The 45,311-nt window shown below is 63.5% G+C and carries 51 protein-coding genes and 1 pseudogene; 36 read left to right on the top strand and 16 right to left on the bottom strand.

The window, feature by feature from the left end:
• Window positions 1–57 precede the first annotated feature (57 nt).
• The 3 genes from WIT60_RS08160 (at window position 58) to WIT60_RS08150 (ending at window position 2,233) form a co-directional block, all read left to right on the top strand.
• Window positions 58–821, top strand: a protein-coding gene (locus WIT60_RS08160) for an IS5 family transposase (RefSeq protein WP_339583436.1) whose coding sequence is annotated in 2 segments (ribosomal slippage) — window positions 58–373 and window positions 373–821 — 765 coding nt in all. Because the reading frame shifts where the segments join, the coding sequence is not laid out codon by codon here.
• A 144-nt stretch (window positions 822–965) separates the two neighbouring features.
• Window positions 966–1,637 (top strand): hypothetical protein, encoded by a 672-nt coding sequence (locus tag WIT60_RS08155; protein WP_339583435.1) that lies wholly within the window; start codon window positions 966–968, stop codon window positions 1,635–1,637.
• Window positions 1,638–1,708: 71 nt separating this feature from the next.
• Entirely contained in the window at window positions 1,709–2,233 is a 525-nt protein-coding gene (locus tag WIT60_RS08150; RefSeq protein ID WP_339583434.1) for a hypothetical protein, read from the top strand.
• Window positions 2,234–2,302: 69 nt separating this feature from the next.
• Here WIT60_RS08150 and WIT60_RS08145 read toward each other — a convergent pair whose 3' ends face one another.
• Together WIT60_RS08145 and WIT60_RS08140 are read right to left on the bottom strand one after the other, a co-directional pair.
• Window positions 2,303–2,617 carry a hypothetical protein gene (locus WIT60_RS08145; protein WP_339583433.1) on the bottom strand — a complete coding sequence of 105 codons (315 nt, stop codon included), beginning with the start codon at window positions 2,615–2,617 and terminating at the stop codon, window positions 2,303–2,305.
• A complete protein-coding gene (locus WIT60_RS08140) occupies window positions 2,614–2,991 on the bottom strand; it encodes a hypothetical protein (RefSeq protein WP_339583432.1) in 378 nt (125 codons plus the stop codon). The genes WIT60_RS08145 and WIT60_RS08140 overlap by 4 nt, the downstream gene beginning before the upstream one ends.
• 152 nt (window positions 2,992–3,143) lie before the next feature.
• Between WIT60_RS08140 and WIT60_RS08135 the strand changes: the two genes are divergently transcribed.
• Window positions 3,144–3,386 (top strand): helix-turn-helix domain-containing protein, encoded by a 243-nt coding sequence (locus tag WIT60_RS08135; RefSeq protein ID WP_339583431.1) that lies wholly within the window; start codon window positions 3,144–3,146, stop codon window positions 3,384–3,386.
• 93 nt (window positions 3,387–3,479) lie between these two features.
• Window positions 3,480–4,412: a restriction endonuclease gene (locus WIT60_RS08130; RefSeq protein WP_339583430.1), complete on the top strand. Its 933-nt coding sequence runs from the start codon at window positions 3,480–3,482 to the stop codon at window positions 4,410–4,412.
• A 21-nt stretch (window positions 4,413–4,433) separates the two neighbouring features.
• Here the strand turns inward: WIT60_RS08130 and WIT60_RS08125 are convergent, their stop codons facing one another.
• From WIT60_RS08125 to WIT60_RS16880, 5 genes are all read right to left on the bottom strand, one after another.
• Complete coding sequence (locus tag WIT60_RS08125) at window positions 4,434–4,832, bottom strand: plasmid mobilization protein (RefSeq protein ID WP_339583429.1); 399 nt, start codon at window positions 4,830–4,832, stop codon at window positions 4,434–4,436.
• Window positions 4,833–5,036: 204 nt separating this feature from the next.
• Window positions 5,037–5,351, bottom strand: coding sequence for a hypothetical protein (locus tag WIT60_RS08120; RefSeq protein WP_339583428.1), 315 nt, complete (start codon window positions 5,349–5,351; stop codon window positions 5,037–5,039).
• A complete protein-coding gene (locus WIT60_RS08115; protein ID WP_339583427.1) occupies window positions 5,348–5,818 on the bottom strand; it encodes a hypothetical protein in 471 nt (156 codons plus the stop codon). The genes WIT60_RS08120 and WIT60_RS08115 overlap by 4 nt, the downstream gene beginning before the upstream one ends.
• Before the next feature lie 200 nt (window positions 5,819–6,018).
• Window positions 6,019–6,633 carry a helix-turn-helix domain-containing protein gene (locus WIT60_RS08110; RefSeq protein WP_339583426.1) on the bottom strand — a complete coding sequence of 205 codons (615 nt, stop codon included), beginning with the start codon at window positions 6,631–6,633 and terminating at the stop codon, window positions 6,019–6,021.
• On the bottom strand, window positions 6,630–6,899 hold the full coding sequence (locus WIT60_RS16880) for a helix-turn-helix transcriptional regulator (protein WP_445207672.1): 270 nt from the start codon (window positions 6,897–6,899) through the stop codon (window positions 6,630–6,632). Before WIT60_RS16880 ends, WIT60_RS08110 begins: the two co-directional genes overlap by 4 nt.
• Here WIT60_RS16880 and WIT60_RS08105 point away from each other — a divergent pair.
• The 5 genes from WIT60_RS08105 to WIT60_RS08085 all read left to right on the top strand — a co-directional run bounded on the left by WIT60_RS08105 (window position 6,846) and on the right by WIT60_RS08085 (window position 10,555).
• Complete coding sequence (locus WIT60_RS08105; protein ID WP_339583425.1) at window positions 6,846–8,048, top strand: hypothetical protein; 1,203 nt, start codon at window positions 6,846–6,848, stop codon at window positions 8,046–8,048. The genes WIT60_RS16880 and WIT60_RS08105 overlap by 54 nt on opposite strands.
• Window positions 8,049–8,135: 87 nt before the next feature.
• Window positions 8,136–8,744 carry a PAAR domain-containing protein gene (locus WIT60_RS08100; protein ID WP_339583424.1) on the top strand — a complete coding sequence of 203 codons (609 nt, stop codon included), beginning with the start codon at window positions 8,136–8,138 and terminating at the stop codon, window positions 8,742–8,744.
• On the top strand, window positions 8,683–9,276 hold the full coding sequence (locus WIT60_RS08095; RefSeq protein ID WP_339583423.1) for a hypothetical protein: 594 nt from the start codon (window positions 8,683–8,685) through the stop codon (window positions 9,274–9,276). The genes WIT60_RS08100 and WIT60_RS08095 overlap by 62 nt, the downstream gene beginning before the upstream one ends.
• Window positions 9,236–9,793 carry a hypothetical protein gene (locus WIT60_RS08090; protein WP_339583445.1) on the top strand — a complete coding sequence of 186 codons (558 nt, stop codon included), beginning with the start codon at window positions 9,236–9,238 and terminating at the stop codon, window positions 9,791–9,793. The genes WIT60_RS08095 and WIT60_RS08090 overlap by 41 nt, the downstream gene beginning before the upstream one ends.
• Window positions 9,794–9,841: 48 nt before the next feature.
• Window positions 9,842–10,555, top strand: a complete 714-nt coding sequence (locus WIT60_RS08085; protein ID WP_339583422.1) for a DUF6710 family protein — start codon at window positions 9,842–9,844, stop codon at window positions 10,553–10,555.
• Between the two features lie 355 nt (window positions 10,556–10,910).
• Here the strand turns inward: WIT60_RS08085 and WIT60_RS08080 are convergent, their stop codons facing one another.
• Window positions 10,911–11,231 carry a hypothetical protein gene (locus WIT60_RS08080; RefSeq protein WP_339583421.1) on the bottom strand — a complete coding sequence of 107 codons (321 nt, stop codon included), beginning with the start codon at window positions 11,229–11,231 and terminating at the stop codon, window positions 10,911–10,913.
• A gap of 44 nt (window positions 11,232–11,275) precedes the next feature.
• Window positions 11,276–11,626, bottom strand: coding sequence for a hypothetical protein (locus tag WIT60_RS08075; RefSeq protein ID WP_339583420.1), 351 nt, complete (start codon window positions 11,624–11,626; stop codon window positions 11,276–11,278).
• A gap of 189 nt (window positions 11,627–11,815) precedes the next feature.
• Between WIT60_RS08075 and WIT60_RS08070 the strand changes: the two genes are divergently transcribed.
• The 6 genes and pseudogenes from WIT60_RS08070 to WIT60_RS08050 all read left to right on the top strand — a co-directional run bounded on the left by WIT60_RS08070 (window position 11,816) and on the right by WIT60_RS08050 (window position 18,035).
• Window positions 11,816–12,904 (top strand): IS5 family transposase, encoded by a 1,089-nt coding sequence (locus WIT60_RS08070; protein WP_339583419.1) that lies wholly within the window; start codon window positions 11,816–11,818, stop codon window positions 12,902–12,904.
• 354 nt (window positions 12,905–13,258) lie between these two features.
• Window positions 13,259–13,423 (top strand): annotated as a pseudogene (locus WIT60_RS16875) (double zinc ribbon domain-containing protein); the annotation flags it as partial.
• Between the two features lie 159 nt (window positions 13,424–13,582).
• On the top strand, window positions 13,583–14,212 hold the full coding sequence (locus tag WIT60_RS08065; RefSeq protein WP_339583418.1) for a hypothetical protein: 630 nt from the start codon (window positions 13,583–13,585) through the stop codon (window positions 14,210–14,212).
• Window positions 14,213–14,226: 14 nt separating this feature from the next.
• Complete coding sequence (locus WIT60_RS08060; RefSeq protein WP_339583417.1) at window positions 14,227–14,910, top strand: YMGG-like glycine zipper-containing protein; 684 nt, start codon at window positions 14,227–14,229, stop codon at window positions 14,908–14,910.
• Window positions 14,911–15,114: 204 nt separating this feature from the next.
• On the top strand, window positions 15,115–16,965 hold the full coding sequence (locus WIT60_RS08055; protein WP_339583416.1) for a hypothetical protein: 1,851 nt from the start codon (window positions 15,115–15,117) through the stop codon (window positions 16,963–16,965).
• A gap of 17 nt (window positions 16,966–16,982) precedes the next feature.
• On the top strand, window positions 16,983–18,035 hold the full coding sequence (locus WIT60_RS08050; RefSeq protein WP_339583415.1) for an AI-2E family transporter: 1,053 nt from the start codon (window positions 16,983–16,985) through the stop codon (window positions 18,033–18,035).
• On the opposite strand, the gene WIT60_RS08045 is transcribed toward WIT60_RS08050, so the two are convergent.
• On the bottom strand, window positions 17,984–18,811 hold the full coding sequence (locus tag WIT60_RS08045; RefSeq protein ID WP_339583414.1) for a phosphoribosyltransferase family protein: 828 nt from the start codon (window positions 18,809–18,811) through the stop codon (window positions 17,984–17,986). The two genes, WIT60_RS08050 and WIT60_RS08045, sit on opposite strands and share 52 nt — an antisense overlap.
• 72 nt (window positions 18,812–18,883) lie before the next feature.
• Between WIT60_RS08045 and WIT60_RS08040 the strand changes: the two genes are divergently transcribed.
• The 7 genes from WIT60_RS08040 to WIT60_RS08010 all read left to right on the top strand — a co-directional run bounded on the left by WIT60_RS08040 (window position 18,884) and on the right by WIT60_RS08010 (window position 24,920).
• Entirely contained in the window at window positions 18,884–19,843 is a 960-nt protein-coding gene (locus WIT60_RS08040; protein ID WP_339583413.1) for a methyltransferase domain-containing protein, read from the top strand.
• A 319-nt stretch (window positions 19,844–20,162) separates the two neighbouring features.
• Window positions 20,163–21,269, top strand: coding sequence for a cytochrome c oxidase subunit II (coxB, locus tag WIT60_RS08035; protein WP_339583444.1), 1,107 nt, complete (start codon window positions 20,163–20,165; stop codon window positions 21,267–21,269).
• 40 nt (window positions 21,270–21,309) lie between these two features.
• Window positions 21,310–22,932: a cytochrome c oxidase subunit I gene (gene ctaD / locus WIT60_RS08030; RefSeq protein WP_339583412.1), complete on the top strand. Its 1,623-nt coding sequence runs from the start codon at window positions 21,310–21,312 to the stop codon at window positions 22,930–22,932.
• Between the two features lie 41 nt (window positions 22,933–22,973).
• Entirely contained in the window at window positions 22,974–23,102 is a 129-nt protein-coding gene (locus tag WIT60_RS08025) for a cytochrome oxidase small assembly protein (protein ID WP_320364890.1), read from the top strand.
• Window positions 23,103–23,217: 115 nt separating this feature from the next.
• Window positions 23,218–23,787 carry a cytochrome c oxidase assembly protein gene (locus WIT60_RS08020; protein ID WP_339583443.1) on the top strand — a complete coding sequence of 190 codons (570 nt, stop codon included), beginning with the start codon at window positions 23,218–23,220 and terminating at the stop codon, window positions 23,785–23,787.
• Window positions 23,784–24,014 (top strand): DUF2970 domain-containing protein, encoded by a 231-nt coding sequence (locus tag WIT60_RS08015; protein ID WP_339583411.1) that lies wholly within the window; start codon window positions 23,784–23,786, stop codon window positions 24,012–24,014. Before WIT60_RS08020 ends, WIT60_RS08015 begins: the two co-directional genes overlap by 4 nt.
• Before the next feature lie 21 nt (window positions 24,015–24,035).
• Window positions 24,036–24,920 (top strand): cytochrome c oxidase subunit 3, encoded by an 885-nt coding sequence (locus tag WIT60_RS08010; RefSeq protein WP_339583410.1) that lies wholly within the window; start codon window positions 24,036–24,038, stop codon window positions 24,918–24,920.
• Window positions 24,921–24,980: 60 nt separating this feature from the next.
• Here WIT60_RS08010 and WIT60_RS08005 read toward each other — a convergent pair whose 3' ends face one another.
• Entirely contained in the window at window positions 24,981–25,202 is a 222-nt protein-coding gene (locus WIT60_RS08005; protein ID WP_339583409.1) for a DUF2909 domain-containing protein, read from the bottom strand.
• Between the two features lie 42 nt (window positions 25,203–25,244).
• Here WIT60_RS08005 and WIT60_RS08000 point away from each other — a divergent pair, with 42 nt between their 5' ends.
• The 5 genes from WIT60_RS08000 to WIT60_RS07980 are packed head-to-tail and all read left to right on the top strand — an operon-like array spanning window position 25,245 to window position 29,646.
• Window positions 25,245–26,090, top strand: a complete 846-nt coding sequence (locus WIT60_RS08000) for an SURF1 family protein (protein WP_339583408.1) — start codon at window positions 25,245–25,247, stop codon at window positions 26,088–26,090.
• A complete protein-coding gene (locus tag WIT60_RS07995) occupies window positions 26,077–26,760 on the top strand; it encodes an SCO family protein (RefSeq protein ID WP_339583407.1) in 684 nt (227 codons plus the stop codon). The genes WIT60_RS08000 and WIT60_RS07995 overlap by 14 nt, the downstream gene beginning before the upstream one ends.
• A 10-nt stretch (window positions 26,761–26,770) precedes the next feature.
• Complete coding sequence (locus WIT60_RS07990; RefSeq protein ID WP_339583406.1) at window positions 26,771–28,006, top strand: COX15/CtaA family protein; 1,236 nt, start codon at window positions 26,771–26,773, stop codon at window positions 28,004–28,006.
• Window positions 28,007–28,030: 24 nt separating this feature from the next.
• Window positions 28,031–28,957 (top strand): heme o synthase, encoded by a 927-nt coding sequence (gene cyoE, locus WIT60_RS07985; protein ID WP_339583405.1) that lies wholly within the window; start codon window positions 28,031–28,033, stop codon window positions 28,955–28,957.
• Window positions 28,958–28,965: 8 nt separating this feature from the next.
• On the top strand, window positions 28,966–29,646 hold the full coding sequence (locus WIT60_RS07980; protein ID WP_339583404.1) for an SCO family protein: 681 nt from the start codon (window positions 28,966–28,968) through the stop codon (window positions 29,644–29,646).
• Window positions 29,647–29,700: 54 nt separating this feature from the next.
• Here WIT60_RS07980 and WIT60_RS07975 read toward each other — a convergent pair whose 3' ends face one another.
• Genes WIT60_RS07975 through folE form a run of 4 tightly spaced genes read right to left on the bottom strand, consistent with a single transcriptional unit; the run spans window position 29,701 to window position 32,669 of the window.
• Window positions 29,701–30,561: a D-hexose-6-phosphate mutarotase gene (locus tag WIT60_RS07975; protein WP_339583403.1), complete on the bottom strand. Its 861-nt coding sequence runs from the start codon at window positions 30,559–30,561 to the stop codon at window positions 29,701–29,703.
• The gene (locus WIT60_RS07970) at window positions 30,558–31,493 is read right to left on the bottom strand and encodes a DUF429 domain-containing protein (protein ID WP_339583402.1); all 936 of its coding nucleotides are present in this window, start codon (window positions 31,491–31,493) and stop codon (window positions 30,558–30,560) included. The genes WIT60_RS07975 and WIT60_RS07970 overlap by 4 nt, the downstream gene beginning before the upstream one ends.
• Window positions 31,490–31,918 carry a BLUF domain-containing protein gene (locus WIT60_RS07965; RefSeq protein WP_339583401.1) on the bottom strand — a complete coding sequence of 143 codons (429 nt, stop codon included), beginning with the start codon at window positions 31,916–31,918 and terminating at the stop codon, window positions 31,490–31,492. Before WIT60_RS07965 ends, WIT60_RS07970 begins: the two co-directional genes overlap by 4 nt.
• 4 nt (window positions 31,919–31,922) lie before the next feature.
• The gene (folE, locus tag WIT60_RS07960; RefSeq protein ID WP_339583400.1) at window positions 31,923–32,669 is read right to left on the bottom strand and encodes a GTP cyclohydrolase I; all 747 of its coding nucleotides are present in this window, start codon (window positions 32,667–32,669) and stop codon (window positions 31,923–31,925) included.
• 1,095 nt (window positions 32,670–33,764) lie between these two features.
• Here folE and WIT60_RS07955 point away from each other — a divergent pair.
• From WIT60_RS07955 to WIT60_RS07930, 6 genes are all read left to right on the top strand, one after another.
• Complete coding sequence (locus WIT60_RS07955) at window positions 33,765–34,634, top strand: M15 family metallopeptidase (protein ID WP_339583399.1); 870 nt, start codon at window positions 33,765–33,767, stop codon at window positions 34,632–34,634.
• 134 nt (window positions 34,635–34,768) lie between these two features.
• Window positions 34,769–35,038, top strand: a complete 270-nt coding sequence (locus tag WIT60_RS07950) for a PAAR domain-containing protein (protein ID WP_339583398.1) — start codon at window positions 34,769–34,771, stop codon at window positions 35,036–35,038.
• Window positions 35,039–35,111: 73 nt separating this feature from the next.
• A complete protein-coding gene (locus tag WIT60_RS07945) occupies window positions 35,112–36,686 on the top strand; it encodes a hypothetical protein (protein ID WP_339583397.1) in 1,575 nt (524 codons plus the stop codon).
• A 17-nt stretch (window positions 36,687–36,703) separates the two neighbouring features.
• Entirely contained in the window at window positions 36,704–40,591 is a 3,888-nt protein-coding gene (tssM, locus tag WIT60_RS07940; RefSeq protein ID WP_339583396.1) for a type VI secretion system membrane subunit TssM, read from the top strand.
• Entirely contained in the window at window positions 40,588–41,574 is a 987-nt protein-coding gene (gene tagF, locus WIT60_RS07935; RefSeq protein WP_339583395.1) for a type VI secretion system-associated protein TagF, read from the top strand. Before tssM ends, tagF begins: the two co-directional genes overlap by 4 nt.
• Before the next feature lie 4 nt (window positions 41,575–41,578).
• A complete protein-coding gene (locus WIT60_RS07930) occupies window positions 41,579–42,382 on the top strand; it encodes an OmpA family protein (protein WP_339583394.1) in 804 nt (267 codons plus the stop codon).
• 70 nt (window positions 42,383–42,452) lie between these two features.
• Here the strand turns inward: WIT60_RS07930 and tssA are convergent, their stop codons facing one another.
• Window positions 42,453–43,532 carry a type VI secretion system protein TssA gene (tssA, locus tag WIT60_RS07925; RefSeq protein ID WP_339583393.1) on the bottom strand — a complete coding sequence of 360 codons (1,080 nt, stop codon included), beginning with the start codon at window positions 43,530–43,532 and terminating at the stop codon, window positions 42,453–42,455.
• Window positions 43,533–43,719: 187 nt separating this feature from the next.
• Here tssA and WIT60_RS07920 point away from each other — a divergent pair, with 187 nt between their 5' ends.
• Entirely contained in the window at window positions 43,720–44,502 is a 783-nt protein-coding gene (locus WIT60_RS07920; RefSeq protein ID WP_339583392.1) for an energy transducer TonB, read from the top strand.
• A gap of 2 nt (window positions 44,503–44,504) precedes the next feature.
• Window positions 44,505–45,305: a MotA/TolQ/ExbB proton channel family protein gene (locus WIT60_RS07915; RefSeq protein WP_339583391.1), complete on the top strand. Its 801-nt coding sequence runs from the start codon at window positions 44,505–44,507 to the stop codon at window positions 45,303–45,305.
• Window positions 45,306–45,311: the final 6 nt, after the last annotated feature.

Genomic DNA, 45,311 nt, shown 5'->3' with positions numbered 1-45,311 from the left:
GCTAGGGCGTGTTAACACTAATGGCGACGGCGACGATTGCGCCAGAAAATCTCCGACATGGAGATCACGCCCGAACAATTCGCTACCATCGAACACTGCCTGCCCAGGCAGCGTGGCAACGTCAGCCTGAGCAATCTGCAGGTGGTCAATGCGATCCTTTATGTGGCCGAACATGGTTGCAAGTGGCGCGGACTGCCCAAACGCTTCGGCAACTGGCACACGATTTACACGCGCATGAATCGCTGGACCAAAGCTGGCGTCCTGGATCGCATGTTCGAGGAGTTGCAGCGTGCGCAAGTCGTGCGTATCAGGATCGAAGCCGTCTCGCTGGACTCCACAAGCATCAAGGTCCATCCCGACGGCACGGGGGCACTAAAAAAAACGGCCCACAAGCCATCGGAAAGTCCCGAGGCGGATGGAACACCAAGATTCATATGGTTGCCGCGGATGCTCGAACGGCCGTAACGTTTTGCCTCTCGCCTGGGCAGGCACACGACGCACCCGAAGGCCGGCGCCTGCTCAGCAGTCTTGGGCCCGCCAGCAGGCCGGTGCATTTGTTGATGGACCGCGCCTACGAAGGCAACGAGACACGGCAGCTGGCACTGGATCTGGGTTTCATTCCGGTGGTGCCACCAATGAAGACGCGGAACGAACCGTGGGACTACGACCGCGAGATGTACAAGCGCCGCAATGAGGTGGAGCGGTTGTTCCGTCGACTCAAAGGCTATCGCCGTATCTTCTCGCGGTTCGAGAAACTCGACCTCATGTTCCTGGGCTTCATCAGCTTCGTGCTCGTCGCTGATGGACTTCGGATGTGTTAACAGGCCCTAGACCTCTGCAGGGGCGCTGAGAGGTCTCCGATCAAGACGAGTACGGTACGCAAGGTCGTTGAGGACTGGAAGCAACGAGATGGGCAGCATGCTCTGCTTGTTAATCGGGCTGATAGCGATCGAACTGATGTTGCCTTGGTTAGCTATGAAGACGGCAGCCGTCGAATGGCTGGAAAACGAGTCAATGACGGCATCGAGTACTCCTGCCACATCTTGATCTCACCTCCGTCGGGGCAACGCTTGATGCCATTGGTGCTGGTGACGGGTGGGGCGGGTATGTCGCGTGATCAGGTCACAAACCTGTTGAACACGCTGTTGAGGCGTGCTGCTGATGATCCCCGCAACGCTCTTTTTTTCGAGCGCCCCCATCCAAACGGGGAGAATGGCCGCAAAGCGAAGTTGCGGTGCTCGTTCGAGCTATTACCTCATCAAAGCATGATGCTGACAGAGGTCTTGTCACGCGGACTGCTAAACGAGGTTCAGCTTGTCGCCCATGAGTTTCAGGGGATAGACCAGCACTTCGTGCAGAAGGCTCATAGCGTGACGATTGGCGTCGCTCAAGAGGGTACGCCCTTGGCATGGGCAGCGTTTCGCAACGCGATGAAAGCCACAAGGGTGAATGCCGATCAGTTAGTTTTGAAGTTCAAGGATCCAGAATCGGGGAAGCCTACGTCCAAGACCATCGCTTATGGAGATTTGGAGAGGGCGATGACGAGGAGGGACGTCATCACGTTTGATACAGATTTGATGCCACGCTACACGAAGGTCAGTAGTGAGATCGTTCTCAAGCTGAAGGGCCTTCTTTAGACTTAGTAGCCATGCTGAGATACCTGTTCCGTCCATTTGCCTACCTTGGGATTCAACACCCGAGTGGCACTATGCGTTGGTTGAACTGGTGGATCCCCTTGATCTTGGCTGCGGGAAGCATAGCGTTCTTGTATAAGCTTGCGCCCTCCGTCAACTTGTACGCTGCAGATGGGCTGATGCTTAAGCTGCTTGGCTTTGTGCAGAGCCTTCCTGGCTTCTACGTGGCGGCACTTGCCGCCTTGGCGACATTCAATCAGCCTGGACTTGATGTCCTTATGCCTGGTAAGCCGCCAGTTGCTAGGATCATCTACAACGGATCACCGGTGTCGACGGAGTTGACCCGTAGGCGCTTTCTTTGTTTGATGTTCAGCTACCTTACAGCCATCAGCTTTTTGTTGACATTGGCCCTGGTGGCGACGACTAGCCTTGCTAAGCCACTACTGGAATGCCTGGCTCGGATGGACGTGCCTTACGTGGTGGGTACGTTGCGTTGGGGCGCTTGCCTGATTTTGCTGGCCGCGTTGTTTCAGATGCTGTCGGTTACCTTTTATGGGCTCTTTTATATCGGCGAGCGAATGCATACACCAGACACGTAGTTGGGGCGACAGGAACTGACACGCCGTAGATGCCCTGCGACCTGCGCAGAGTTCTGGTGTGGCACGCAATCAGCGGTTCAGCTTGCCGCCGCAGTAAGCGTACGGCATGCCCGTACGGCTGTCTGTCACAACGATGCAAGCTCCCCCGGATACCGGGTCAACGCCTGGCGTGACAACCGTTCCCGGCGTGCCTGAGTACTCGGTGAACGTGGTGAACCCGTCGCTGAGCCAATAGGCCAGCCAGTACGGCACCCACCAGATGCACCCGCCCAGCAGCATGTCGAAGAAGCCCTCTAGGCTGCCGCCAGATAGCAGGGCAGCCGCGGGCAGCGGAAGCCAGGCCAGCCAGCGCCGTTGTCCGAAAAACCGTCGGATGATCTTCATGGTTTTCCCGCGCGCATGGTCTTGGGGTCGACATACATCTCGTCCAGCTCGTCGCTCATCAGGTTTTGCACCGCTCGGCGGGCGCAAACAGCGGCGAACTCCCTTTGCTCGCCTGGCGTCAGGCTTTGCGATTCGCTCCGCTGCGTGTGGCTGCTGTAGCTTTTGACCGGGAAGCGGCCTTGGCCCTTGGGGGTGACACCCGCGATGGCGTAGCAGTGCGGCTGGCCTTTGGTCGTGTACGTGACCGACGAGTAAAGGAAGATGGACCAGCGGTCGTGAGGGAAGTACTGGGTGAAGGCCTCGGTCCAAGTCGACGATGTCGTCCGCGCGAGCGGGGCCGAACTCCGCCGTGGAGAAGCGGCCGGCTTGCGCATGACTTGCGACCAGCAGGGCAGCGGCGACCGCCGCGTGGCGGAGCGAAATCAGGTTTTGAAGCGTCCTCATGATTTTGTTGGGCTGTCGTTTTATCTAAATTGTGACTTAAAAGCGGCTGACGTAAAAGCATCAATTCGGAAGACTGCGCGGCATGTCTTCCCGCTCGCCAGCACCTCCAAACGCTGCGCCAAACGCGCGGGCGGTGTTGGCCGCCAACCTCATTCGGTTGCGGGCAGAGAAGGGCTGGTCACAAGAGGCTTTGGCCTTCGAGTGCGGCTTACATCGCACCTTCGTGGCCCACGTGGAGCGGCAGGCCCGCAACATTTCGCTCGACAACCTGGAGCGCTTGGCCTTGGCACTGGGCGTGCAGACCTACAGCCTGTTGATGCCCTGAGCGGCGAGGCCAATCCGTCGTTTGGCTGAATGCCTTGGCGGATTGCTCCTGGCGCATGCGCCTATGATTCGCGATGAATCGAGGGAGTGGCGGATGGCCAAGAAAAACAGGAAGTCGGCCCGCGTGGCCAAACGCAAAGAAGGCGCGGCAATTCAGTTGATGGGCTTGGGGGCCGCGTTGCTGGTCATACCCTCATTCATCAGCAGCGCCGTGATTGCGCCAACCCTGGCGCAGCTCAGGCCGCTGGGCGGTTTGATGCTGGTGGCGGGGGGCGTGTTGTTCTGGCTGATGCACAAGAAGTCTGCAGCGCCGGTGACGGAACCGTCAGGCACACCCCTTGAGCCCCAGCATGCCAAGTCGGCGCGCACTGACCCTGTAGATGGCCCAGTGGACAGAACGGCCACAGAGTTGGAGCGCCTGAAATCCACGCCGACGCAGGCGTCTGCCAAGCCAGCGCGCACGCCAGAATCTTGGTCGGCCGAGGTGTTCGACCTGATCGAGTGGCGGCGCTTCGAAGCCGTGGTCGAGCTGCTGTTCCAACAAGCCGGCTTCGAGACCAAATCCCAATCGCACGGGGCAGACGGCGGCGTGGATGTTTGGCTTTATTCCCGCCACGAGCCGGGCAAGCCAGCGAGCCTGGTGCAGTGCAAACACTGGCAGGGCAAGAAGGTGGGCGTGGACAAGGTTCGCGAGCTGCGGGGCGTGATGGCGGCGCAGGGCGTGTCACGCGGGCAGTTCGCCACCACTTCGACCTTCACGCCAGAGGCGGTGGCTTTCGCACGCGAAAACGGCATCAACCTGCTGGACGTGTCGGGCCTGATGAAGCTGATTTCTCTGCGCACGCCGGAGCAACAGGCCGCTTTGCTGGCCGTCGGCCTGGAGGGCGAGTACTGGCGGCCTACCTGTGTGAACTGCGGGACCAAACTGGTGGAGCGCACGCCACGCAATGGTGGCGCGAACTTCTGGGGTTGCCCCACTTACCCCAAGTGCAAGACGACGATGCCCATGCGCTCTGGCGCGGTTTGACTGACTCGCAGGGCAGGGCGGTCAAGCAGGGTTTTGGGGTGGGGCGCGGTGTAGTCTCGCCAGCTTGGCCTTGGCAATTTCTTGCGCGTCGTACAGGGCCTGGATGTCTTGGGCTTCGACGATTTTCGTGAGCATGGCGTGCGTTTCCAGCAAGGCGCGCTGAAGCAATATCGGCATGCTGTGCGCGGCCTGGGTGCGGCTTACCTTGGCGGCAATTTCGTCGCCTGCCTGATTCAGCCGGGCCTCGATGCTGCTCACGGTTTCTGTTGTGACTCCTTGCGTCAGGAGCTGCCGCAGGTACTCAGAAAGACTGACGCCGTGCTCGTTTGCGCGTGTCTTATAGAACGCCAAGGTGTCCGGGTCTAGCCGGACATTGGCGCGAGCGGTCTCACCCTTGCCAAAACCACGTGGACGCGGCATTTCTCTTTCTCCGTCAATGACTTACGTCGATTGAGGCGGTCTAGTGTATGCGCCTCAATGCTTCGGTGTCGCCACGCCAAAACCGGCGCCACAGCGCGGGTTTGGCGCTGCAACGGCAGTTGCGTGGTGTGTGACCAGAATCCAGGGGGAATGGGGCATCCCCGTTCGCCTGGAGGTGTTCGCTGCTTGCTGGCGTTTGTGCGATCAGTGGACGCCGTCGCCGTGCGTGGCAAACCAGTCGGTGTTGCCGCGTGAGCGCAGGTAGGCGTTCAGCGAAGAAACCAGGTAATCGCGCTCTTTGTCGCTGAGCGAGCCCATCATGAAATGGCGCCCCAGCTCGGCCAGCACATTGCGCACCTCTTGTGAGCAATGTGGAATCGACCACAGACTGGTGACCATGTCCGGATGGAGGATGGCTGCCACGAAGTCGCACACCGTCTCCGCGACGTCAGGCTGCTTGGAGTGCAAAAGCTGGCTGGCTTGCCAGACCGGTGGCATGAGGCCGGCTTGGTAGTTCATTGCTTGGCCCTTTCGCGATACCAGCTCACTGCTTGTTCGGTGGTCCAGAGCCCATCAGCAACCCTGGCTTGAACGACGAGGTCGTCAATTGACATGACGTGTCCCTCAAGCCGGAGCGATGCATTGGCATGCTCAAACTGACTGGCGCGCCTATGGGCCGCCAAGTTGCCATTACCGTCTGCGAAGAGATGCCGTGCCAGTGGTGCAAGCCAATTGATCGTTGCCTCGATTGACGCTGGCTGGTGGGCGTCCAATGCCTCGCGGATATCCTTCAATTCACGGATCAGTCCCTGCGCCTCATCGATGCGATCTTGGCGCGGTGCGTCCTGTTCGCGCTCTTGACCGATCAGCTCGGCGTGGTGAGAAATGATGGCGCCGATCACGTCCTGCGCCACTTCCAGGCGCACCCCCGAGCGGCTGAATAGGCGTGCCGTTTGGGAGATTGATTCGAGGGGTGTTGGGGGCATGGTGCGTCTTCCTCCTGATGGCATTCTTGACCTCCTCCGGGTCGTCGTCAAAGCCGTTGCTGCAAAACCGTGCAGGCACGCTTGCAGGCTTGTCCACTCTTTCTGAATGATCTTGATCTTTATAAGTGCGTCACCCATGACACATGTTTGTTCCGACCTGTGCCGTGGGTGACACATGTTCTGGCGCGACATGACACAGGTCACCGATTGGGAGTTGGTCCGGGGCTGTGGGTAACCATGTAGGTCTCCTCAAATTCTGTGACTCTGAGGTGGCGGTGGTAGGCGATCCGAACGGGCAGCTCACCCGTTTGGCAGAATTCCTTGAGTGCGCTCTCCGTCGTTCTCTGAAGTCTGGGAACGTTGGTCCACACCACTTCACCGACCACTTCGCCAGTGTCAGCTGCACGAGCGAGAAGGCGCTCGATGACAACATATCGTTTTGTCCTGCCATGGCGACTGGCTGGCGTGTCTGCGTCTGCATCGCGGATCCACTGATGCTTCATCAGCGCCTGAACGGCGCGGATCACGGTGGAACGGCTGAGGCCAGTCAGTTTGCCGATGGTCTCGTGACTGACGCAAGCGATGCCTGTGTCGATCTGGCTGAAACTCTTGATGACAGCGTACACAGCGAAGCCCACGGGACTGATGGATTTGATCTCCCCTCGCTGGATGCGTTCATCCAGGATTCGAAACCAAGTGGTTCGGACGCTAAGTGGCAACGCGGGCGGCGTGCTCTCTTTGGCCGCGTGAAATTGCAGGGATGTCCGGGGCTCCAGTCCGGTCAGCAATTGATCCAGCGCCTTGAAGTTGCTCATGCCAGACCCCGCGATGCTTGACGTGGTCGGCCGCGTCGGGGTTCTGCTGTGGCCAGGACTCGGCCTGCGTTGTCGGGGGCTTGTGCTGATCCCACCAGGGCATTGATCCACTCTTGGTAGGCAGCCACGGGGAACAAGCGCCGGCCGCCCACTCGTATTGAAGGGGGTAATGTCGGGTCTCCACGGGAGAGACGATTTCGCACGGCACTGACTTGAACTCGCAGCAAGTCCGCTATTTCTTGGACGGTGTAGAAGTCTTTGTTCATCCATGTATCCCTTTGTATTCTTCGGGATGGCTCAGTACATGGATCGACATGGTTCCGTTTGACACCGAATCTGGCCAGCAGACAATGGCATCTGAAACGAGCAACTTTTGTTTGACAGGCATGGCAGGGAAGAGCCGCTACCGCGAATACCAAGAGCTGAACCCTTGCGTTGCAGCGGTCACCAAGATTCGAATGCGCGCTCTGTGCAACGATTTAAAGGGCGGCATATTGGGCGATGGCGCCGACCCCTTCATGCCTCAGTCCAACCTTGTTGCCGGGCTTGACGGCATACCAACTGCTGACGAGCGAACCTGGTTGGCTTGGTGGCGTGGCCAGCCGATGCAATCGAGCAAGCTGCGGTTGCTTCCCAGGAGCCAGCAGTGCTGGATGGAAGACGGCGAAATGGGTTCGCCAGTTCAACGCCATTTCGCAGCCCTGCACGTTTGGGCAGACGGCTTGTTGCCGCTCGATGATGACTGGGGGCGCCAGCAACGCGACATTGACCGTGTGGTGAGGGCTTGCGGCCAGGTGTGGAACAAGCTGACCTCAACGGCGCCGATGTCTGCTTCGGCCAGCGTGTCACTGAACTTGGCCACGCAGCTCGGCGCGGGGCATTGCATGCCTGAGCCTTCGTTGCGGTTTGCGACGCCGAAGGATGCGATGCATGTCGCTTGTGGCAGCCTCAATCCCCATGCCTTCGAGGCCCCCCTGTCCGTTAGGCGGTTGCATGCGCAGACAGATCGGTTCAGTTTGATCGGGTTTCTGGTGGGAATGGCAGCCGGTCAACCGGTCTACGGCGCATGGTGGGAGCACCCCTGGGCCTTTGATCTTGCGAGTCTGGTTGCGATGGCCTGCGCAGATGTGAATTCTGCGTTCGGCCGTGTCCCAAGTGAGCACCTGGGCGGTTGGTGGGAGGTCACACTGCCGCTGAAATACGCGCTTTGGGGGCCAGGGCACATGACACATCGGGCGATGCACCGTCCAGTGCCCGAGATCCTCGCTACCGTGGTGAGTCAACGCGAGTGGACAGAACTGTTACGCGACTTCCGTCTCAGCTATTACGCCGGATTGGAGGGGCTGGGCATCACCGATGAGTTGATCCAGGCTGCAGTTGGTGACGGCAGCATTGAGTCCATCGGTAACGGGTAACGCTACGTTACTGTTATCGCCCGATGGGGGGCTCTGGCCACCTTGCTTCCGCTGCTAGAGTTTCGGCCAAACAAATCAGGGGAAGAGATGAGGCCGTTCATCGTCATCGGCGACAGGACCGATCACGGCGGCGTGGTCATCGGTTCGACCATGACCACCGACACGCATGGCAAACGCTTGGCTCGCGTGGGCGACCAGGTTACCTGTCCGAAGAAGGGGCACGGTACCACGGTGATCGTCACGGGTGATCCAACGATGATCGTTGACGGTGCTCCCGTGGCCAGGCACGGGGACAAGTGCGCGTGTGGCGCGACATTGATTTCCAGCCAGGTGGTGTCTCGCGTGGGAGATGGTGGTGGCGGATCCAGTGCCAGCACCAGTGCGGCTTCCAGTTCATCTGCTCCGGTTGGCGCCAAGGCGGCGGGCCTCATCAGCTCGCTGCTACCAGAGAACCATGACTACGACATTCACTTCGTTGTTCGTGACGAGCTCACTGGTCAGCCGTTACCCAGGGTGTCATACAAGATCACCCTGGAGGATGGCCGCTCCATCACAGGCATCACAGACGAAAAAGGGCTGACAGAAAAGATCAGCTCCAACACCAAACAAAAAGCGACATTGGAGGTCCATCACTATGGCGACGACGGTGACTGCGGAGCTGACGCCCAAGGCCGATACGACGCCTGCTGTTGCTAAGGTACCCGCGAAGGAGAAGAGTGGAGCCCAATGGGTTTCTCGCTTCCCCGGCAGTGCCAGCCTGAATGACCTTGAATCCACGTTCAAGGAAAAGGCGGAGAAGTTCATCTCCGCCATCAAGGCCGCTGGCGGGTCGGTCAGCATTGCAGCGACCTACCGCCCCAGGGAGCGCGCCTACCTGATGCACTACGCTTCGAAAATCGCTCGCGGCGAGATCACGGCGGACAAGGTGCCCGCTATGGATGGCGTGAACATCGATTGGGTTCATGACACGGATGATGCGTCGAAGGCTGCCGCCTCGGCCATGGCGAAGGGGTACACGATCGTGTACCCACCCGCGTTGATTTCACGTCACACAGAACGCGCGGCCGTTGACATGACGATCACGGGTATCGTCGGTAAGAAAATCAAGAATGCGTCGGGCGAGGATGTCGAGATCAAGAAGCTCAGCGACCTCAATGCCGTCGGCGCAACCTATGGAGTGAACAAGCTTGTTTCAGATCCGCCTCACTGGTCCGACAACGGGCGTTAAGTTGCTCGCGCTGTGGCTGTGTGCCATGGCCACGGACATGGCCTTCGCATCGGAGGCCCGATACGCCATCGTCCAGATGGATGGCGCTGGGCATGGCCGTTTGATTGCTGCTGAGCCGCTCGCCCGAGGTGATTCAGTACACATTCAGTATCCCGCTGCAGCAGGGGACAGTGCATGCTGCAAGCGCCTCATGGCGAGTGACTTCACAGAAGCCTCTTCCGACGAGCTGCTGGCGACGAACGAGGTCAGCGGAGAGCGGGTGTTCGTCTACCGTGTTCGGGTTCCCCGACTTTGGTACGTGGCGCCATTCATTGGGGTCGCCGCAGTCGGCAAGAACATGAACACGCGCAATGCGGGTGCTGAACTGGTGTCGGTGGATCGCGGCCAGGGCATCCGCCGAGCCGGGTTGTGTACGAGCGAAGAGGGCGTTCACCTCATCGAGAGAGCGGGTGCATCCGAACGCACACACCTGTACCTGTCTGTTGGGTACACCATCGAGTCACCTACATGCCGTTGATACGCGCTTAGGTCTGGCATGAGAGTCCAAGTTGACCGGGGCTAAGTGATGGCGCTACGTTTGGCCAGTTTCGTGCCGGTGAGCCTGAGCAAGTTCGTCTTTGGCTTCATGTCAGGCACCGATGATGAGGAAGAGGGCGAAGTAGAAGTCTTTGAGCAACTGGTCGACATGGCAAAGAGCATCGCCATGATCGATCCAAGAGGGCTTCATGCCTTTGTGGTGGCGATCCTGCGCCCACTCCAGTCACAACACATCATCGCGGCCGCAGAGCGCGCCCCACATGCCGCGCCGCCATCTTTCGATGACTGGTCTTTCTTCATGGGTTCCCAAGTCAAGGGCGTCTTTGACTTCGGATGCCTGCAGTCCTTAGATTCGGACGATTTTGAGGTCGACTTGGCGAGAGATCTCGCGCTGCCGACCATGTGGAATCGCCAATCGGTGGCGTCGGCATTTGGTGCGATTGGGGCGGGCTTGAAGTGCGGGAGTTGGCGGCAAGACCCGAACCACAGTGTGGCCCTGTGGCTTCCTTGGCGGATTGCGTTCGTCAACAACGGGAATCACTCCATTGCTGCCGGCGTGATCAGGGCAGAAGGCAGGCTGAAACCATCGTCAGTCTTCAACTTGGAGCCACAACTGCGCGAGATTCGATGTGACGGCCGCAACTTTATTCGAGTTGCAGACGGCACGGTGGTTGCGCCTGTCAATGACGCCCGTCTTGCTGCAGTCTGGGAGATCGGGCGGCTGATGTGCGGGTTGGGCTGATCGTTGCGAGGCTTTGGCGTCTAGTGTTCGCTGGGACAATTTTGGGACACTGACACTTGGATATCGAAGGACAAACAAGTACACTGATGTACGCTAAGTGATTGTCGTTCTTGGAGTTTTTCTCTAAGTCGTTGATCTGAAAGACCGATTTTTTGCTTTCACACGGCAGGGGTCGCAGGTTCGAACCCTGCACCGCCCACCAAGAAAATCAAGCACTTAGCCTAGCGGCTAGGTGCTTTTTTCTTGCCCGTACGGACAATGTACGGATAGTGCCTTTTGAGAATGGCTGTATCGGGGCGGTTTTTCCGTGTCGCATCAGGGCATCAGGGCATCAGGCTGGCGCTGATTGCCACCCTCACGCGGGATGCGTGAAAGCGCGCACCGGTACGGCCAAGTTCAACACCTTGCCGACCTCCGTGGCAACACCTCTGGCAGTGACTTCATCCAGTCCGGAAGCGAGCACATACGCCTTTCCCCCTGCTTCGACTTCAACACGATACGCGACTTCGGCGAGCGCTCGCCGTCCCGCCAGTCCCAACGTGACGCCGGTGTCCATACCTCGATTTACGTCGTAAACGACCTCGACACCCCCAGCGAACTTGTTCCTGATGCACAGATTATGAATGTCGCCCCTGCGCAAGAGGGTTCCGTCGGTCTCAATGCCTTCCGGATTCACGCGAAAACGGCGAGTCACCGTGGGATTGCCGCCTCGGTGGTCCTTCAGTAAGACCAGCTGACCTGCCCCCTCCAGCCATACCAATCAGTTGGAGAGAGGTCCAAGTAATGCTGGCGCCCCACTTGCCAGGCGCGGTGCTCGGTTTGCAGGTTCAGCCAGCGCGCGCGCAGGTGGTGCCAGGCGGTGCTCAGGCTGCGCACGCGCGAGGCGATGTCCGATCTCAGCAGGCGGTCAAACAAATGATCCAGTCGCTCGCATGTCCACAGGCCGTCCCTATAGCTTTCGCCCAGTCCCAGGTTGCCGTGGGCTAGAACGCGTTCGGGAACGCCGTGAGCCAGCAGGTGGATGTCCCAGGGCCGCGACCCGTCAAGGCGCACATCTGCTAGGGCGAGCAAGGAGGCCAGATGCCGGTGTGCCGCATCACTGTCCGTGTGTTGGCGTGGTGCTGACCGAGTGACGTCGTGGTGCGCCATGTGTTTCACACTGTCTAGCAGGCCGCGGAAATACCCAACAGCCAAGTCCACGCCCCAGTGGCGTGATGCGTTATCAGCGTAGCACCTCAACGACCTGAAGCGACACCCACCATGCGCGGCGCCGACACCTTCACCGAAGGCCTGTTCACCCTCAAGAAGCTTGACGACTTCGTGCCAGCCAACCACCCGCTGCGGGTCATCCGCACGATGGTCAACAAGGCCCAGGCCGAGATGGGCGAGTTGTTCGCCGGGATGTACGAGGAAGACGCCAAAGGCGGTCGCCCCAGCATCGCGCCAGAGAAGCTGCTGCGCGCCATGCTGCTGCAGGTGCTGTACTCGATTCGCTCGGAGCGCCAGTTGATGGAGCAGACGCAATACAACCTGCTGTTTCGCTGGTTCATCGGCCTGTCGATGGACGACTCGGTGTGGGTGCCAACAGTGTTCACCAAGAACCGCGAGCGGCTGATTGAGCACGATGCTGTGGTGGCCTTCTTCAACGCCGTGCTCAAGCAGGCAGACAAGAAGCGGTGGTTGTCCAAGGAGCACTTCAGCGTGGACGGCACCTTGATTCAAGCCTGGGCGGGCCACAAGAGCTTCGTGCGCAAAGACGGCAAGGACGACGACGATGGCGGTGACTTCCGAGGCAAGTCGCGCAGCAACGAGACGCATGAATCCGGCACTGACCCAGACAGCAGGCTGTTTCGCAAAGGCAAGACGGCCAGCGAGTTGCGCTTCATGGGCCACACGCTGATGGAGAACCGCAATGGCCTGATCGTCAACGCCATGGTCACGCAGGCTGATGGCCATGCTGAGCGCGAAGCGGCCAAGGCCATGGTGGCCGATGTGCGCCAGGCCAACCCCGAAGGGAACATCACCTTGGGCGCCGACAAGGGCTACGACGCGGCCGAGTTCATCAAGGCGCTGCAAGACATGAAGGTCACGCCGCATGTGGCGCAGAACAAGTCAAACCGCAAGTCAGCGGTGCCTGATGAGATCGCCAGCACCGAGGGTTACGGCATCTCGATGCAAAAGCGCAAGCTCATCGAGCAGGGCTTTGGCTGGGCCAAGTTCATTGGCCCGATCCGTCAGGTGATGGTGCGCGGCATCAAGAAGGTCGACCAAGTCTTCATGATGGCCATGGCCGCCTATAACCTCGTGCGCATGCGCACCTTGGGACAAGTCCGTCTGGAGGTCGCGTGATGAGGGCAAAACACCCCGAAATGGCCTCAGATCAGGCCAAAATGGGCTTGAAATGGGGGGGGTGGCGTCGGAGTCGACCCGCATCATCGAAAAACGAGCCCTTGCGTCAGCAGCGAAGCTGCGCCCGTTGGGTATTTCCGCAGCCTGCTAAGCGGGACACGGCGCCATTGCAACAACGATGTGCACCCCCGTCAAGGGGAGGTGCGTGGGGCCTTGATCGGGATACTGTTGTAGTTTGGTCGGCCTCAGATGCCGTTGTGTCAGGCTGTTGTCATAATCGTTACAAATTCAGTGGTTATCTTGGCGCGTCCATCGAAGGGCGTTTGTGCCTTGCTGTTTGAGAGTTGAGATTTGATGCATTGCCGTAAGTGTGGGAATGGGCTGGCCGCAGGTGCCCGGTTTTGTGGAAAGTGCGGAGAGCCTGTGACGGTGCCTGCGCCCGAGGTGATGCCCATGGAGCCCGTGGCGCAGCCCTGCCCGAGTTGTGGTGCAGCGTGCAAGCCAGGGGCGAAGTTCTGTGGCAAGTGCGGTCATGCTTTCACAGCACCAGCACCAGCACCAGCACCAGCACCAGCACCAGCACCAGCACCAGCACCAGCCGTGGATGAAGCCGCGCCGGTTGTCACTGCGCCTGCTGATGTGGCAGCACCCGTTGAATTGCCTGCGGAGTCGCCTGAGGTGCCTATCGCCGACGTGGCGGTGGCTCCTGTGGTGGCCGCAAGCACGGCAACGACCACCACGCCGGAGCCTGAGGCATCGCCAGCGCCTTCAGCGCCTCAGCCAGCCCCTCCAGCGGCCTCGTCCTCTCCCAAGGTTGAGCGCCCCGTGCCTGCTTCGCCTCAGCCCGCCTCGCAGCCCACCCGTTCGGGCAACAAGGTCCTCGTGGCTGCGGCTGCAGCGGCGGTCGTGGTCCTGGGGGCATTCGCCTGGTGGCTGACTTCGCGCAGTTCAGCTCCGGCAGCCGACGGGGTGGCCTTGCCCGAGCCCTCGGCCGAGGCATCGGCGGCATCCATGCCTGAAGTGACGCCACCGCCTGACTCTCCCGTCGCGGAGGTGCCGGCTCCGGTGGCCATGCCTCCCGTGCCTGAGCCTGCCACGCAGGAGATCATCGAACGCGAGTCGATCGTGGTGCCGCCCAGTCCCAGCGTGGACGAAGCAGCTCAGGCCCAGGCCCGTCGCCTGAAGGTGGAAGAGGAGGCGCGTCAAGAGCAAGCACGCCGCGAGGCCCAGGCCCAGGCGCGCCAGCGTGAACTGGACAAAGCCAAACTGAATCAGGCCAACAAGACTTTGGACGATTTGCTGAAATGAAAGCAGGAGCACGCATGCACAAGATTGGATTGACCGCCATCGCCTTGACCCTTGGTCTGTCGGGTTGCGCCAACACGGCCGGGCCAGGTGCCACGGACAACAAGACCACTGGCGCCGTCGTGGGCGGGGCTCTGGGCTGCGCGGGGGGCGCCCTGTTGGCCAAGCTGGCTGGAGGGGACATGGCCGCAGGGTGCGCCCTGGGGGCGGTGGTCGGCGGACTGGTCGGCTTCGAGCGTGCGCGTCAGCAAGAAATTGCCGAAGCCGAGCGCATCCGTCAGGAAGCGATTCAGGCGACGGCGTCCCTGCCGCCTCAGCAGCGTGCGCGTGGGGGAGAGGTGAAGACGGTCGAGGTGGTGGCCAAGGACAAGGCCACGGGGAACACGCAAAAGATCAAAACCTTCGACTCCGTCAGCCTCGACCTGCCCATCTCGGCCAAGGGCACACCCGAGTACACCGCGGCCATGGGTAAGCTCAAAACCTTGGCCGAGCGGGTGGCCGACGAGCGTGGATCGGCAGAGATCGTTGTGGCTGTGACGCCGGCCGATGCCAAAGCCAACAAGGTGAACATGGCGGGGGGCAAAGTGGCCTCTCCCAAGGGCAATCCCATCACGGTCATCAAGGTGACGGACGCCAGTGTGACCAAGGGCATGGAGCGCATCACCGTCAAGGCCGGGCGCCTCAAAACCACGGAAGTCTGATCCTTTGCAACCGCCTCGCGAGGCGGTTTTTTACTCTTTCTCTCATCACTACTGCTGGGCGCGGTGATCTTGGGCTTGTACTACGTGCTCAATCGCCAACTGACCTTCGGCTTCACCGACGCTGCCGGTGAGGTGGCTGCGGTCACAAGCTGAAGTAAAACTGTTTGCCTCGCGGCGGCCCGCTCCCCGATTTCTGTTTCGCCTATGTCTTACGAATACAGCTCCGAACAAGCGCAGCTTGATTTCCCCAATCCCTACCGGGTCGAGAACATCCTGTGGGCGGTGCGTGCCACCATTTTGCTGGTGTGTGCGCTGGCCCTGATCTTCCTCGCGCGCAAGCATCTGGCCCAGCAGGCGCTGGGCAGCTTCGTCGTGCCCGTGGCCTTGGGTGTGGGCATGATGGTGTTGGCCGCCTGGAACTTTGTGCGCATTGGCCAGCAGTTGCGCGTGTTCTTCGGTCGTGGGCAACCAGCCGGGCTCGCACCTGAATTGGACGCCGACAAGCTGGGCCTGCCCGATGGCGCCAAGACGCTGATGCAGACCGTGCGTCAGGGGGCGTTGGAGTTTGCCATTCCCAGTGGCGCCCTCAACGGCGTGCTGTATTCGCTGGTCAAGGACCTGATCACGGCGCCGGCCTACATCCAGAACGTCTTGCAGAACCGCTTTGCCAACCTGGCGTCGTACGCCTTCCTGCTCTTGATCATGCTGGTCGCGATGATCTTCGTCTGGGGCTCGCCCATCCAGTCCTGGGTGGGGGCCTTCTTCCTGGCACTCGTGGTCTTCATGGCTGTCAAGCCCGTGTCGGGCAGCGATGTGCAAGCCAAGGTCAGCTTCAACCTCAAGCAGATCGTGGGGTTGACGCTCGCCGCCATCCTGGGGCCGGTGGCCCTGGGCTTCCTCAGCCATGTCCTGCCTGATCTGGAATGGGCCAGCTTCGGCACCCAGGCCCTGATCATCCTGGTGGCTCTGGCCGCCATCGAAGGCGTGTTCTTCGTCGCCGTGCAGCGCCACATCGATCCGCCGCCCCCGGTCAGCAAGGTCGATACGCAAGACAACTTCAGCTTCAACGCCGACCCCAACCTGCTGATGCAGGAACTGGATCGCGAGATGCAGCGCAACTGGACGCACCGCATCCCCAACCGCCGCTACGCCCGCGTCCTGCCCAACATCAACCTGGGCAGCCGTGCCGGCAACTTCAAGGGCCAGATGCTGGAAGAAACCCAGCCGATGGCGCCGTCGGCGTTCAAGCGCATGGACTTCTCGGTGGCCAAGGCCTACCCGCGCTTCTTCTGGCTGATGGTCATTGACCTGATGGGTGTGGCGCTGACCCTGGCGGGGGCGCTGGCGCTGGTGGTCTTCGCGGTGCGCTTCGAGCCCACGTCCGACTGGCGTCCGGTGCTGGGCTTTGCGTCGCTGGGCCTGTCGCTGGTGGCCGTCGGTGGCTATGCCTTCCGCAGTGCGCACACGCTGTGGGGCCGTTTCGACTTCGAGTCCACGCTGACTTGGGTCGAGATGGAGGGTAGCTTCATTCGCTCCAAGGTCGACATCGGCAACCGTCTGCAAGATCGTGTATTCACCGAGCGTGAGGTGGTCAACGTCGAGAACATGACCTTCCGCGTCTGGGTGATGCAGTTGCGCAGCGTGGTGTTCGGCCACCAGAGCCATGGCAGTGTCACGCCCCGCATCATCACCGGCATGCTCAGCCAGCCCAAAGAGGCCGAATACCTCAAAAACCTGGTGCGCCAGTTTGCCGGCGAGCAGAGCATTGTCATTGCGCCCACGGCCAATGAAGATGCCCGCCGCATGGCGGCCATGGGGGCATTGAACCAATTGGGCGCTGCTGCAGCGCCGGCTGCGGGGGCTTTGGCTTCGGGGATCGTCGCAGAGACCTTGCTGCAGGCGGCAGCGCCTGCCGGGGTGACACCAGTGCCAGCCGCGGTCGAGGTGACGACTCCGCAGCCTGCCTCGGAGGTGGTGTGTGGGGCCTGCGAGACGGTCAATGACAGCGGCAATGCTTTCTGCGAAAGTTGCGGCAAACCGATTCTCGCCACCTGACCTTCTGACGCTGACACATGGATCCACTTCGCGCTGACCGGCTTCTGGCCATTGTGGCCCTGACCCTGCTGGGGGTTGGTTGCGTCTACGTGCTGTGGCCCTTCATGAGCTCGCTGGCCTGGGCGGCGATCCTGGCATCAACCTGCTGGCCGGCGCTGCTCTGGCTCGATCGCATGTTGAAGGGGCGGCGCGTGTGGTCGGCAAGCCTGGTCACGGCGCTGATCACCTTGGTCGTCTTGGGGCCGGTGACGGCCCTGGCCTTCGGCCTGGCGGACAGCATGGCGCAACTGGGGCGCGGGGTCTCCGAGCTGATGAACAGTGGCTTGCCTGATGCGCCTGCCTGGCTGCGCGATGTGCCGTTGATCGGGCAGTCGCTGTTCGAGTACTGGCAGCGCCTGGCTCACGATGGCAAACGCCTGATGACCGAGTTGAGCAAGTTGGCCGACCCTGCGCAGAAGCTGGCCTTGGACACCGGCAGGATGGTGGGCAAGGGCGTGGTGGATCTGGGACTCTCGGTCTTTCTGGCTTTTTTCCTGTTTTTGCACGGTGAAGCGTTGGCCGTGCGTTTGCGAGTGGCTCTGTCGCGCTTGGCGGGTGCGCGCTCGGGCTACCTCATCGACATCACGCAGGGGACCGTCAACGGTGTCATCTATGGCATCCTGGGCACGGCCCTCGCTCAAGGGGTGCTGGCGTCCATCGGCTTCCTGATTGCCGGTGTGCCCGGTGCCATGCTGCTGGGCGTGGTCACCTTCTTCTTCTCGGTCGTCCCGGTGGGGCCGCCCCTGGTGTGGGGGGGCTCGGCCATCTGGCTGTTCCAGCAAGGCGAGCTGGGGTGGGCGGTGTTTGTCGCGGTCTGGGGCTTCTTTCTGGTCAGCACCGTCGACAACGTCATCAAGCCTTTCATCATCAGCCGTGGCTCGCGTCTGCCGTTTGCCGTGGTGCTATTGGGGGTGCTGGGTGGGGTGCTGGCGTTTGGCGTGATCGGCGTGTTCCTGGGCCCGACCTTGTTGGCGCTGGGCTATCGTTTGCTCAGCGAATGGACCACCTCAGACACTCCCGCACCTGATTGAGAGCGGCGGCGGGAGTCCGGCGGGGCAGGCGTTCGCGCCAACACCCACGCTGAAACGCTGCTGGCGCCGGCTGCCCGCAGGGTGTGAGCCACCTCGTTGAGGGTGGCACCCGTTGTGAGTACATCGTCCACCACGGCAATGTGGCGTCGCCGAAGGTGGGGCAGGGCGGCTGACGGCACGTCAAAGGCGTCGATGATCTGGGCGCGTCGGGCTTCGGCGTCCAGGCTCATCAGGCGCTCGGTGTGGCGGGTGCGCTGCAGCACATCGTGGCGGGCCGGGCAACCCAGGCGCCGGCTCAGTTGCTGGGCGAGCAACCACGTCTGGTTGTAGCCGCGTTCGCTCAGGCGTGTGCGGGACAGTGGCACCGGCACAATCAGGTCGACGCGGTGTGGGCGCTGTGAGAGTGCCTGCCACAGCAAGGTAGCCAGAGGGGCGGCCAAGGCTGTGGCTTCCTGGAATTTGAAGCGCGAGAGCACGCTGCGCCAGGGGTCTTCGTAGTCAAGAGCGGCGATCGCCCGGTCGAACTCGGGAGAGTGATCTTCACACGCAGGGCAGACGGCGTCTCGGGTGGGCTGGGGGAGTGCGATGGCGCAGCGTGCACACCGCGTGACCGGCCTTTGCCAGCGTTGCACGCAGACCCCGCACAGGGGCTGGCCTTGCCATTGACCGCACAGCAAGCAGGTGGTGGGCAGAAGGTGAGGCAGCGTGTTGGGCAGGCCGCAGGCCCTCAGCCAGGCACGCAGTCGAGAAGTCCCAGGAGGCAGCACGGTTGGCATGGCCTCAATATACTGACGCACCCCGAGCGTGCGCCATCGCCCGCAGTGGGGGCTTCAGCGCCTTTTCATCCCATGTCCGACTCCTCTCCCGCCGCCCCGTCGGCCCCGCCCGCCTGCGCTCCCCACCGTCATGCCTTGCAGCGCCAGACGCGGCGCCTGGCTGCTTTGCCCGAGGCACCCTGGCTCCATCAGGAAGTGGCGCGTCGCCTCGCCGCCAAGCTCGCACCGATCCGCTTGCAGCCCAAGACCTGGATCGATTGGTCGGCCTTTCTGGGGGCGGGCGCGGAGCTGGTGCGGGCGCAGTACCCCCAGGCCCAGCGCTGGGTGGTCGAGCCCTCGGGCGAACTGGCCCAACGCAGCCAGACCCAACTGGCCGAGACGGCGCCGCGCGATTGGCGCAAGCTGTGGCGCCGGGATGTGCCTCAGGCCCATGTCGAGCCCGTGCCGGCCGACGTGCCTTGGCGGCGTGACGGTGCCGATGGCGCCGACATGCTGTGGGCCAACATGACCTTGCATGCCACGGCCGACCTCTCAGGCTTGATGCGCCGCTGGCACGAACATCTGGCGGTGGGGGGCTTTCTGATGTGCTCCGGTCTGGGGCCGGACACCGCCCGTGAACTGCGTGCCGTGTACGCCGCGCTGGAGTGGCCCCTGCCCACCATCGATTTCATCGACATGCACGACCTGGGTGATGAGCTGGTGCAGGCCGGCTTTGCCGACCCGGTGATGGACATGGAGCGCCTGACCCTGACCTGGGAAACGCCCGAGGCCTTGCTGGCCGAGTTGCGCACCTGGGGCGGCAATGTGGCCCAAGGCCGCTTCGCCGGTTTGCGCACACCGCGTTGGCGTCAGCGTCTGCTCGATGTTTTGCGCGAGCGCCTGATGCGACCCGATGGCCGCCTGGGCCTGACCATCGAGTTGGTGTACGGTCACGCCATCAAGCCCACGCCCCGCATCAAGGTGGAAGCCGAGGCGCGCGTGTCGCTGCAGGACATGAAGCGCATGATCCGCCAGGGTGACAAGCCGGCTTGATACATGCCGACACACCGTGGTGCGTTCTGACGTCAACCACGGGTAATTCATAGCATGGAAGCGCCGATTCGCGGTTGAGGTAGCGCAAACCGCTGACTAGAATGGGTTGAACGCCTTGCGTTGCACATGGCAGCGCGGGTGGGGCGGTGTACGGCAGTCCGGGGATCCCTCTGCCGTGTACGGGTCGCACAGACCCCGTTCAACCACGACGAGTCAAGACATGAGCTATGTGCCCGGGTTTGCAGTTCGTTCGTTTGGGTCCTGGGCATCACGCCTGTCTTCCTTGAGGCGCCAAGCCGTCGGGAGCTTGCTGCTTCTGATGGTGCAAGCCAGTTGGGCGGTCAATGACCTGCCTGGCGGCCCTGCGGTGCGGCAGCTCGACCTGCACCCGCCCGCCACCCGCATCGCCGCCGAGCAGCAGTGGTTGCACTACATGATGCTCTACATCTGTGGGGCCATCTTCGTCGGCGTGTTTGGCGTCATGTTCTACGCCATCTTCAAGCACCGCAAGTCCAAGGGCGCCAAGCCGGCCGACTTCCACGAATCGACCACGGTCGAGATCATCTGGACCGTCATCCCCTTCATCATCGTGATCGGCATGGCCTTGCCCGCCACCAAGGTGGTCGTGGCCCAGAAAGACACCACCAACGCCGACCTCACGATCAAGGCCACCGGCTACCAGTGGAAGTGGGGCTATGACTACCTCAAGGGCGAGGGCGAGGGCATCTCGATGCTGTCCACGCTCGACGCCTCGCAACGCGCCCTGTCCGACGCCGGCACGCCCCAAGGTGACAACTACCTGCTCAAGGTGGACAACCCGCTGGTGGTACCGGTCGACCGCAAGATCCGCATCATCACCACCGCCAATGACGTGATCCACTCCTTCATGGTGCCGGCCTTCGGCATCAAGCAGGACGCGATCCCCGGCTTCGTGCGCGACACTTGGTTCCGTGCCGAGAAGGTGGGGGATTACTACGGGCAATGTGCTGAGCTGTGCGGCAAGGAGCACGCCTATATGCCTATCCATGTGCGTGTGCTGACTGCCGAGGACTATGCCGCCTGGGTGGCCGAGCAGCACAAGGCCATGCAGGCGAAGGCCGATGACCCCAACAAGGTCTGGACGCAGGACGACCTGATGGCGCGTGGCGAGAAGGTCTACGCGGCCAACTGCGCGGCCTGCCATCAGCCCAACGGCAAGGGCGCGGGCGCCATCAAGCCGCTCGATGGCTCACCCGTGGTGCTGGACGCCGATGTGGGCAAGCAGATCCATGTGCTGCTCAACGGGCAGAACAACAACTTGATGCCGGCCTGGCGCCAGCTGTCGGACACCGAGATTGCCGCGGTCATCACCTATACCAAGAACCACTGGTCCAACAAGACCGGGCAGGTCGTGCAGCCCGCCGCCGTGATGGCTGCGCGCAAGTGAACCAGGCCTCAGACCCCACAGGATCAGGAAAGGACTTTCCATGAGCGCAGTTCTGGATCACGCCGGCCACGGTGACCACACCCACGATGACCACGGCCACCCGCATGGCTGGCGGCGCTGGGTGTTCGCCACCAACCACAAGGACATCGGCACGTTGTACCTGCTGTTCTCGCTGACCATGCTGATGATCGGTGGGGTGTTGGCGCTGGGCATTCGCGCCGAGCTGTTCCAGCCCGGGCTGCAACTGGTCAACCCCGAACTGTTCAACCAGCTCACCACCATGCACGGCATCATCATGGTGTTCGGGGCCATCATGCCGGCCTTCGTGGGCATGGCCAACTGGATGCTGCCGCTGCAGATCGGCGCTTCCGACATGGCCTTTGCGCGCATGAACAACTTCAGCTTCTGGCTGATGATTCCGGCAGCCTGCCTGCTGGTGGGCTCCTTTTTCATGCCCGGTGGCGCACCGGCTGCGGGCTGGACGCTGTACGCGCCGCTGACCCTGCAGATGGGGCCGTCGATGGACGCAGGCATCTTCGCCATGCACCTGCTGGGCGCCTCGTCCATCATGGGCTCGATCAACATCATCGTGACCATCTTGAACATGCGCGCGCCGGGCATGACGCTGATGAAGATGCCGATGTTTGCCTGGACCTGGCTGATCACCGCCTACCTGCTGATCGCCGTGATGCCGGTGCTGGCCGGGGCCATCACGATGACGCTGACAGATCGCCATTTCGGCACCAGCTTCTTCAACCCGGCCGGTGGCGGTGACCCGGTCATGTACCAGCACATCTTCTGGTTCTTTGGCCACCCCGAGGTCTACATCATGATCTTGCCGGCCTTCGGCATCATCAGCCAGATCGTGCCGGCCTTCGCCCGCAAGCGCCTGTTCGGCTACACCTCCATGGTGTACGCCACCGCGTCCATCGCCATCTTGAGCTTCATCGTGTGGGCGCACCACATGTTCGCCACCGGCATGCCCGTCACCGGCCAGCTCTTCTTCATGTACGCCACCATGCTGATCTCGGTGCCCACAGGCGTGAAGATCTTCAACTGGGTGGCCACCATGTGGCGCGGCTCGATGACCTTCGAGAGCCCGATGCTGTGGTCGGTGGGCTTCATCTTCGTCTTCACGATGGGCGGCTTCACGGGCCTGATCTGCTCAGTCGCACCCATCGACATCCAGATCCAGGACACCTACTACGTGGTCGCGCACTTTCACTACGTGCTGGTGGCGGGCTCATTGTTTGCGCTCTTTGCCGCCTTCTACTACTGGGCGCCGAAGTGGACCGGCGTGATGGTGCCGGAGTGGAAGGGCAAGCTGCACTTCTGGTGGTCGCTGATTGCCTTCAACATCACCTTCTTCCCGATGCACTTCCTGGGGCTGGCGGGCATGCCGCGTCGCTACGCCGACTACCCCATGCAGTTTGCCGACTTCAATGCGGTGGCCTCCATCGGCGCCTTCGCCTTCGGCTTTGCACAGGTCTACTTCATCTTCGGCGTACTGATCCCGGCGATGCGTGGCAAGGGCGAGCCCGCCCCGGCCAAGCCCTGGGAAGGCGCCGAAGGCCTGGAGTGGGAGGTGCCTTCTCCGGCGCCGTTCCACACCTTCGAGACCCCGCCCAAATTGGATCCGTCGGCCACGCGTGTGATTGGCTGAACACAGGTCGTGTCGCCTGAAAACCGGATGAGGAGCCCGCCATGAGTGTCACACCTTCCATCAAACTGGGCCGACGTCGCAATGTGCGTCTGGCGCTGATCCTGGCCTCGGTGGCCGCCACATTCTTCCTCGGGTTCGTGGCCAAGATCATGCTGCTGTCTTCGCACTGAGCCCACGCCCTCACGTTTGCGCCCGAGCCCTCGCATGTCCGACCCGACCGCCTCCCCAACCCCGCAGGCCCCTCATATCGCGAAGGCGCCACGTAGACGGCACGCTCGGGTGCGCGTGGCGCTGCAGCGGGCCAACGTCGCCATGGTGGGCAAGCTCGCCCTCATCACCATGCTGATGTTTGGCTTTGGCTACGCGATGGTGCCGATGTACCGTCACATTTGTGCGGCGCTCGGCATCAATGTGCTGAGCCTGGGTGACCGGCAAATTCCGGGTGCCACCTCGTCCATCCCGCCCAACACGCAGGTGGACCGCAGCCGCACCATCACCATCGAGTTCGATGCCAACGTGCGCGGCCCCTGGGATTTCAAGCCCGCGGTCCGCTCAGTGCAGGTCCATCCAGGCGAGTTGATGACGGTGATGTACGAGTTTCGTAACCGTCAGCCCCGCGCCATGGCAGCGCAAGCCATCCCTAGCTACGCACCCAAGCAGGCCACTTCGCATTTCAACAAGATGGAGTGCTTCTGCTTTGCTGAGCACACGCTCAAGCCGGGTGAGAGCAAGCAGTGGCCGGTCACCTTCGTCATCGATCCCAAGCTGCCCAAAGACGTGGCCACCATCACGCTGTCCTACACCTTCTTCGAGGTGGGCGGCAAAGTGCCGGCCGCACCCAAGGGGGCGGTATGAGCGAAGACCTGCGCCAGGCGTCTCAGCGTCCCGGCTCGTTCTGGCAGACGCTCAAGGCGGTGGCGTGGTCGTTTTTCGGGGTGCGCAAGTCCAGTGACTACGCACAGGACGTGGCCCGGATCAATCCGGTGCACGTCATCGTTGCCGGGGTGTTGGCCGCCCTGGTGTTTGTGTTGGGGTTGGTGTGGCTGGTGCGATGGATCATCGCCAGCGGCGTCGCTCAGTGAAAGTCAGTCGAGGAGCACAACATGTCGACAGCGGTTCCCAAAGGACAAGCCCCGTACTACTTTGTGCCTGGGCCTTCCCGTCATCCGGTGATGGCATCCATCGGCCTGTTCTTTGTCATCCTCGGGGCCGGGCAGTGGGTCAATGGCGTGGGCTGGGGGGCATATTCGCTGGCCTTTGGCCTGCTGTGGTGGGCGGTGGTGCTCACGCAGTGGTTTGGCGATGCCATACGCGAGAGCGAAAGCGGGCTCTACAGCCAGCGCATCGACGTGTCCTACCGCTGGGCCATGGCCTGGTTCATCTTCTCTGAGGTGATGTTCTTCGGGGCCTTCTTTGGCGCCCTTTACTGGGCGCGCATGCATGTGATCCCGAACCTGGGCAGCATCGACAATGCCTTGCTGTGGCCTGACTTCAAGGCCATCTGGCCGTCGGATGCGCCGGGTTACACCGCCTCGCCCGCGGGCACGGTCGAGCCTTTCCGCACCATGGGTCCCTGGCCTCTGCCCACCATCAACACCGCCTTGCTGTTGACCTCGGGTGTCACCCTCACCATCGCGCACCACGCCTTGCTGGCCAACCAGCGTGCCAAAACGATCGGCTTCATGTGGATCACGGTCTTGCTGGGTGCCTTGTTCCTGGGCTTGCAAGGCTATGAGTACTACGAGGCCTACACCCACCTGAACCTCAAGCTGTCTTCGGGCATCTACGGCTCTACCTTCTTCATGCTCACCGGTTTCCACGGTCTGCATGTGTTCGTGGGCGCCTTGATGCTGCTGTTCATCACCCTGCGCCTGCAGAAAGGCCACTTCACGCCCGAGCGACACTTCGGCTTCGAAGGTGCGGCTTGGTACTGGCACTTCGTGGATGTGGTCTGGCTGGGCCTGTATGTGGTCGTTTACTGGACCTGATGGCGCGCGGTTCACACGATTCAACCGATGCCGTCTCCAGAAGCGGCATGCCCTATCGGCTTACCGGTCGATGGGCAGCCCCGTCGGTTGAATCCAGCCGAGTTGATACGCAACCCAGATGAAGACGAACAAGGCCACGGAGAGCCCCACCCGCCAGGCCAGTGCCCGCATCATGCGGCGGGGCGCTGGTGTGCTGGACGCAGGGTTGCGCAACATGGCCCGACCGGCCAGGGCCAAGGCGGCGACGATGGCCACCAGGGCCAGAGCGAGGATCCATTTCATGCGACCCGATTATGGGCGTGCCACTCTGGCCGGCACAGCGAGATGACCCCAGGTACCTCACGTCTCATCGCCTGTGTGGCCGGTGCCGCGACGGTGCTGGTGACCGCCTCGCTCGGGCAATGGCAACTGCGCCGCGCCGATGAAAAGCAGCAGGCCCAGGCGTTGCTCACAACCCGCCAGCAGCTGCCAGCCTGGCAGTCGGCCGATTGGCCTTGCGACGGGCGATCCGCCGAGGCCTTGCCCGTGCAGCGTCCGGCCCAGCTCACTGGCACCTGGCTCCCCGAACGCACTGTCTGGCTCGACAACCGTACTCAACAGGGACGTACGGGCTTCGAGGTGGTCACACCCTTGCGTCTGCACGCACCGGGCAGCTTGTGCGATGGCCGTATGCTGCTTGTGCAGCGTGGCTGGGTGCCCCGCCATGCACACGATCGTCTGCACGTTCCCGATCTGCCCACCGCAACGGGCCTCGTCACGGTGCCAGGACGGGTGGTGGCCTCGGTCTCGCGCGTGTACCAGTTGGGCGCCGAGCCGCTGCCTGTCGCTGCCGGTGGCGACGCCGTCACGAGCACCAGACCTCAGCCCCTGATCCGTCAGAACGTCGATGCCGCGTTCTGGCAAGCCTGGCTGGGGCAATCCCCGCTTCCCGGTGCAGTGCTTCAGGTGCAAGCTGAGGCTGAGCGTTCACCCAACGCCTCCACCGCTCCTGCCGTCTTGAGCCGCCAATGGGCCGCCCCCGATCTGGGGCGAGACAAGCACCTGGCCTATGCCGCGCAGTGGTTTGCCTTGTCGGCGGTGGCGGGTGGTTTGACCTTGTGGTTCCAGTTCCTCCGTCCCCGGCGTCTGGCCCGACGCCTTGCCCGAAGTGCCCACCATGCCGCCTCCTGACGCCACTTCTCCCAACCCCATGCTGCAACTGAGCGTCCACAGCCTGCCCGCGGCGGGCGCCTCGGCCGCGCAGCGCACGCGCATGGGACGGCTCAAGATGCTGCTCATCTGGGCCGTCTGCGCCGCTCCCGTCGTGGCCTCCTACCTGAGCTACTACGTCATCAAGCCCCAGGGTCGCACCAACCACGGCACCCTCATCACCCCGCCCAAGCCCATGAGCGCCGAGAAGGGCTTGAGCTTCACCAACCTGCAAGGCCAGACCGTGGCACCCCAGGCCTTGCAAGGTCAATGGCTGCTGGTCAGCGTGGCCGGTGGTGCCTGCGATGCCGCGTGTGAGCGCCAACTCTACCTGCAGCGCCAGTTGCGCGAGGCGCTGGGCCGTGACAAGGACCGCGTCGACCGCGTCTGGCTGATCCCGGACCAGGCCGAGGTGCGGCCCGCCTTGCTGCCCGCGCTGGCCCAGGCCTGGACGCTGCGGGTCGATGCCAGTCGCCTGTCGCAATGGCTGCAACCGGACGTGGGTCAGACGCTGAGCAGCCACCTGTACCTCGTGGACCCCAAGGGCGACTGGATGATGCGCTTCCCGGCCGATGCCGACCCGGCGCGCGTCAAGAAGGATCTGATGCGCCTGCTCAAGGCCAACGAGTCTTGGGACGAGGCCGGACGCTGAGGGCCCTCGCATGATCGACCTCATCAACCTGGCACCCGCCCTGGAAGTGGCCTTGCTCGGCGCCGTGCTGGCCCTGCTGGCCGCTGGCGGCGTGATGTGGCGCGCCCGCCGTGCGGGCCTGACCGGCTGGCCCGCCTGGCAGCATGCCCTGACGGTGGCCACGCTGTTCCTCACCATCGACCTTGTGGTGTTCGGCGCCTTCACGCGCCTGACCGACTCCGGCTTGGGTTGCCCCGACTGGCCCGGCTGTTACGGCCAGACCAGTCCCTGGGCGGCGCACGCCCAGATCGCAGCCGAGCAGGCGGCGGTGCCCCATGGCCCCGTCACCCACAGCAAGGCCTGGATCGAGATGACCCACCGCTACCTGGCCACCGGTGTGGGGGCCTTGATCACCGGCCTCATGGTGGCCGCATGGTGGCTGCGTGACCGGCGGGGCAGTTTGTCGCCATGGTGGGCCACGGCCACCTTTGTGTGGGTGTGCGCGCAGGGTGCCTTCGGGGCGCTCACGGTCACCCTCAAGTTGCAACCCATCATCGTCACCTTGCACCTGCTGGGCGCTTTGCTCGGCGTGGGGATGTTGACCGCCCAGGTGCGGGTGCTGGAGGGCGCCCGGTCGACGCCGAGCGAGCGCGGCCTGGGCACCCTCGAACACCTGCAGGCCTGGGCTTCGGCTCCGCTGCGGCGCTGGGGCTGGCTGGTGCTCGCCTTGGTCGCGGTCCAGGTGGCGCTGGGCGGCTGGGTCAGCACCAACTACGCGGTGCTGGTGTGCAGCGACGTTCCCACCTGCCAGGGCCAGTGGTGGCCTGACATGGACTTCGCCAATGGCTTTCACCTGATGCGTGCGCTGGGCGAGAACGGGCAGGGTGAGCCCATCAGCATGGCCGCGCTCACCGCCATCCACATGAGCCACAGGCTGATGGCCCTCGTCGTCCTCGTGGCCCTGTGGTGCTACGGTGCGGCGCTGCGGCGCTGGCGTCCCGAAGCCCAGACCATCGCACACCCTTGGCGCCGCGAAGGCCTGTGGCTGTGGGGGCTGCTGGCCTGGCAGGTGTTCAGCGGTCTGAGCAATGTGGTGCTGGGCTGGCCCATGGCCGCGGCCCTGGCGCACACCCTCGGCGCCACCTTGCTGGTCTGGCGACTGGTGCGCCTGCTGGTCCTGCCTCGCACGGTGGCTCACCAGCTGAGCGCCCAGACCTTGGCACATCAGGGACTTCACCCTGGCGTGACCCCCGTGTCCGCTTCATAGTGAGTTCATCTCCTGGAGGAAGCCATGTCCGATGCCCTTGCCGCTGCCTCATCCGTGCCGCTGTCAACGCCCCACACACCGTCGCGCATCCGCCAGTTCTATGTGCTCACCAAACCCAAGGTGGTGCAGCTCATCGTCTTCTGCGCGGTCATTGGCATGCTGCTGGCCGTGCCGGGGGTGCCCACCCAGGCCGAGGCGCTGCGGGCCGTGGCCGCCTGCGCCGGCATCTGGCTGGTGGCCGGGGCTGCGGCTGCCTTCAACTGCCTGATCGAGCAGGGCATCGACGCCCGCATGAAACGCACCGCCTGGCGCCCCACCGCGCGCGGCGACCTCACCCTGCGCCAGACCTTGCTGTTCAGCGCCGTGTTGTGCAGCCTGGGCATGGCCATCCTGGCCCTGTGGGTCAACCTGCTGACCATGTGGCTGACGCTGGCCACCTTCGTCGGCTACGCCATCGTCTACACCGTGGTGCTCAAGCCCCTCACGCCACAAAACATCGTCATCGGCGGGGCTTCTGGCGCGATGCCGCCGGTGCTGGGCTGGGCGGCCTTGCGCGGCGAGGTCGGGCCCGAGGCCCTCATGCTCTGCCTCATCATCTTCCTGTGGACGCCGCCGCACTTCTGGGCCCTGGCGCTCTACCGTGTCGATGACTATGCCAAGGCCGGCCTGCCCATGCTGCCCGTCACCCATGGCAATGCCTTCACGCGCCTGCATGTGCTGCTCTACACCCTGGTCCTGCTGGCCGGGACCTTGCTGCCCTTCATCTACGGCATGAGCGGCTGGCTCTACCTGGCTTCCGCGCTCATCCTCGGGATCTTGTTCTTGGTCTATGCCTTCCGGCTGTGGCGGCGTTACAGTGACGCACTGGCCCGCAAGACCTTCCGCTTCTCCATCATTTACCTGATGCTGCTGTTTGCCGCCTTGCTGGTCGACCATTACTGGAAGATCTGAGCGTTCACATGACCCGCAAGTCCGTTTGGCACCCCGATGCGTCCCGCCGCCGCACGCTGTTGCGTGCCGCCACCACCCTCCTGGCCGTCTCGGCCGTCTGGGGCCTCAGTGCCTGTGACCAGATCTCTGACATGACCCGCCCCAAGGCAGGCCTGAAGTTCAATGGGGTGGACATCACCGGGGCCACCTACGCCCAGAAGCTCAAGCTCAAGGACTTCGACGGGCGCATGCGCGACCTCTCCGAGTTCAAGGGCAAGGTCGTGTTCGTGTTCTTCGGCTTCACGCAGTGCCCCGACGTGTGTCCCACCACCATGGCTGAACTGGCCGAGCTGCGTCGCCGCCTCGGACCCGATGGCGAGAAGGTGCAGGGCGTGTTCGTCTCGGTGGACCCGGAGCGTGACACGCCCGAGGTCCTCAAGGGCTACCTGACGGCCATGGACCCCAGCTTCGTGGGCCTGACCGGTTCGCCCGACGAGATCAAGGCGGTGGCCAAGGAGTTCAAGGTGTTCTACCAGAAGGTGGAAACGCCCAGCGGTGGCTACACCATCGACCACACCGCAGGCTCCTACATCTTTGACCCGCAAGGCCAGGTGCGCCTGTTTGCACGCTACGGCATGCCTATCGACCAGCTCACGGCCGATGTGCGTCAACTCTTGAAGCTGCCTGCGCTGAGCACCACTGCGCATTGAGGCGAGCTCAAGCGGGGACGTGGCGTCGCCTGGCCTCCACGGCCTCGGCCCGTTTCAATCGGTCAGCAAAACCAGGCTCTGGCGCCCGCTCCACTCTTCCTCAGGTCCCAGGGTGATGGGCTCGAAGACAGCCGCTGCTTCCACGCACAACATGCACTGCCAGTCGGCATCGGGCATGTCGGCCAGCGCGGCGCATTTGTGCGGCCCCGGGTTCCAGATCACGGCATCGGGCCAGCCGGCCTGCGTGATGTTCAGACGGCGAGGACCATCGCGCAGCAACAGATCCTTCACGCCGCTGTAGATGCGGTCGAACTCACCGTAGAAGCGCTTTTCCGGGTGGTCTTCGATGTGGCGCTCGTCCAGCACCGTGTCTTCGAAGGGGCAACCCTCAAGGCCCAGCAGGCGCACCTGCGTCACATCCGACACCGCCAGATAGGTGTGCAGCGCCGCGGTGAAGTCCCACGCGCTGTCGCTGGGGTTTTGCACGTACAACTCCAGGTCCAGACGCGTGTTGCTCACCGACACCGTCAGCTCCACCGTGAAGCTGTGCGGCCACAGGGCGCGTGTTTCGGCGTTGTCGTCGAACACCAGCGTCACCTGGGCGTGGTCCTTTTCCTGGCGACTGCTCTCCACTGTCCAGGCACGGGTGCGCAGCAGGCCGTGGCGGGGCAGGCTGGTGTCCGGCCCCCGTTGATTGAACTGCGGGAAGACCACCGGCACCCCGCCGCGCACGGCCTGGCCGGGGGCGATCACCGTTTGGGGTGACAGGTACAACTGCTCCTCACCCCGCGCGGGAATCCACGAAATCACCTGTGCCCCGTGCAGCAGCACGGTGGCCTGTGCCCCATCGGGCGATTGCACGCGCACGGCCGCCTGGCCCTGCACCTCGATCATGTCCAGCTTCGCTTCACTCATGCCGTGAGTATCCACCCTTCGACCGGGTCCATCTCGGGCGAGAGGCCCCAATGGGCGTCGCCCGCTTCGTGACGTTGTTGCGCCCAGGCCGCTTGCATCAGACACAGCACCGCGTCCAGTCGGTCCCCCTTCGGGTCAGCAGCCAGGTGGTCGCGTTGGGCCGGCGTCAGCTTTAGTCGCAAGCCCAGGCGGGTGCGACCCTGCTCCAGGGCATCGATCAGGTCCAGGCGGGCGATCAGGCGCTCCGGGCTGGCCTCGGATTCGCTCTTGTAGCTGCGTCGCCCCAGTATCTCGCCTGCCAGCAGGCCCGGGTAGGCCTCCAGGGCGACGGCTTCGGGGCGACCCGCACGCAGACCGGGCAAGCTCACATTGGCCGCCACGAGGCGCTGCAGGCCCTCAAAATACATCTTGCCGACCGGCACATAGCGTGTCTGCAGTGGGCTGGTGCTCGACAAACCCGGCACGGCCCGGTCGGTCGCGCGGTGCAGCAGCTTGCTGCCCGCTGGCCGGCCCATGTCCCAGGTCTGTCCCCAGCCATCGATGAGCCGCTGAAAGCCGGCGCGGTCGTCGCAGTGGGCCTTCAGCGCCACGATCAGGCGGTCACACTCAGGCGCTGAGTCTTGAGCGTCTTGCAAAGCCCCAAAAGCCTCGCCCGGCCCCTGCGCAGCCAAGGCTTGCACGAAAGGGCGCGGCAGCCCGAAGGGAAAGTCGCAGCCCATGACGAAACCATGCGTCCAGCCGGCCGCGAGCATGCCCGCAGGCGTCAAGCGCGCGGTCCACTCATCCAGACTGGGCAGGGCCTCCAGAGTCAGTAGCTTGACTGTCTGTCCGGCACGCACCCCTTGGGCCAAGGTCAAAGGCTTGCGCCGTGTGGGCGCGCAGCTGAAGTCCAGCCCCAACAGCAGGGCAGGTCCGGCGAGGTGTGGCGTCAATTGGAGCGGCTGATGATGCAAGCCGTTGCCAGCAACTCATCGAGCAGCGCCATCGACACCTTGCCTGACACCGCGTAAGGGTCCAGCACGGGCCGCTCGGAATACTTCAGCAAAATGGCAGGATTCACCCGATCCAGGTTCACCTGGCCCATGGTCCAGTTCGAGAAGCGCCGCTCGGTGATTTCCTCGTGGTGCAGCACGATCACGTCACGGTGGCGACTGTCGCTGCAAATGCGGCGATAGAGATGGTTGACCGCATCACGGCCCCCTTCCAGCACCTGCATGAAGATTTCATCGCTGTGACACAGCAGACCGGTCACGCCCAAGGCCGGATTGGTCTTGCGTGACGTGGCCAGGATGCTGTCGATCACCTCGGGCGTCAGCGGCTCAGCCGCGCGGCTGGCGTAAAGCAGTCGAACCAACATGGCATCAGCCTTTCTTGTTTGTCACCAGAGACAGGAATTCGCGACGCAGATTGGGATCCTTCAGGAAGGAGCCGCGCATCACACTGTTGATCATCTTGGAGTCCATGTCCTTGACGCCGCGCCAGTGCATGCAGAAATGGTCGGCCTCCATGATCACGGCCAGGCCATCCGGGTTCATGCGCGACTGCAGCACATCGGCCACCTGGGTCACGGCTTCTTCCTGAATTTGCGGACGGCTCATGATCCAGTCGATCAGACGTGCGTACTTCGACAGACCGATCAGGTTGGAGTGCTCATTGGGCATGATGCCGATCCACACCTTGCCGATGATGGGGCACAGGTGGTGTGAACAGGCGCTGCGCACCGTGATGGGCCCGACGATCATCAACTCATTGAGTCGCTCGACATTGGGGAACTCGGTGACCGGCGGTGCGGCCTGGTAGCGACCCCGAAAGATCTCGTTGAGATACATCTTGGCCACACGGCGGGCCGTGTCCTGCGTGTTGTGGTCGCTCTCGGTGTCGATCACCAGGCTGGACAGCACACCACGCATCTTGAGCTCGACCTCGTCGAGCAAGGCTTCCAGCTCACCCGGTTGGATGAACTCGGCAATGTTGTCGTTCGCGTGAAAGCGCTTCTGTGAGGCCTTGATTCGCTGCCGGATCTTGAGGGACACCGGCACGCCGTCGTCGGACGCGTGGCCCGAGGCGTCGGCGTCCAGGGCTGGATCGGAAGAGGAGGAAGGGTTCATGGCATGTCCTGGGCTACGAGGGGCACGTACAGCAAGCAGCCATCGTAGCGCCCAATCCGCCTTCCTGCTCGGTCCCTGGGCGAGCCCTCATTGCCCACATGGAGGCTTCCAAGCCCCCGACCCACACGCCTCAACCTTTGGTCAACGCACTGCGGGGCACCCGGCTCGCTGGGGCTGTTGGGCGCACAAGCGGCGCTGATCTTTGCTCAGGCTGGTTGGGCGGGTATGCGTGAACATGGCCTCCAGCAAGGCGACATCGGCGTCCTGACCTCGCTTTGTCGCCACCGCGCGCGGGCGATTTTCGGCCCTTGCTGGCCGCTTTGCGGCTTTCTCCGTACGGGGAGATTCGGCCACTCTGGGACTGGGGGGGGCGTCGCGCGTCTCGGTGACCGGGGGTGTGCGTGACACCTTGTCGGTCGATGCCGACGACGTCCTCAATGGCGCCGCAACCGGGCTGTTCGGTGGTGAGGTGGCTGCCACCGTGGCCACGGCGACGGCTGCTACAGGAGCCAGATCTTCAATCAAGGCGGTCTGGGGTGTTGTGTTTGCCGGGGCAGGCGGTGTCAAGGGCGCGGCGGACTGCGACGCAGCGTGCTGCGTCGCGAGGGCGGCAGACGGCGTGGTGTGGGCTGTTGTGGGCCGCAGCGCTGACTCGTTGGCAACGGCAACGGGACGTGCTTGCGGATGCCCTTGCGCCAACACCAAGGCAAAGCCCGCCAGCAGGCCCAAAATGCCCATTCCCATCAAGATCATCAAGGCTCTGAACTGCCAATTGCTGCGGCCTCTACGTGCTCGTGCACGGTGAGACGCCCGTTTGGAGGGGGGGCGGTTGGCAGCGAGCGTCGATAGAATCCGCACGCGCTCCGGCGAGTGGTCCTCCTCGGCCTCCATGCCGGCAAACAGACTGGGACGGTCCAGCGCGGGCTTCGCGTTCGACCTCGAAGAATGGGTGTGGCGAGCCCATGGCAGGCCCTGGTCATGGCTCAAGCCCGACTCCCTGTTTGGTTTTATGAATGTGTGAACCGGCGCATTCTAGGGAGGCGGACTGCACCGTGAAAGTCCCCCGAGCGGTGGCTGCAAAGACTGGTTACAAGAATGATGCAAACAGGGTGGGTGTTGGGCTACTTCGTGCTGGTCAGCGTGGTGTTGGCCATGTGGGTGTTTCCTCACTGGCGCCAAGCGATCTCGCTGCGCTGGCAACGCTGGTGGCATCGAGGGCTGCGTCTTGGGCAGGGCGTGGGGGCACAGATTCAGCAGGTGCCAGTGAGCTGGTCGCGTCAGGTCGATGGCGCCATGCGCGGTGTTCGCCAGGGTTGGTCTCGTCGCTGGCACTGGGTGCTGGGGGGCGGTACGCTGTTGTCTCTGCCTGTGGCGTTCGCGCTGGGCTGGAGCCTGTGGGGCACTCGCACCCTGGAGGGCTTCGACGACCGCATCGATCCGCTTCACCCACAGGTGGCTCAGCTGTTGCAGGGCGAGCACCTGGTGCCGCCCCCTCCCTTGCCACCCGAGGTGTTTGACACCGCTGAAGTCGAGATCGTGCGGCCTCTGCTGGCCAGCGCGGACCGGCGTTGGGAGCAGATGGACCCCGATTTCGTGCAAACGCTGCTGCGCGTTTTCAAGATCATGAAGGAGGAGCACGGCTACGACATGGCCTTGCTGGAGGGCTGGCGCAGTCCCGAACGTCAGGCCATGCTGGCGGCCAAAGGTGGACATGTGACCAACGCCGGCGCCTGGCAGAGCTACCACCAGTACGGCCTGGGCGCTGACTGTGCTTTCTACCGAGATGGCAAGCTCGTCATCAGTGAAAAAGACCCCTGGGCCATGCGCGGTTATCAGCTGTATGGCGAGGTTGCCGAGCGCTTGGGACTGACCTGGGGGGGGCGTTGGCAGATGATGGACTTCGGTCACGTCGAGTGGCGCAAGCCTGGCGTGCGCGAAGCCATGCGGGCAGCGCGTAACCGCTGAGCGCACTTGACACAGACTGTCACAGTGTCACCCCTCTAGCGGGGGGGCTCGCGGGGGGCTGCTGCGCCTTAGACTGCGCCCGCGTCGGTTCATCCGGCCGCACATACAAAGAGATTGCAGGGAGCGCAGGGACCATGGGACGCCCATTCATTGTCTTGGGAGACAGCACCAGCCATGGCGGCAAGGTGGTGGGGGCCTCGGCAAGCACCGACACCCATGGCCGTCGCATTGCGCGGGTGGGTGACAAGGTCACTTGCCCCAAGAAAGGTCATGGTGGCACCACCGTGATCGTGAGTGGCGATCCCACCATGATCATCGACGGCCAACCTGCTGCCCGCCATGGCGATAAGTGCGCCTGCGGGGCCACCCTCATCTCCGGACAGGCGGTCTCCACCGGCATTTGAGCCTTTGCGGGCTCTCCACACCGTCACAGGTGCTGCCATGTGGCAGCACGGTCATCGAGCAGGCAGTCAGAGCATGGCCAGGATTTTCAAAGTGCTGGGGTTGGGGTTGGTGATCGCCGCCATCGTGTGGCTGGTCACCATCTGGCAATGGCAGAACGCCGAGCGCGACATCGGCATGGGCGACATCGTCCTGCAACTGCTGGTGCTGCCGCTGCTGCTCACCGGAGGCTTGCTGGCTGGGATATGGGGTGTGCAGCGCTTGCGGACGTCCGTGGCCGACTCGGCCGCGATGCCTGGCATCCGTGCACCCACACCAGGCGAGCAGGCTGCCGAAGCGAGCTTGTCGGCCGAGGCACAGGCACAACGTCAGGCCTCGGCCTGGGTGCTGGCCGAAGCGGTGCACCTGCCAGCGGGCGTCGACAGTGACACCGCCTGGTCCAGCCTGCAAGCCGGCGTGGTGCGACCGGATCTGGATGCGCATTTGCAAGACCTGGAAGGACTGCCTGTGTTCACCGCCCGAGTGCCCGACATCGATCTGGATGACTGGCTGCTGGCACACGGCGAACTGGCGCATCCGGACGAGGGTGGTTTACCCCCGGCCGTGCTGCGTGCATTGGCTTTGGTCGAAGCCCCCTTGCACCGGGTGCTTGACGTGCTCTCTGGCTTGCACGCAGACCATGCGCAGGGGCAAGCGTCGAGCGACCTGGCGTTTCATGCGCCGGCACTGGAGGAGCAGTCAGTGGGCAAGGCACACCTCGCTGGTGTGGCCCATCCCATGTCGCCTGCGCTGGCGGCGTCACGTGAGGCGCGGCGTCCGCGCGTCACGGTGCGAGTGCTGTGGCCCTCACATTGGCAGGAGGCCGACCGCGACGCGGCCACCGTCTGGTTGCAGGGGCAGTGCACGGTGCTGCAGGACTGGACCACCGCGGTGTCGGCGCACGCTCCGGTATGGCAAACCAACACGCTCACCCACGCCGAGGCCTTGTGGTCCGAGATCGACCAGCACCTGCTCCGATGGACGCGTGAGTCCCGCCCCGAACTGCTGCTGATTCTGGCCGTGGACAGCGCCATCGATGCCGATCGGGTCGATCACATGCAGGCTGTGGGCGAATTGTTCACCGCGCTCCATCAGACCGGTCGCGTGCCGGGGGAGGGGGCTGCGGCTTTGTTACTGGCTCATCCCATGTGGCCGCAGTTGCAAGCGCAGGTGCCCGAGGCGATGCGCTTGTGGAGGCCGATCTGCGGCCGGCGTGACAAGTCAGCTGATGCCGCCGGTCGGATTGGTTGCAGCACCTTGACAGCGGTCTTCACCGAGTTGCTGCAGCGGACCTCTCCCTCGCCCGAGGGGCTGGTGGTGGTCTCCGATGCGGATCATCGCGCGAGCCGCACCGGCGAACTGTATGAAACCCTGCAAGACGTGCTCCCAGACCTCGACCCTGTGCAGCAAGTGACGCGGGTGGGAGAGGCCTGTGGTGACCTGGGCGTGGCGCGGGCGCTGGTGCCCACAGCGCTGGCCTGTGCGGCCCTGCGGGCCAGCGAACAAGCGCAGCGCGTGGCCGTGGCCACCCTGGTGCAGTCTTCTCATGAACGCGTGGTTGTGGCCTTGTCGCCGATGCCACCCCTGCAGGCCGTCCCTGACGCAGCCTGAATGATCTGGATGTTCCCATGCAAAGAATCTGGCGATTTCTCCTTGACTCCCGCACCTTGACGGTCATCGGCGTGGCCGCGCTGGCCGGGCTGCTCCTGCTGGGTGCCAACACGATGAAGGTCGGGTTGATCTGGGTGGGCGCGGTGCTGGGCCTGCTGCTGGTGGCCTGGTTGATCGTCTGGGGCGTGCGCCGCTGGCGGGCGCAGCGTGCCGCGCAGTCCCTCGAGCAGGCGATGGCCGACGAGGCCGACAAAGCCGTGCGCGAAGCTGCCAGCGCCGGGCGCCAGGATGAAGTGGCCGCTGTGCGCGAACGCATGGCAGAGGCTGTCAAGCTGATCAAGACCTCTCGCCTGGGCGAGACCTCGGGCTCAGCCGCCTTGTACGAGCTGCCCTGGTACGCTGTCATCGGCAACCCGGCTGCGGGCAAAAGCTCGGCGGTGGTCAAGTCGGGTTTGAAGTTTCCCTTTGCGGACAACACCGACAACGTCATCCAGGGCATCGGAGGCACGCGCCATTGCGACTGGTACTTCACCACCGAAGGCATCTTGCTGGACACCGCAGGCCGTTACTCGGTGCATGAAGAAGACCGTGGGGAGTGGCTGGGCTTCCTGTCCCTGCTCAAGAAGCATCGCCCGAAAGCGCCGCTCAATGGCGTCATCATTGCCGTCAGCGTGGCGGAGCTGGGCGCCAACAAGCCCGAGTTCGCGATTGACCTGGCGCGCAAGCTGCGCCAGCGTGTCCAGGAGCTCACCGAAAAGCTGGAGGTCTTTGCGCCGGTCTATGTCGTGTTCACCAAGGCCGATCTGATCGCGGGGTTCGTGGATTTTTTCGAAGACCGCGAGCGCAGCGAACGTGACAAGGTCTGGGGCGCCACCCTGCCTTACGACACCACTGGCAGAGGCGACGTCATCGCGCAGTTCGAGCAACAGTTCGATCTGCTCTATCAAGGCCTCAAGGATGCCTCGGTGGCGCGCATGTCGCTGCACCGGGGAGAGCAGTTGCCCCCGGGTGTGCTGACGTTCCCGTTGGAGTTCGCTGCGCTCAAGCCCGCCTTGCGAACCTTCCTCAACACACTGTTCGAGGACAACCCTTATCAGTTCCGCCCCATCTTCCGCGGCTTCTACTTCACGAGCGCCGTGCAGGAAGGGCAGTCCACAAGCCGTGCCAGCGAGCGTGTGGCCGAGCAGTTTGGCCTGCAGCTCCAGCAGGGGCCGGCCGCTGCCGTCTACTCACAGAGTGGCTTCTTCCTCAAAGAGCTGTTCTCGCGCGTCATCTTTGCTGACCGTGATCTGGTCAAGCAGTACACCAGCCGTCACAAACTGCGGCTGCGCTATGCGGCCTTCTTTGGTGGTCTGACCTTGGTGGGAGCCGTGCTGGCCGGCTGGACCTGGTCTTACATGGGCAACCGACAGTTGGTGGCCCATGTGCAGGCAGACCTGCTCAAAGCGCAGCAGGTTCAGCAACAGCGGGTGGACCTGCAGTCACGTCTGGAAGCGCTGGAGATTCTGCAAGACCGTCTGGAGCAGATGCAGCGCTACCGCAGCGAGCGCCCCTGGTCGATTGGTTTGGGTCTCTATCAGGGAGACACCATCGAGGCCCGCCTCAAGGAGGAGTACTTTCACGGCCTGCAGTCGGTGATGCTCAAGCCGGCCGCCCAGGCCATCGCCGGCTACCTCACGGAGGTCAATACCCATGCCTCGGAGTTGCGTCCCTTGCAGCGTGCCGCCGAATCGCCCGGGATGGCCGTGGCAGATGCCGGTGCGGCGATGCCCGCTGTGGGGGCCGCCTCAGGGGTCATGTTGGTGAGCACATCTGCCGCCCCGGGCAATGCAACCACTGCATCGGTAACGTCCGGGGTGGCGACCACCAGCGGTGTGGCCTACACCCAGGCTTCCAGCACCAACGTCACCGAGGCCTATAACGCGCTGAAAGCCTATTTGATGCTGGGTGATCGCAGTCGGCTGGAGGCCGGCCACATGAGCGATCAACTCACGCGTTTTTGGCGGAACTGGTTGGAGGCCAACCGTGGTGCCATGCCCCGCGAGCAACTGATTCAGCGGGCCGAGCGCATCATGTCCTTTGCCTTGGCGCAAATGAGCGATCCGGATTTCCCGCAACAGGAACTCAACCTCACCTTGCTGGACCAGACCCGCGAGAACCTGCGTCGCGTCGTCAAGGGCATGCCCGCTCGTGAGCGCGTTTACAGCGAGATCAAAGCCCGCGCCGCCACCCGCTTTGCGCCGGTCACCGTCACCCGGTTCGTCACGGAGGGCGATCGTCAAATCGTCGCCGGCAGTCATGCGGTTTCGGGCGCCTTCACGCGTGAAGCCTGGGAGCAGTACGTGAAGGACGCGATCCAGAACGCTGCGCACACCGAGTTGCAATCGTCGGACTGGGTGCTCAAGACAGCCGCGGCCGACGACCTCACCCTGGAGGGCAGTCCGGAGCAGATTCAGAAGGCGCTCACGCACCTCTACAAGACAGAGTACGTGCGAGAGTGGCAGAAGTTCATGCAGGGTCTGACCGTGCACGACTTTGCGAGCTTCGATCAGGCCGTGTTGCACATGAACCGTCTGGGCGATCCCAGCAATTCGCCCGTGGGCGTGCTGCTGCACACCTTGTACGATCAAACCTCATGGGACAACCCCTCTCTGGTCAACGAGCGTTTGGCCAAGGGGCAAAAGAGTTTCCTGGAGTGGTTCAAGCAACGCATCCTGAGCGTCACGCCCAGCCCCACGCCGGTCAACGTGAATCTCACATTGGGCAAGGACGCGCAGATCCCGATGGGGCCGATCGGGCAGGAGTTCGCCAGCTTGCACCGCTTGATGATGCCGCGTGAAGGGCAGGAGCCACTGATTCGGCATTATCTGGAGGCACTCTCCAAGATCCGCTCACGCTTCAATCAGATGAAGACCCAGGGCGATGCGGGGCCTGCGTCACGCAAGTTCATGGTGGAAACACTGGAGGGCAGTGGGGAACTGGCTGAGGCGCTCAAGCTGGTGGACGAGCAGTTGCTCAACGGTCTCAGCGAGCCCGCACGCAATGCCCTGCGACCGATCCTGGTGCGCCCCTTGATGCAGGCTTATGGCGTGATCGTCAAGCCGGCCGAAGCCGAGCTCAACCGCGTGTGGATGGCGCAGGTGTTCGAGCCCTATCAGCGCACCCTGGCCAACAAATATCCGTTTGACCGACAGGCGCGCATGGAGGCCAGTCCGGTGGAGGTGGCCAAGGTCTTCGGGGCAGAAGGGGCTGTGAGCAAGTTCGTCGAGCAGTCTCTGGGTGCGCTCGTGCTCAAGCGCGGTGACAGCATCACGCCACGCACCTGGGCTGACATGGGGGTGCGCCTGAGGCCCGAGTTTGTGAGCGGTGTCGGAGCCTGGATGGCGCCGCTGGGCGGGCAGTCTGCCACGTCGGCGGGGGGCGCGGCGGGCGGTAGCGCGGCCGAGGTGCAAACGGTGTTCCAGATGCTGCCACAGGCCGTGCCGGGACTGACCGAGTACACCATCGAGGTCGATGGTCAGGCACTGCGCTATCGCAATGGCAAGGCCAGCTGGACCCATTTTGTCTGGCCCGGTCCGGGCACGCCGGGAGTGAAGATCTCAGGGGTCACCTATGACGGCACCCCCGTGACCTTCTTTCAGGAGCCGGGGCGCTTTGGGCTGGAGAAGATGATCAATTCCGCGCAGCGCAAGCGCGTGGACGATGGGGTGTTCGAGCTGCGCTGGGCGAAGTCCGATACGGCCGTGGCAGTGCAACTGCGCATCATTTCGAATGCCGATGCGCCCACCGCTCAACCGGTGGCCCAGGCTGCTGGTACAGGGGGAGCTTCTTCGGCAGGGTTGGGCAACTTGCCTGCCATCATTGCCGGCCCGGTCGAACCGGTGGCGGCGGAGGGCACCTTGTGAGCGCGTCGGCCCCTGTCAACCATGAGCTGCTGTATTTCGGCAAGCTGCCCTCGCGCGGTGACTTCGTGCGCAGCAGCCATCATGGTGCTTTGATCGAGCATCTGGACCGTTGGCAATCTCAGACGATGGAGCGTCTGGCCACCGATCCTCGCTGGAAGCTGCGCTATGACGCTGCCCCGCCTGTGCAGTTCGCCATTTTGGGAACCGCCAGTCGCGTGGGACTGGCTGGCCATTGGCGCGCCAGCCAGGACACCTCGGGGCGGCGCTTTCCTTTCATCACCGCCTGTTCGTTCGACGTTGTCACGCCACGGACCTTTCCGGATGTTGCGCCTGTGGCCCTGGCTCGGGTTTGGGGGCGTCTGGATCAGGTATCCGGTGTGGCGCATGCCGCCACCGATCTGTCCCACGCACAAGCGAGCCTGCAGGCACCCGTGTCGCATGACGTGCCAGAGTCGGTGGCACGCGGTGTCCTGCAGGAGTTTCTGGATACCCACACGGTGGCCAGTCTGGAGCAGATGCTCGCGGCCAGTGGCGCCAAGGTGTGCGTGCGTCAGGCCACGCTGGCGTTGGGCTTGCTTTTGCAGCCGGTGATGAGTCAGGGGGCCGGGCGCTTGAGCAAGGCACTGTGCCTGCCCCTGGTCCACGACGCGAGCTTGCGCGGATCGGTGGCGGCATTCTGGCTGTCTCTGGTGCTGGGCTTCTTTCGCCGTCACGATGTGGAGTTGGGGCTCTACCTGGTGAGCCATGAGGGACTCACCCATCTTGTGATTGGCTTCCAGGGGGCCTCGCCGGCCACGCTGAGCACCTTGATTGACCCCTACACGCTTGCCCAGGAGGCGGTCAGTGTCAACCAGGCCGAATGGGTGGAGGACGAGGTGCAGACGGATTACGGTTTGCGCAAGCTGTCGAACTACCTGCGTGATCCTGGTCTGTCCTTGTCGCAGGCTTTGGCCACCTATCAGGAAGTGTTTCTCGGAGTCTGATGTGATGCAAGCGGTGAAATGGATGCATGGGGTGCGCCTGGGTGTGCTCGTCGGGCTGGGGCTGTGTGCGGCCTGGGTGGGGGCGCAAGCCACCGGCGGGGCACAGATACAGGGGCCGGGGCAGGTGGTGGTGGCTGGCACGGTGCCAGATGAGGCCACACGGGTGGCGGTGATCTCGCGTTTGCGTGAACTCTACGGGGCGGAGCGTGTGGTGGACCAGCTGTCGCTCGGCTCGGTGGTTGCGCCGCCGCAGTGGTCACAGCATGTGCAAAAGCTGCTGTCGCCAGCGCTCAAGCAGGTCAGCCACGGCCAGCTCAGCATCCAGGGGCAGACTGTGGACCTCAAGGGGGAGGTGGGCAATGAGGCCGTGCGCCAGCAACTGGCCAGCGAGATGGCACAGTCGCTCAATCCGACCTACACCGTGCGCAACGGCCTGCGCGTGGCGGCACAGGAGCAGGCGGTGGTGGACCAGGCGCTGGCCAATCGCATCGTGGAGTTCGAGCCCGGCAGTGCGGTGCTGCGGCCCGCAGGTTTGCTGATCCTCGATGAGATGGCAGCGGCGATGGCGCGTTTGCAGGGGCGCCGTTTCGAGGTCATCGGGCACACCGATGCGCAGGGGAGCCATGCCTCGAACGTCAGCTTGTCCCTCGCTCGAGCCCAGGCCGTCAAGAGCTACCTTGTCAGCAAGGGACTGCGTGCCGACAGCTTGAGCACGTCCGGTCTGGGGCCGGATCAGCCGGTGGCGAGCAACGCCACCGATGAGGGGCGTGCGCGCAATCGCCGCATCGAGTTCCGTGTGGGCAGTTGATGGCGCGGTGTTGACCCGCTGGGCCGCCCTGGCTCCGTGCATCGCTGCACGCAAGCCCCGATGGGTGAGATCAGCCGTGGTCGCCAGTGGGCTTGTCCAGCCCCAGCAACTCTTCGAGGTGCGACATGGCACCTTGGTCCTTGATGACCTGGCTGAGCCACTCGTGCAAGGGCATCTCGCCCCATTTGACGGCCTTCTCGGCCAGGTAAGCCACCGGGCTGTGTGGTTCGGTGCGTCGAAAGAAACCGGCCACGTCACGCAATTGCTGCAAGGCCTGCGCGCGTGTTTGCAGGGGGCCACCGACGGCGAGGGGGCCCGGTCCCGCGTGTCCCGGGCTGACTGCTTCCGGGGCAGGGGGCGTTGGTGCACTGGCCTCGTTCACCTCACCGTGAAGTGCGCCCACTTCCCGGGCCAGTCGCTCGATGTCATGCACCGCCTGCGAGAGAGCCTCCTTGGCGGCGACAAAGCTCGGACCGTTGTCACCCAGGTGTCTGTCGACCACTGTTTGCCAGGCGAGCAAGTCCTGCTCGCACTCGCGGGCGGCGGCCAGTGTGCTCTGAAGCGTGTCAACCGGGGTGTCGCGCAGCGCACGCTGGAACTGCTCTGGCGTGATTCGGTCACTGCCGGTGCGGGCGGCCTCGTCGGGTTCGCGCTCCAGCCGTGCCGCGTGCTGGCGAGCCAGGGTGAGGTCGTGCAGACTGTAGACGGCACCTTTGCGAGACTGCGTGATCGGCAGTGAGGTGGCCAGGCTGACCACGCGTTGCAGCAGCCAGCGCATGTTGCCGATGCGCTGCTCGTGATCGCCGTCGTCGGCCACCGGATGCAGAGGCTCCCAGTAGCGCTCGCACAATGCGGTGCACACGCGCAAGCCACGCGCCAGGCCGGCGTAGCCCTGCGTGAGGGCCCAGGCCTCGGTCAGCCACATGGCCAGACGCAGGTCTTTGGTTCGGGTGCCCAGCAATGCTTCGCAGGTCCTTGCCACGCCGAGCCAGTCTGCCACTTTCAGGCTGGTGACCCATTCACCTTGATTGAGTGTGGCGTCGTCCGCGCGCCGCATTTCATTGATGGTGTCGAACTCTGAAGAGAACGACAGATCGTCGCCGCAAGGCGCGTGCGCGGCCAGCGGCGTCAGCAAGACTTCCATTTCCATGACATCCCTGTTTGTAGGTGCGGCTGCCTGGGCGCAGGGCCCGCGCGGCGCGCGTCAGGCATCATTCCATGGGCACCGCCAGCAAGCGATCACCCGAAGAGGGGGCAAAGGTAATTGGTTGTGAATGGCCTCACGTAATCAGATGCGAGTGATTCGCAATTGCAACTGATGTGTTAAGCTACGGCCCATGAATTCGTTCGCGCTCCCGCTTTCGCCCCAGCTGCTGCGGCCGCCAGTCGAGCTCACACGCCTGCAGCGTGTGGGTCTGGCTGTCTCCGTGCTGGTGGTGCACGCCAGTGCTGCGCTGGTGTTCTGGCAGTTGGCGCCCGAACCGGTCCTGATGGCCGAATCTGCCCCCATCACCGTGACGCTCATTGCCGATGCGCCGCAGACTCAGGCCGTTCGTCCAGCGGTGACGCAGCCGGTGGCACCGACCCCGGTGCCGGTGGTGCAGCCCCGCCCCACGCCTCCGCTGCCGCGCCCGGCGCCGCCCTTGGTGGCTGCGCCCCGCCCGGCCACACCGCAAGACATGCAGGTTCCTGTGGCTCCGCCTGTGCAGCCTGCGCCTCAGGCGCCTGCCGAGGCAGCACCAGCGCCCCAGGCTGCCCCTGCCGCGCTGGCTGCGCCGGCCGGGGCGGTGACGGCCGCGCCAGCCGGGCAGGTTGGCCGCGCGTCCACACAGCCCAAGGTGCTGCCTTCGTCGGCCGTTCGCTACCTGCTGGAGCCCATGCTGAGCTATCCCCGCGTCTCCCGTGAATTGGGTGAGGAGGGCGTGGTGCGCCTGAAGGTGCTGGTGGACGAGCAGGGACGCCCCCAAGAAATCGAGGTCGCCCGCTCATCGGGTTACCCGCGCCTGGACCAGCAAGCGGTGCAGGCCATGAAGAAAGCGCGCTTTCAGCCGCACCTGGAGGACGGGCAAGCCCGCAAGGTGTGGGTGACCGCCCCCCTGACATTCAATCTGGAAGACTGACCATGACCGATATCGCTGCTGCCGTGCCTGCTGCTGTGCCTGTTGCATCGGCACCCGAGCTGGGTTTCACGCACTTCATTGCCCAGACCGACCTGGTCGGCCAGGGGCTGTTTGTCATCCTGGTGGTGATGTCGCTGATTTCTTGGGCGCTGATTGTCATCAAGGGGGTCGGCTTGTTCCGGCGCCAGCGTCGCAGCCAGGCCTTTTTGAATTTCTTCTGGAACGCGACCTCGCTGGAGGCCGTGCAGAACGAGATTGCCACCCACGGCGTCAATGAGCCCTTTGCCCACCTGACGGCGCACGCCATGCATGCCCAGGCGCACCATGCCCGTTACGGCGCGGCCAAGCTGGAAGAGGCCGGCAGCGCACAGGACTTTCTGACCCGCACCATCAAGAAGGTGCTCGATGAGGAAACCATGCGCATGGAGAGTGGCTTGAGCGTGTTGGCCACCATCGGGGCCACCGCCCCTTTCGTGGGGCTGTTCGGTACGGTGTGGGGGGTGTACCACGCGTTGTTGGCGATCGGTGCGACCGGTGCCGGCACGCTCGACAAGGTGGCCGGTCCGGTCGGTGAGGCCCTGATCATGACCGGTGTGGGACTGGCGGTCGCCATCCCGGCCGTGATGGCTTACAACTGGTTGACCCGCAGCAACCGCGTCTGGGGCGCACGTCTGGACGCGTTTGCCTTCGAGCTGTTCACGTTCCTGTCGACCGGTCAGACCTTGAAGACCAGTGTGGAGGGCGACTCGTCGACCGCTCAGGCTGCTCCCGTGCGGGTGGTCAAGTCCGGCCACGCCGCCTGATGCTGC

Origin of the sequence: Aquabacterium sp. G14 (assembly GCF_037482285.1) — a bacterium.
Classification (GTDB): Bacteria; Pseudomonadota; Gammaproteobacteria; order Burkholderiales; family Burkholderiaceae_C; genus Aquabacterium.
The sequence above is the reverse complement of the archived record's forward strand: the minus strand, read 5'-3'. Positions and strand labels throughout refer to the sequence as shown.

Coding starts and splice junctions, on each gene's coding strand:
- WIT60_RS08150 (WP_339583434.1), top strand. CDS start 1,709: ATGCGTTGGTTGAACTGGTGGATCCCCTTGATCTTGGCTGCGGGAAGC.
- WIT60_RS08145 (WP_339583433.1), bottom strand. CDS start 2,617: ATGAAGATCATCCGACGGTTTTTCGGACAACGGCGCTGGCTGGCCTGG.
- WIT60_RS08140 (WP_339583432.1), bottom strand. CDS start 2,991: ATGCGCAAGCCGGCCGCTTCTCCACGGCGGAGTTCGGCCCCGCTCGCG.
- WIT60_RS08135 (WP_339583431.1), top strand. CDS start 3,144: ATGTCTTCCCGCTCGCCAGCACCTCCAAACGCTGCGCCAAACGCGCGG.
- WIT60_RS08130 (WP_339583430.1), top strand. CDS start 3,480: ATGGCCAAGAAAAACAGGAAGTCGGCCCGCGTGGCCAAACGCAAAGAA.
- WIT60_RS08125 (WP_339583429.1), bottom strand. CDS start 4,832: ATGCCGCGTCCACGTGGTTTTGGCAAGGGTGAGACCGCTCGCGCCAAT.
- WIT60_RS08120 (WP_339583428.1), bottom strand. CDS start 5,351: ATGAACTACCAAGCCGGCCTCATGCCACCGGTCTGGCAAGCCAGCCAG.
- WIT60_RS08115 (WP_339583427.1), bottom strand. CDS start 5,818: ATGCCCCCAACACCCCTCGAATCAATCTCCCAAACGGCACGCCTATTC.
- WIT60_RS08110 (WP_339583426.1), bottom strand. CDS start 6,633: ATGAGCAACTTCAAGGCGCTGGATCAATTGCTGACCGGACTGGAGCCC.
- WIT60_RS16880 (WP_445207672.1), bottom strand. CDS start 6,899: ATGAACAAAGACTTCTACACCGTCCAAGAAATAGCGGACTTGCTGCGA.
- WIT60_RS08100 (WP_339583424.1), top strand. CDS start 8,136: ATGAGGCCGTTCATCGTCATCGGCGACAGGACCGATCACGGCGGCGTG.
- WIT60_RS08095 (WP_339583423.1), top strand. CDS start 8,683: ATGGCGACGACGGTGACTGCGGAGCTGACGCCCAAGGCCGATACGACG.
- WIT60_RS08085 (WP_339583422.1), top strand. CDS start 9,842: ATGGCGCTACGTTTGGCCAGTTTCGTGCCGGTGAGCCTGAGCAAGTTC.
- WIT60_RS08070 (WP_339583419.1), top strand. CDS start 11,816: ATGCGCGGCGCCGACACCTTCACCGAAGGCCTGTTCACCCTCAAGAAG.
- WIT60_RS08060 (WP_339583417.1), top strand. CDS start 14,227: ATGCACAAGATTGGATTGACCGCCATCGCCTTGACCCTTGGTCTGTCG.
- WIT60_RS08055 (WP_339583416.1), top strand. CDS start 15,115: ATGTCTTACGAATACAGCTCCGAACAAGCGCAGCTTGATTTCCCCAAT.
- WIT60_RS08050 (WP_339583415.1), top strand. CDS start 16,983: ATGGATCCACTTCGCGCTGACCGGCTTCTGGCCATTGTGGCCCTGACC.
- WIT60_RS08045 (WP_339583414.1), bottom strand. CDS start 18,811: ATGCCAACCGTGCTGCCTCCTGGGACTTCTCGACTGCGTGCCTGGCTG.
- WIT60_RS08040 (WP_339583413.1), top strand. CDS start 18,884: ATGTCCGACTCCTCTCCCGCCGCCCCGTCGGCCCCGCCCGCCTGCGCT.
- coxB (WP_339583444.1), top strand. CDS start 20,163: ATGGTGCAAGCCAGTTGGGCGGTCAATGACCTGCCTGGCGGCCCTGCG.
- ctaD (WP_339583412.1), top strand. CDS start 21,310: ATGAGCGCAGTTCTGGATCACGCCGGCCACGGTGACCACACCCACGAT.
- WIT60_RS08025 (WP_320364890.1), top strand. CDS start 22,974: ATGAGTGTCACACCTTCCATCAAACTGGGCCGACGTCGCAATGTGCGT.
- WIT60_RS08015 (WP_339583411.1), top strand. CDS start 23,784: ATGAGCGAAGACCTGCGCCAGGCGTCTCAGCGTCCCGGCTCGTTCTGG.
- WIT60_RS08010 (WP_339583410.1), top strand. CDS start 24,036: ATGTCGACAGCGGTTCCCAAAGGACAAGCCCCGTACTACTTTGTGCCT.
- WIT60_RS08005 (WP_339583409.1), bottom strand. CDS start 25,202: ATGAAATGGATCCTCGCTCTGGCCCTGGTGGCCATCGTCGCCGCCTTG.
- WIT60_RS08000 (WP_339583408.1), top strand. CDS start 25,245: ATGACCCCAGGTACCTCACGTCTCATCGCCTGTGTGGCCGGTGCCGCG.
- WIT60_RS07995 (WP_339583407.1), top strand. CDS start 26,077: ATGCCGCCTCCTGACGCCACTTCTCCCAACCCCATGCTGCAACTGAGC.
- WIT60_RS07990 (WP_339583406.1), top strand. CDS start 26,771: ATGATCGACCTCATCAACCTGGCACCCGCCCTGGAAGTGGCCTTGCTC.
- cyoE (WP_339583405.1), top strand. CDS start 28,031: ATGTCCGATGCCCTTGCCGCTGCCTCATCCGTGCCGCTGTCAACGCCC.
- WIT60_RS07980 (WP_339583404.1), top strand. CDS start 28,966: ATGACCCGCAAGTCCGTTTGGCACCCCGATGCGTCCCGCCGCCGCACG.
- WIT60_RS07975 (WP_339583403.1), bottom strand. CDS start 30,561: ATGAGTGAAGCGAAGCTGGACATGATCGAGGTGCAGGGCCAGGCGGCC.
- WIT60_RS07965 (WP_339583401.1), bottom strand. CDS start 31,918: ATGTTGGTTCGACTGCTTTACGCCAGCCGCGCGGCTGAGCCGCTGACG.
- folE (WP_339583400.1), bottom strand. CDS start 32,669: ATGAACCCTTCCTCCTCTTCCGATCCAGCCCTGGACGCCGACGCCTCG.
- WIT60_RS07955 (WP_339583399.1), top strand. CDS start 33,765: ATGATGCAAACAGGGTGGGTGTTGGGCTACTTCGTGCTGGTCAGCGTG.
- WIT60_RS07950 (WP_339583398.1), top strand. CDS start 34,769: ATGGGACGCCCATTCATTGTCTTGGGAGACAGCACCAGCCATGGCGGC.
- WIT60_RS07945 (WP_339583397.1), top strand. CDS start 35,112: ATGGCCAGGATTTTCAAAGTGCTGGGGTTGGGGTTGGTGATCGCCGCC.
- tssM (WP_339583396.1), top strand. CDS start 36,704: ATGCAAAGAATCTGGCGATTTCTCCTTGACTCCCGCACCTTGACGGTC.
- WIT60_RS07930 (WP_339583394.1), top strand. CDS start 41,579: ATGCAAGCGGTGAAATGGATGCATGGGGTGCGCCTGGGTGTGCTCGTC.
- tssA (WP_339583393.1), bottom strand. CDS start 43,532: ATGGAAATGGAAGTCTTGCTGACGCCGCTGGCCGCGCACGCGCCTTGC.
- WIT60_RS07920 (WP_339583392.1), top strand. CDS start 43,720: ATGAATTCGTTCGCGCTCCCGCTTTCGCCCCAGCTGCTGCGGCCGCCA.
- WIT60_RS07915 (WP_339583391.1), top strand. CDS start 44,505: ATGACCGATATCGCTGCTGCCGTGCCTGCTGCTGTGCCTGTTGCATCG.